The organism is Bradyrhizobium manausense (assembly GCF_018131105.1).
GTDB lineage: Bacteria > Pseudomonadota > Alphaproteobacteria > Rhizobiales > Xanthobacteraceae > Bradyrhizobium > Bradyrhizobium manausense_B.
On the sequence record NZ_JAFCJI010000003.1, the window covers coordinates 111163 to 168344 of the forward strand.

52 protein-coding genes, 1 pseudogene and 2 riboswitches (2 of these 55 only partly in view) are annotated in these 57182 nt (G+C 64.1%); of the genes and pseudogenes, 25 read left to right on the forward strand and 28 right to left on the reverse strand.

Annotated features, from left to right (window positions below; all coding sequences use genetic code 11):
* On the forward strand, positions 1–402 hold the end of the coding sequence (locus JQ631_RS27230; RefSeq protein ID WP_212331936.1) for a multidrug effflux MFS transporter. It extends 849 nt beyond the left edge of the window; 402 of the gene's 1251 nt are visible here — the last part of the coding sequence; its start codon lies off the left edge, out of view; its stop codon occupies positions 400–402.
* Between the two features lie 319 nt (positions 403–721).
* On the opposite strand, the gene JQ631_RS27235 is transcribed toward JQ631_RS27230, so the two are convergent.
* Positions 722–2332 (reverse strand): ABC transporter substrate-binding protein, encoded by a 1611-nt coding sequence (locus tag JQ631_RS27235; RefSeq protein ID WP_212331939.1) that lies wholly within the window; start codon positions 2330–2332, stop codon positions 722–724.
* Between the two features lie 268 nt (positions 2333–2600).
* On the opposite strand from JQ631_RS27235, the gene JQ631_RS27240 reads away from it, so the two are divergent.
* The 8 genes from JQ631_RS27240 to JQ631_RS27275 all read left to right on the forward strand — a co-directional run bounded on the left by JQ631_RS27240 (position 2601) and on the right by JQ631_RS27275 (position 13651).
* The gene (locus JQ631_RS27240) at positions 2601–3731 is read left to right on the forward strand and encodes a M20/M25/M40 family metallo-hydrolase (protein ID WP_212331942.1); all 1131 of its coding nucleotides are present in this window, start codon (positions 2601–2603) and stop codon (positions 3729–3731) included.
* 96 nt (positions 3732–3827) lie between these two features.
* A riboswitch (glycine riboswitch) is annotated at positions 3828–3932 on the forward strand.
* A 3-nt stretch (positions 3933–3935) separates the two neighbouring features.
* Positions 3936–4050: riboswitch (glycine riboswitch) on the forward strand.
* A 499-nt stretch (positions 4051–4549) separates the two neighbouring features.
* Positions 4550–5491, forward strand: coding sequence for an ABC transporter permease (locus JQ631_RS27245; protein ID WP_212331945.1), 942 nt, complete (start codon positions 4550–4552; stop codon positions 5489–5491).
* Between the two features lie 17 nt (positions 5492–5508).
* The gene (locus JQ631_RS27250) at positions 5509–6396 is read left to right on the forward strand and encodes an ABC transporter permease (protein WP_212331948.1); all 888 of its coding nucleotides are present in this window, start codon (positions 5509–5511) and stop codon (positions 6394–6396) included.
* 160 nt (positions 6397–6556) lie between these two features.
* Positions 6557–8206 carry an ABC transporter ATP-binding protein gene (locus tag JQ631_RS27255; RefSeq protein ID WP_212331951.1) on the forward strand — a complete coding sequence of 550 codons (1650 nt, stop codon included), beginning with the start codon at positions 6557–6559 and terminating at the stop codon, positions 8204–8206.
* A 288-nt stretch (positions 8207–8494) separates the two neighbouring features.
* Positions 8495–10000, forward strand: coding sequence for a M81 family metallopeptidase (locus JQ631_RS27260; RefSeq protein ID WP_212331954.1), 1506 nt, complete (start codon positions 8495–8497; stop codon positions 9998–10000).
* A gap of 13 nt (positions 10001–10013) precedes the next feature.
* Positions 10014–11177: a M20 aminoacylase family protein gene (locus tag JQ631_RS27265; protein ID WP_212331957.1), complete on the forward strand. Its 1164-nt coding sequence runs from the start codon at positions 10014–10016 to the stop codon at positions 11175–11177.
* Positions 11178–11179: 2 nt separating this feature from the next.
* Complete coding sequence (locus JQ631_RS27270) at positions 11180–12601, forward strand: amidase (protein WP_212331960.1); 1422 nt, start codon at positions 11180–11182, stop codon at positions 12599–12601.
* 159 nt (positions 12602–12760) lie between these two features.
* Positions 12761–13651, forward strand: a complete 891-nt coding sequence (locus JQ631_RS27275; protein ID WP_212331963.1) for a crotonase/enoyl-CoA hydratase family protein — start codon at positions 12761–12763, stop codon at positions 13649–13651.
* A 56-nt stretch (positions 13652–13707) separates the two neighbouring features.
* On the opposite strand, the gene JQ631_RS27280 is transcribed toward JQ631_RS27275, so the two are convergent.
* From JQ631_RS27280 to JQ631_RS27290, 3 genes are all read right to left on the reverse strand, one after another.
* A complete protein-coding gene (locus JQ631_RS27280; RefSeq protein ID WP_212331966.1) occupies positions 13708–14685 on the reverse strand; it encodes an NADPH:quinone oxidoreductase family protein in 978 nt (325 codons plus the stop codon).
* Positions 14685–15293, reverse strand: a complete 609-nt coding sequence (locus JQ631_RS27285; RefSeq protein WP_212331968.1) for a 2-hydroxychromene-2-carboxylate isomerase — start codon at positions 15291–15293, stop codon at positions 14685–14687. Before JQ631_RS27285 ends, JQ631_RS27280 begins: the two co-directional genes overlap by 1 nt.
* A gap of 145 nt (positions 15294–15438) precedes the next feature.
* Positions 15439–16140 (reverse strand): glutathione S-transferase N-terminal domain-containing protein, encoded by a 702-nt coding sequence (locus JQ631_RS27290; RefSeq protein ID WP_212331970.1) that lies wholly within the window; start codon positions 16138–16140, stop codon positions 15439–15441.
* A gap of 122 nt (positions 16141–16262) precedes the next feature.
* Between JQ631_RS27290 and JQ631_RS27295 the strand changes: the two genes are divergently transcribed.
* Positions 16263–17285: a methionine synthase gene (locus tag JQ631_RS27295; protein ID WP_212331972.1), complete on the forward strand. Its 1023-nt coding sequence runs from the start codon at positions 16263–16265 to the stop codon at positions 17283–17285.
* Positions 17286–17301: 16 nt separating this feature from the next.
* Here the strand turns inward: JQ631_RS27295 and JQ631_RS27300 are convergent, their stop codons facing one another.
* From JQ631_RS27300 to JQ631_RS27310, 3 genes are all read right to left on the reverse strand, one after another.
* A complete protein-coding gene (locus JQ631_RS27300; protein ID WP_212331974.1) occupies positions 17302–17919 on the reverse strand; it encodes a hypothetical protein in 618 nt (205 codons plus the stop codon).
* Positions 17920–18026: 107 nt separating this feature from the next.
* Entirely contained in the window at positions 18027–18548 is a 522-nt protein-coding gene (gene gpt / locus JQ631_RS27305; protein ID WP_212331976.1) for a xanthine phosphoribosyltransferase, read from the reverse strand.
* A gap of 36 nt (positions 18549–18584) precedes the next feature.
* Positions 18585–19322, reverse strand: coding sequence for a competence/damage-inducible protein A (locus JQ631_RS27310; RefSeq protein ID WP_212331978.1), 738 nt, complete (start codon positions 19320–19322; stop codon positions 18585–18587).
* Positions 19323–19600: 278 nt separating this feature from the next.
* Here JQ631_RS27310 and JQ631_RS27315 point away from each other — a divergent pair, with 278 nt between their 5' ends.
* The 6 genes from JQ631_RS27315 (at position 19601) to JQ631_RS27340 (ending at position 25072) form a co-directional block, all read left to right on the forward strand.
* Positions 19601–21019, forward strand: a complete 1419-nt coding sequence (locus JQ631_RS27315; RefSeq protein ID WP_212331980.1) for a circularly permuted type 2 ATP-grasp protein — start codon at positions 19601–19603, stop codon at positions 21017–21019.
* 4 nt (positions 21020–21023) lie between these two features.
* A complete protein-coding gene (locus tag JQ631_RS27320) occupies positions 21024–21968 on the forward strand; it encodes an alpha-E domain-containing protein (RefSeq protein WP_212331983.1) in 945 nt (314 codons plus the stop codon).
* A 47-nt stretch (positions 21969–22015) separates the two neighbouring features.
* Positions 22016–22858: a transglutaminase family protein gene (locus JQ631_RS27325; RefSeq protein WP_212331997.1), complete on the forward strand. Its 843-nt coding sequence runs from the start codon at positions 22016–22018 to the stop codon at positions 22856–22858.
* Between the two features lie 69 nt (positions 22859–22927).
* Positions 22928–23335: a carboxymuconolactone decarboxylase family protein gene (locus JQ631_RS27330; RefSeq protein WP_212331998.1), complete on the forward strand. Its 408-nt coding sequence runs from the start codon at positions 22928–22930 to the stop codon at positions 23333–23335.
* Between the two features lie 195 nt (positions 23336–23530).
* Complete coding sequence (locus JQ631_RS27335) at positions 23531–24289, forward strand: proteasome-type protease (protein ID WP_212332001.1); 759 nt, start codon at positions 23531–23533, stop codon at positions 24287–24289.
* A gap of 24 nt (positions 24290–24313) precedes the next feature.
* Positions 24314–25072, forward strand: a complete 759-nt coding sequence (locus JQ631_RS27340) for an SDR family oxidoreductase (protein ID WP_212332003.1) — start codon at positions 24314–24316, stop codon at positions 25070–25072.
* Between the two features lie 162 nt (positions 25073–25234).
* Here the strand turns inward: JQ631_RS27340 and JQ631_RS27345 are convergent, their stop codons facing one another.
* The 7 genes from JQ631_RS27345 to JQ631_RS27375 form a co-directional block, all read right to left on the reverse strand.
* Positions 25235–26848, reverse strand: coding sequence for an FGGY-family carbohydrate kinase (locus JQ631_RS27345; protein ID WP_212332005.1), 1614 nt, complete (start codon positions 26846–26848; stop codon positions 25235–25237).
* 50 nt (positions 26849–26898) lie between these two features.
* Complete coding sequence (locus JQ631_RS27350; RefSeq protein ID WP_212332006.1) at positions 26899–27627, reverse strand: SDR family oxidoreductase; 729 nt, start codon at positions 27625–27627, stop codon at positions 26899–26901.
* A 24-nt stretch (positions 27628–27651) separates the two neighbouring features.
* On the reverse strand, positions 27652–28908 hold the full coding sequence (locus JQ631_RS27355; RefSeq protein ID WP_212332007.1) for a sugar ABC transporter permease: 1257 nt from the start codon (positions 28906–28908) through the stop codon (positions 27652–27654).
* Positions 28905–29726, reverse strand: a complete 822-nt coding sequence (locus JQ631_RS27360; protein ID WP_212332009.1) for an ATP-binding cassette domain-containing protein — start codon at positions 29724–29726, stop codon at positions 28905–28907. The genes JQ631_RS27355 and JQ631_RS27360 overlap by 4 nt, the downstream gene beginning before the upstream one ends.
* Positions 29727–29788: 62 nt before the next feature.
* On the reverse strand, positions 29789–30862 hold the full coding sequence (locus JQ631_RS27365) for an ABC transporter substrate-binding protein (RefSeq protein WP_212332011.1): 1074 nt from the start codon (positions 30860–30862) through the stop codon (positions 29789–29791).
* A 216-nt stretch (positions 30863–31078) separates the two neighbouring features.
* Entirely contained in the window at positions 31079–31963 is an 885-nt protein-coding gene (locus tag JQ631_RS27370) for an AraC family transcriptional regulator (RefSeq protein WP_212332013.1), read from the reverse strand.
* Between the two features lie 207 nt (positions 31964–32170).
* Entirely contained in the window at positions 32171–33406 is a 1236-nt protein-coding gene (locus JQ631_RS27375; protein WP_212332014.1) for an MFS transporter, read from the reverse strand.
* Positions 33407–33565: 159 nt separating this feature from the next.
* Between JQ631_RS27375 and JQ631_RS27380 the strand changes: the two genes are divergently transcribed.
* A complete protein-coding gene (locus JQ631_RS27380; protein ID WP_212332017.1) occupies positions 33566–34816 on the forward strand; it encodes a NupC/NupG family nucleoside CNT transporter in 1251 nt (416 codons plus the stop codon).
* Between the two features lie 23 nt (positions 34817–34839).
* Here JQ631_RS27380 and JQ631_RS27385 read toward each other — a convergent pair whose 3' ends face one another.
* The 3 genes from JQ631_RS27385 to JQ631_RS27395 all read right to left on the reverse strand — a co-directional run bounded on the left by JQ631_RS27385 (position 34840) and on the right by JQ631_RS27395 (position 37305).
* Positions 34840–35964, reverse strand: a complete 1125-nt coding sequence (locus JQ631_RS27385; protein ID WP_249161123.1) for a rhomboid family intramembrane serine protease — start codon at positions 35962–35964, stop codon at positions 34840–34842.
* Positions 35965–36329: 365 nt separating this feature from the next.
* On the reverse strand, positions 36330–36869 hold the full coding sequence (locus JQ631_RS27390) for a cupin domain-containing protein (RefSeq protein ID WP_212332023.1): 540 nt from the start codon (positions 36867–36869) through the stop codon (positions 36330–36332).
* 148 nt (positions 36870–37017) lie between these two features.
* The gene (locus JQ631_RS27395; RefSeq protein WP_212332025.1) at positions 37018–37305 is read right to left on the reverse strand and encodes an usg protein; all 288 of its coding nucleotides are present in this window, start codon (positions 37303–37305) and stop codon (positions 37018–37020) included.
* Positions 37306–37685: 380 nt separating this feature from the next.
* Here JQ631_RS27395 and JQ631_RS27400 point away from each other — a divergent pair, with 380 nt between their 5' ends.
* Entirely contained in the window at positions 37686–38000 is a 315-nt protein-coding gene (locus JQ631_RS27400) for a co-chaperone GroES (protein WP_011088371.1), read from the forward strand.
* 45 nt (positions 38001–38045) lie between these two features.
* Positions 38046–39686 (forward strand): chaperonin GroEL, encoded by a 1641-nt coding sequence (groL, locus tag JQ631_RS27405; RefSeq protein ID WP_212332027.1) that lies wholly within the window; start codon positions 38046–38048, stop codon positions 39684–39686.
* Positions 39687–39812: 126 nt separating this feature from the next.
* Here groL and lepB read toward each other — a convergent pair whose 3' ends face one another.
* Positions 39813–40559, reverse strand: coding sequence for a signal peptidase I (gene lepB / locus JQ631_RS27410; protein ID WP_212332416.1), 747 nt, complete (start codon positions 40557–40559; stop codon positions 39813–39815).
* 121 nt (positions 40560–40680) lie between these two features.
* Positions 40681–41514, reverse strand: a complete 834-nt coding sequence (locus JQ631_RS27415; RefSeq protein WP_212332030.1) for a LysR family transcriptional regulator — start codon at positions 41512–41514, stop codon at positions 40681–40683.
* 128 nt (positions 41515–41642) lie between these two features.
* Here JQ631_RS27415 and JQ631_RS27420 point away from each other — a divergent pair, with 128 nt between their 5' ends.
* Together JQ631_RS27420 and JQ631_RS27425 are read left to right on the forward strand one after the other, a co-directional pair.
* Entirely contained in the window at positions 41643–42236 is a 594-nt protein-coding gene (locus JQ631_RS27420; RefSeq protein WP_212332033.1) for a cysteine hydrolase family protein, read from the forward strand.
* A gap of 12 nt (positions 42237–42248) precedes the next feature.
* A complete protein-coding gene (locus JQ631_RS27425) occupies positions 42249–42887 on the forward strand; it encodes a glutathione binding-like protein (protein ID WP_212332035.1) in 639 nt (212 codons plus the stop codon).
* 45 nt (positions 42888–42932) lie between these two features.
* On the opposite strand, the gene JQ631_RS27430 is transcribed toward JQ631_RS27425, so the two are convergent.
* From JQ631_RS27430 to JQ631_RS27460, 7 genes and pseudogenes are all read right to left on the reverse strand, one after another.
* Positions 42933–44369 carry an NAD-dependent succinate-semialdehyde dehydrogenase gene (locus JQ631_RS27430; RefSeq protein WP_212332038.1) on the reverse strand — a complete coding sequence of 479 codons (1437 nt, stop codon included), beginning with the start codon at positions 44367–44369 and terminating at the stop codon, positions 42933–42935.
* A gap of 12 nt (positions 44370–44381) precedes the next feature.
* Entirely contained in the window at positions 44382–45029 is a 648-nt protein-coding gene (locus tag JQ631_RS27435; RefSeq protein ID WP_212332041.1) for an ATP-binding cassette domain-containing protein, read from the reverse strand.
* Positions 45030–45731, reverse strand: coding sequence for an ABC transporter ATP-binding protein (locus JQ631_RS27440; RefSeq protein WP_212332044.1), 702 nt, complete (start codon positions 45729–45731; stop codon positions 45030–45032).
* Positions 45728–46471: an ABC transporter ATP-binding protein gene (locus JQ631_RS27445; RefSeq protein ID WP_212332047.1), complete on the reverse strand. Its 744-nt coding sequence runs from the start codon at positions 46469–46471 to the stop codon at positions 45728–45730. The genes JQ631_RS27440 and JQ631_RS27445 overlap by 4 nt, the downstream gene beginning before the upstream one ends.
* Entirely contained in the window at positions 46468–47511 is a 1044-nt protein-coding gene (locus JQ631_RS27450; RefSeq protein WP_212332050.1) for a branched-chain amino acid ABC transporter permease, read from the reverse strand. The genes JQ631_RS27445 and JQ631_RS27450 overlap by 4 nt, the downstream gene beginning before the upstream one ends.
* A gap of 3 nt (positions 47512–47514) precedes the next feature.
* Positions 47515–48435 carry a branched-chain amino acid ABC transporter permease gene (locus tag JQ631_RS27455; RefSeq protein ID WP_212332053.1) on the reverse strand — a complete coding sequence of 307 codons (921 nt, stop codon included), beginning with the start codon at positions 48433–48435 and terminating at the stop codon, positions 47515–47517.
* 108 nt (positions 48436–48543) lie between these two features.
* A pseudogene (locus JQ631_RS27460) lies at positions 48544–49653 on the reverse strand (ABC transporter substrate-binding protein); the annotation flags it as partial.
* 319 nt (positions 49654–49972) lie between these two features.
* Between JQ631_RS27460 and JQ631_RS27465 the strand changes: the two are divergent.
* Both JQ631_RS27465 and JQ631_RS27470 read left to right on the forward strand, forming a co-directional pair.
* On the forward strand, positions 49973–50806 hold the full coding sequence (locus JQ631_RS27465; protein ID WP_212332056.1) for a MurR/RpiR family transcriptional regulator: 834 nt from the start codon (positions 49973–49975) through the stop codon (positions 50804–50806).
* Positions 50807–50828: 22 nt separating this feature from the next.
* A complete protein-coding gene (locus JQ631_RS27470; protein ID WP_212332059.1) occupies positions 50829–51653 on the forward strand; it encodes an SDR family NAD(P)-dependent oxidoreductase in 825 nt (274 codons plus the stop codon).
* A 74-nt stretch (positions 51654–51727) separates the two neighbouring features.
* Here the strand turns inward: JQ631_RS27470 and JQ631_RS27475 are convergent, their stop codons facing one another.
* On the reverse strand, positions 51728–52804 hold the full coding sequence (locus JQ631_RS27475) for a DUF2778 domain-containing protein (RefSeq protein ID WP_212332062.1): 1077 nt from the start codon (positions 52802–52804) through the stop codon (positions 51728–51730).
* Between the two features lie 641 nt (positions 52805–53445).
* On the opposite strand from JQ631_RS27475, the gene JQ631_RS27480 reads away from it, so the two are divergent.
* On the forward strand, positions 53446–53973 hold the full coding sequence (locus tag JQ631_RS27480) for a FecR domain-containing protein (protein WP_212332065.1): 528 nt from the start codon (positions 53446–53448) through the stop codon (positions 53971–53973).
* A 90-nt stretch (positions 53974–54063) separates the two neighbouring features.
* Positions 54064–55950 (forward strand): CHASE2 domain-containing protein, encoded by a 1887-nt coding sequence (locus JQ631_RS27485; RefSeq protein ID WP_212332068.1) that lies wholly within the window; start codon positions 54064–54066, stop codon positions 55948–55950.
* Positions 55951–56027: 77 nt separating this feature from the next.
* On the opposite strand, the gene JQ631_RS27490 is transcribed toward JQ631_RS27485, so the two are convergent.
* Positions 56028–57182, reverse strand: partial view of a glycosyltransferase family 39 protein gene (locus tag JQ631_RS27490; RefSeq protein ID WP_212332071.1) — the 3' portion only. Its footprint extends 351 nt past the window's final position; 1155 of the gene's 1506 nt are visible here — the last part of the coding sequence; the start codon falls outside the window, past its right edge; its stop codon occupies positions 56028–56030.

Genomic DNA, 57182 nt, shown 5'->3' on the forward strand with positions numbered 1-57182 from the left:
GTCGGACGCCTCGGCATGCGCGTGATCTCGCATGGCGCATTGACGCTGTACGCGGTGGTCGCAGGCGTGATGCTGCTGGCCGAGATCCTCGGTGTGCTGCCGCTGCCCCTGTTCATGGTGCTGTCGGCGCTGATGATGTTCTCGTTCGGCATGATGGTCGCGAACTTCACCGCGCTCGCGATGGAGCCGCAGGGGCACATCGCCGGCACCGCCTCCTCGCTCTACGGCTCGATCACGACGCTGATCGGCATCGTGGTCGGCACCGCGATCGGGCAGAGCTTCGACGGCACGCTGCTGCCGTTCTCGGTCGGCTTCTTCCTGTCGACGCTTGCGGCGCTCGCGATCGTGCTCGTGGTCGAGAAGGGTCGGCTGTTCAAGCCGCATCATCGCCCGATCGTGTGAGGAACTTCGAGGTCGTCTCGATGTTGTCCTGCAGCAATTCGAGAGGCCTCAATGGAACCACAGCACCGCGACGAAGCTCACAAGTCCGACCGTCAGCAGAGCGAACGGTCGGCATCGACCGCCGAGCACGCCGTCGTTAATCCGCCTTTTGCGAGCGAAGGACTCGAGCAGGTCCGCGACAGCCACTGCTGACGCGCCGCCCCCGGCCTTCGCCGAAACAGGAATGACAAAAGGCAACGGCGCCGCTGATGACAGCGGCGCCGTTGTCATTTCAGGGGCGAAAGGTGCCGCATGGACCCTTCGCCTGTTCCGACATGTCTTACTCCGACTTGTCGATGTTCCAGAAGATCGGGGTCGCCGGACCGTCGAGCACGCCGGTGAGCGACTTCCGCCACGCGCTCGGCGACAGGTACTGACCGAGCGGAATGTAGATCACCTGGTCATAGGCTTCCTTCTGGATCTCGGTCGCGATCTTCTTCTGATCGTCGAGCGAGGCGGCATGGACGAAGTCGTCCTTGAGCTTCTCGATCTTGGCGTCTTCCGCCCAGCCGAACCAGCCACCCTTCTTGCCCTGGCCGCCGATCGAGAGATTCGAGATCGGATTGGACACGTCGGCGCTGACCCAGTTGGTGAAGAACATGTTCCAGCCGCCCTCTTTCGGGGGCTTCTGGCTGGCTCTGCGGCTCACCACCGTCTGCCAGTCGGTCGCCTGCGCATCGACCTTGAAGCCGGCCTCACGAAGCAGCTGCACCGCAACGGTCGGCTGCGCCTTCAGCGTCACGACGTCACCGGGCACCATGACGACGACCGGCGTGCCGTCATAACCTGACTCGGCGAGCAGCTTCTTGGCTTCCGCCATGCCGTTGCCCTTGACCAGCGATTCGGAACCGACGTCGGTCGCGAACGGCGTGTCGCAGATGAAAAAGGCGCCGCAGATCTTGTAGTATTTGGGATTGCCGACCAGCGCGTCGAGCACGTCCTTCTGGTTCATCGCCAGGAGCGCGGCGCGGCGGATCTTCGGATTGTCGAAGGGCGGGAAGAGGAAGTTCATGCGGCCGAGCGTCTGGAAGCCGAACTTGTTCAGCGTATCGACCTTGAGGTCGGAGTTACCCTCGAGGATCGGCAGCAGATCCCACGGCGGCACTTCCATGAAGTCGATGTCGCCCGATTGCAGCGCGTTCACCGCCGTCTGCGAGTCCGGCATGGTGATCCACTCGACGCGGTCGACCTTCACAACCTTGCCGCCGGCAGTCCAGCTCGCCGGCTCCTTGCGCGGCACGTAGTCGGTGTTCTTGACGTACACCGCCTTCACGCCGGGCTGGAATTCGGCCTGCACGAACTTGAACGGACCGGATCCGATCTGCTCGGGAATCTGCTTGTCCGGCGGCGTCTCGGCGAGACGCTTCGGCATCATGAAGGCCACGCGCGAGGACGGCTTGCCGATCGAGTCCAGCACGAGGCCGTAGGGCTCCTTCAGCTTCAGCGTGATCGTCTTGGCATCGGTCGGCTCGATGCTCGACACGAACCGCATCATCTGCTGGCCCATGCCGTCGACGGCGGCCCAGCGCTTCAGCGAGGCGACGCAGTCCTCGGCGGTGACGGGCGCGCCGTCATGCCACTTCAGACCGTCGCGCAGCGTGAAGGTGTAGGTGAGCTTGTCGTCGGAGATCTTCCAGTCCGCCATCTGCGGCTGGATCTTGAAGTTCGAATCCGTCGCGATCAGCGTGTCGTAGACCATGTAGCCATGGTCACGCGTGATGTAGGCGGTGGTGAAGATCGGATCGATGATGCGCAGATCCGAATGCATCACCGCTGTGATGGTCTTTCCGGCTGCGAACACCGGCGAGGCCATCGCCGTCGCAAGCGCGACGACCGACAGCGCGAGGATGGAGGCGAACGCGCGACGCCCCCGGCGCATCAAGCTCAACATAGAAAGTTTCTCCTGACGTGAAACTGTTCAAAGGCAGACGATTGGTTGAGCATCAGGCTCGTTCCTTGGGCGAACTAACCTCATGCAATGCCTTTATCTTTCGAGACTTGCAGACAGTCTTGAGCGCGTCAATCCGGTTTCGGTGCAGCCCATGGCATCGCACGCACGGGCTCCACAAAGATCGGTTTGGCACTACAGTTCTCTCCGCTCGTCCTGCCGGCGCTGATGCAATGCGCGTTCCATCTTTCGAAGCTTGAGAGACATTGAGATGAATCCAGCCAATCTTCCCTTTGATTCCGAGGCCATGCTCGAAGGCCTGCGCACCTGGGTGGAATGCGAAAGCCCGACCTGGGACGCCGATGCGGTCAACCGCATGCTCGATATCGCAGCGCGGGATATGGCCATCATGGGTGCGACCATCGAGCGCATCGCCGGCCGCCAGGGCTTTGGCGGCGTCATCCGCGCGCGCTTTCCACACCCGAAGCAAGGCGAGCCTGGCATCCTGATCGCCGGGCACATGGATACCGTGCACCCGGTCGGCACCATCGAGAAGCTGAAATGGCGACGCGAGGGCAATAAGTGTTACGGCCCCGGCATCTACGACATGAAGGGCGGCAACTATCTCTCGCTGGAAGCGATCCGGCAACTTGCGCGCGCGTCCTTCACCACGCCCCTGCCGATCACCATCCTGTTCACGCCCGACGAGGAAGTCGGCACGCCCTCGACGCGCGATATCATCGAGGCCGAAGCGGCGCGCAACAAATATGTGCTGGTGCCCGAGCCCGGCCGCGCCGACAACGGCGTCACCACCGGACGTTACGCCATCGCGCGCTTCAATTTGGAGGCGACGGGACGGCCGAGCCATGCCGGCGCGACTTTGTCCGCGGGTCGCTCGGCGATCCGCGAAATTGCGCGGCAAATTCTTGCGATCGACGCGATGACGACGGAGGACTGCACGTTCTCGGTCGGCGTTGTGCATGGTGGCCAATGGGTCAACTGCGTTGCCACGACGGCCACCGGCGAAGCGCTGTCGATGGCGAAGCGCCAAGCCGATCTCGACCGCGGCGTCGAGCGGATGCTCGCACTGTCGGGCACGGCGAATGACGTGACCTTCAAGGTGACGCGCGGGGTCACCCGTCCGGTGTGGGAGCCGGATGCCGGCACGATGGCGCTGTATGAAAAGGCGCGCGACATCGCAAAATCTCTCGGCGCGGAATTACCGCATGCGAGCTCGGGTGGCGGCTCCGACGGCAATTTCACCGGCGCAATGGGCATCCCGACACTCGACGGCCTCGGCGTGCGCGGCGGCAATGGCCACACGCTCGAGGAGTTCATCGAGATCGACAGCCTGGTCGCGCGAGGTCGCCTGATGGCGGGTTTGCTTGCGACGCTGGAGTAAATCGAAACAGCTTCGCACTGCACAATGCGCTGGCAGCTGAGGTTGAATTTTTGGCCTTGTCTGTAAATCAGGCGCATCGTACTGCTCGATGGTCCACGCGACGATGCGGGAGAGATCGCAACGAAAGCACTCAGCTTTCGTTGCGGCGCCGACGGAGCAACCGCCCCGGAAACTCTCAGGCAAAAGGACTGTATCGTCAGGACGATCTGGAGAGAGGCGGCACGATTGCAGAGATCGTTGTCGTCCACCGAAGGGGATAGTCCGAGGCAGACCTTCCGAGGTCCGCGTCGGGTCAAGCTCTCAGGTAACCGTGACAGATGGGGCGCCGCCAACGGCTTTCGGGCCGGCGGTCAGCCGTCTCTAACTTGCGGGAGCCCGACCTCATCATGACTCATGTCGCCATCATCGACGCCACCGACGCTGCGCGAGGATCATTGCGGCGGCATCTACGCGTCGGATGCGACCGTTGATATCCACAAGTTCGCACGCGGGCCGGCAGAGGCCTGCAAGTGTTGCGGCGCGACGTTCGTCCATAGCGCGTCAAGATCGCTCGGGTGAAGGGCTAATCGATCACGGTGCAGCCTCCACGCTTCGGCGCGAACTTGCGGTTGAGCACGAGCCAAGCCGTGCAACCTGAGTGGTTCCAAATCACTGCGAAGCGGCCCCTTGCGACCGCCCTGCCCTTGGCACACAATTTGCCCCGGGAGGACGGCTCTCCGGCCGGCTCTTCCAGCCTAAGTGACAGGCGCGCATGATAGACACGACCGAATCCACGGGCGCCTCTCGGCCCGATACATTCCGCAGCCGGAGATAGGTGCATGCTAGGTTATCTCATTCGCCGCGTTCTCGCCGCTGTGCCCGTGATGGGCGTCGTTGCGCTGTTCGTATTCCTGCTGCTGCGGCTGACGCCCGGCGATCCCGCTGCGATCCTCGCCGGCGACAATGCGACGGTGGAACGGCTGGAACGCATCCGCACCTCGCTCGGCCTCAACGAGCCCCTCATCGTGCAGTTCGTCACCTGGGTGAACAAGCTGCTGCACGGCGATCTCGGCACGTCGCTGATCTCGAACCTGCCGGTCATGAAGATGATCGGCCAGCGCATCGAGCCGTCGATCTCGATCGCGCTGTCGACCATCATTCTCTCCGTCATCGTCGCCGTGCCGCTCGGCGTCATTGCCGCCTGGAAGCACGGCACCTGGATCGACCGTTTCGTGATGGGTCTCTCGGTGCTCGGATTCTCGGTGCCGGTGTTCGTGGTCGGGTACGTCCTGATCGAGGTGTTTGCGATCGACCTGCGCTGGCTGCCGGTGCAGGGCTTCAAGAGCATCTCGGCCGGCTTCGGACCGTTCTTCGAGCGCATCATTCTGCCGACCTGCGCGCTCTCCTTCATCTACGTCGCGTTGATCGCGCGCATGACGCGCGCGGCCATGCTCGACGTGCTCGGCGAAGACTACGTGCGAACGGCGCGCGCCAAGGGCATCAACGAGGTCGCGGTGATGATGCGGCATGCGCTGCGCAATGCCGCCGTGCCCGTGATCACCGTGATCGGAACCGGCTTTGCGCTGCTGATCTCCGGCGTCGTCGTCACCGAAAGCGTGTTCAACATCCCGGGCATCGGCCGCCTCACCGTGGATGCGGTGCTGGCGCGCGACTACCCGGTGATCCAGGCGATGATCCTGCTGACCTCGCTGATCTACGTCGTCGTCAATCTCCTGATCGACGTCGCCTACACGCTGCTCGACCCCCGTATCCGGTACTGAGGCAAGGAAGAATACCAATGACGGTCGATAGCCTTCCCCAGTCCTCCATTCCGATCACGTCGCCGCTGCGGCCACGCTTCGGATTCCTCACCGCGACGCCGATCATCGCCGCGGCCACGATTCTGCTCGCGCTGATCGTGGTGATCTCGATCCTTGCGCCGCTGATCGCGCCGCATGATCCGGTCCAGCTTGCACCGTCGCAGCGCCTCAAGCCGGCGTCGGCGCAATTCCTGCTCGGCACCGACGCCTATGGCCGTGACCTGTTGTCGCGCGTCATCTATGGCGGCCGCATCTCGCTGCTGATCGGAATCGGCTCGGCGATCTTCTCGGTCGTCATCGGCCTCGCGATCGGCCTCGCCTCCGGCTTCTTCAAGCTGATCGATTCCGTGCTGATGCGCGTCATGGACGGCCTGATGGCGATGCCCAGCATTTTGCTCGCCATCGCAGTGGTGTCGCTGTCCGGCGCCAGCATCTGGACCGTGCTGATCGCGATCACCATTCCTGAAGTCCCGCGCGTGGCGCGCCTGGTGCGCTCGGTCGTGTTGTCGGCGCGTGAGGAGCCTTATGTGGAAGCGGCGATCTCGGTCGGCTCGTCCCTGCCCAAGATCATGTGGCGGCATCTGATGCCGAACACGATCGCGCCGCTGATCGTCCAGGGCACCTATGTCTGCGCGTCCGCGATCCTCACCGAAGCCATCCTGTCGTTCCTCGGCGCCGGCATCTCGCCGGAGACGCCGACCTGGGGCAACATCATGGCCGAAGGCCGGCAGTACTTTCAGCTCAAGCCGACACTGATCTTCTGGCCGGGCCTGCTGCTCTCGATCGCCATTCTCAGCATCAACCTGATCGGCGACGCCGCCCGCGACGCACTCGATCCCCGCATGAAGCAGCGGGAGGGGAAGTGATTTGTCGCGCCGACCTAGCCCCTTGTTCCGTCATTGCGGGCGAAGCGAAGCAATCCAGTCTGCATCCGCGGAAAGATTTCTGGATTGCTTCGTCGCTACAGCGCAAAATTGCTTTGCAATTTTGTCGCGAGCTTCCTCGCAATGACGACGGAGTGACCCGATGAGCAACATCGTTCTCGACATCAACAACCTCGTCGTGTCCATCGGCAGGAAGCCGGGTGGAGCAAAGATCATCGACGGCATCTCGATCCAGGTACGCGAAGGCGAGACGATGTGCCTCGTCGGCGAAAGCGGCTCGGGGAAGTCGGTGACCTCGCTCACCACGATGGGGCTGCTGCCGAAGGGCACGCTGGTTCCGACCGGCGGCAGCGTCAAACTCGTGGGCGAGGAGATCCTCACCGCGACCGATCGCCGCCTGCGCCAGCTGCGCGCGACCCGGATGGCGATGATCTTCCAGGAGCCGATGACTGCACTCAATCCGGTGGTGCCGGTCGGACGCCAGATCGACGAGGTCCTCCGCGCCCACACCAAGCTCGACGGCAAGGCACGGAAGAAGCGCATCCTCGACATGATGGAGCAGGTCCACCTGCCGCAGGTCGAACGCATCTTCGCCTCCTACCCGCACCGCCTCTCTGGCGGCCAGCGCCAGCGCATCATGATCGCGATGGCGCTGGTGCTCGAACCTAAGCTGCTAATTGCCGATGAGCCGACCACCGCGCTCGACGTCACCACACAAAAGCAGATCCTGTCGCTCATCCGCGAGCTCCAGCGCGATCACGGCACCGCCGTGCTGTTCATCACCCATGACATGGGTGTGGTCGCCGAGATCGCCGACCGGGTCGCGGTGATGCGGCAGGGCCGCCTGGTCGAAACCGGCCCGCTCGAAACCGTGCTGCGCAACCCGACGATGGAATACACCCGCAATCTGCTCGCCTCGGTGCCGAGCCTGGTACCGCGCGCGCCGCGTGAGGAGAGCCAGGAGCCGGTGGTGCTGGAGACCAACGACCTCGGCAAGGTCTACAAGGAGCGAGCGTTCTTCGGCAAAGGCCGCGAGGTCGTCGCCGCCGACAAGGTGACGCTGACGCTGCGCAAGGGCCGCACGCTCGGCATCGTCGGCGAAAGCGGCTCCGGCAAGTCGACGGTCGCGCGCTGCATCGTGCGCCTGATCGACCCGACCTCCGGTGGCGTGCGCCTGTCCGGCCGCGAAATCTCCGACATCTCGCGTCGCCTGCTGCAGCCGCACCGGCAGAAGATCCAGATCGTGTTCCAGGATCCCTACCGCTCGCTGAACCCGCGCATCACCGTCGGCGAAAGCATCGCGGAAGGCCCGATCAATTACGGCGTCTCGCACGCCGCCGCGATGAAGCGCGCGCGCGAGCTGCTCGAACTTGTCGGCCTGCCGGCCGACGCGGTCTCGCGCTATCCGCACCAGTTCTCCGGCGGCCAGCGCCAGCGCATCGCCATCGCGCGCGCGCTCGCGCTCGATCCGGACGTGCTGGTCGCGGACGAAGCAGTCTCCGCGCTCGACGTCTCGGTGCAGGCGCAGGTGCTGGAACTGCTCGACGAGATCCAGAAGCGGCTCGGCATCGCCATCCTGTTCATCACGCACGATCTGCGCGTCGCCGCGCAAATCTGCGACGAGGTCGTGGTGATGCAGCACGGCCGCGTCGTCGAACAGGGCCCGGCCGCCGAGGTGCTGACGCACCCGCAGCAGGCGTACACGAAGGCGCTTCTGGACGCAGCGCCTGGGCGCAACTGGGATTTTGCGAACTTCCGGCCGGTGTCGGAGGGCTTGGGGGCGACGCTGTAGCAAAACTCTCCGCTGTCGTCCCGGCGAACGCCGGGATCCATACCGCGGAATTTATCGATTGCGTGCGGCGCTAATCCCGAACGACCAGCCCTCGCCAAACTCCTCCCTGGGGTTACGGGTCCCGGCGTTCGCCGGGACGACACCGAGAGTGTTGAAGCGGCGCTCACAAAGCCATCGCAGCATTCCCAAAACGATCTGACCCTATGCGCGGCGCGAGTGCATCCCGCCTTGCCCTCGCCGCGGGGCCAAGGCTAACGTCCTACCCTCTTGTTCACCGGACCGGAATTGATGACACGTATCGCCGTCGGCGGCTTCCTGCACGAGACCAACACCTTCGCTCCGACGAAGGCGACATTCGCGGACTTCCAGCACGGCGGCGGCTGGCCGGCGATGACTGTAGGGCCTGATGTGCTGAAGGTGATGCGGCGCATCAATGTCGGGCTGGCCGGTTTCGTCGACAGCGCCGAAGCCAACGGCTGGGAACTGGTTCCGACCATTGCCTGCGGTGCAAGCCCGTCGGCGCACGTCACCAGGGACGCTTTCGAGCGCATCGTGAAAGTGATGGTGGACGGCATCGCAGCCGCCGGCCCGATCGATGCCGTCTATCTCGACCTGCATGGCGCCATGGTGACCGAGCATCTCGACGACGGCGAAGGCGAGATCCTGGCGCGCGTACGCCGCGTCATCGGCAAGGATACTCCGCTGGTCGCAAGCCTCGACCTGCACGCCAACGTCACGCCCGCTATGATGGAACATGCGGACGCGCTGATCGCCTACCGCACCTATCCGCACGTCGACATGGCCGAGACCGGCCGGGCCTCGGCCAAGCATCTCGCCCTTCTCCTGAAGACGAAGCAACGCTTCGCAAAGTCGTTCCGGCAGATACCGTTCCTGATCGCGATCAGCTGGCAATGCACCAACGACTTTCCGACCAAGGGCATCTACGAGAAGCTCGCGGCACTGGAGAGCGACGCGGTTCCGACACTGTCCTTTGCGCCCGGCTTCCCCGCTGCCGATTTCCGCGATTGCGGGCCGAGCGTGTTCGCCTATGGCAAGACGCAGGCCGACGCCGACCGCGCCGCCGATGCCATCGTCAAGCTGATCGAGAGCCACGAGGACGATTTCGACGGCAAGATCTGGACGCCCGATGACGGCGTGCGCCACGCCATGGAACTCTCGAAGCGCGCGAGCAAGCCGATCATCATCGCCGACACCCAGGACAATCCCGGTGCCGGCGGCGATTCCGACACCACAGGCATGCTGCGCGCACTTGTCCGTAACAAGGCGAGTGCTGCGACTGGCGCGATCTACGATCCGGAATCCGCCAAGGCCGCGCATGCGGCCGGCATCGGCGCCACCATCACGCTCTCGCTCGGCGGCAAATCGGGCATTCCCGGCGACGAGCCCTATACCGAGACCTTCGTCGTCGAAAGACTCTCGGACGGCCGCTTCATCGCACCCGGCCCCTATTATGGCGGCCGCGAGATGGAGATGGGTCCGTCCGCGTGTCTTCGTATCGGCGATGTCCGCATCGTCGTCTCCTCACACAAGGCGCAGCTCGCGGACCAGGCGATGTATCGCTATGTCGGCATCGAGCCGACGAAAGAAAAAATTCTGGTCAACAAGAGCTCGGTGCATTTCCGCGCCGATTTCGAGCCGATCGCGGAAAAGCTGATGATCTGCGCCGCGCCCGGCGCGATGCCGGCCGACACCGCGTCACTGCCCTGGACGCGGCTGCGTCCAGGCATCCGCATCAAGCCGAACGGCCCCGTTTTCAACCCTCCATCACGCTAACCGGACAGGACACATGCCCACCATTGACCGCATCGACGGCTACGCCGACGAACTCACCGCTATCCGCCGCGACCTCCACGCTCATCCCGAGATCGGCTTCGAGGAAGTCCGCACCTCCGGCATCGTCGCCGACAAGCTGAAGGGCTGGGGCATCGAGGTGCATCGCGGCCTCGGCGGCACCGGCGTGATCGGCGTCATCAAGGGCAAGGGCTCGGGCGGCAAGCGCATCGGCTTGCGCGCCGACATGGACGCGCTGCCGATGGAAGAGAACACCAATCTGAAATGGAGCTCGAAAATCCCCGGCCGCTTCCACGGCTGCGGTCACGACGGCCACACCACGATGCTGCTCGGCACCGCGCGTTACCTCGCCGAGACCAGGAACTTCGACGGCACTGTGCACCTGATCTTCCAGCCGGCCGAGGAAGGCCTTGGCGGCGCCCGCGCCATGATCAAGGACGGCCTGTTCGAGAAATTCCCCTGCGACGAGCTCTACGGCCTGCACAACGCGCCCGACCTCAACCACGGCGAGATCGCGATCCTGCCCGGCCCGGCGATGGCCAGCGCCGACTTCTTCGACCTCCGCATCACCGGCTATGGCGCGCATGGCGCGATGCCCGAGCGCTCCAAGGACGCGGTCGTGATCGCGACCACGCTCGCGCAGGCGATCCAGACCATCGTCAGCCGCAACGTCGAGCCGCTTCAGGCTGCGGTGGTGTCGATCACCCAGATCCACGCGGGCTCCGCCTACAACGTCATTCCCGGCGACGCACATCTTTGCGGCACCATCCGCACCTTCTCGAAAGAAGTCCGCACCCTCGTCAGCGAACGCATGCGCGCCATCTGCGCCGGCATCGCCAGCGCCTATCAGTGCGTGATCGATGTCGACATCCGCGACACTTTCAATGTGCTGGTCAACCAGGTCGAGCAGTCCAAGGTGGTCGAGGACGTCGCGCGCACCATCGTCAATCCCGCCAACGTGATCACGCGTACCCAGCCGAAGATGGGCAGCGAGGATTTCGCCGACATGCTGGAGACCATTCCCGGCGCCTATTTCTGGGTCGGCCATGACGGCTCGGTGCCCGTGCACAACCCGGGCTTCGTGCTCGACGACAAGATCCTGCCGATCGGCGCCAGCATGTTCGCCCGGATCATCGAAACCCGCATGCCGGTGGGCTAGCAATGCAGAAGAAGAGTGTCGAAGAGGCGGTCACCTCGCTGCACGATCTCTCCGCGGTCGATCTGATCGCGGGCTATCGCGCCAAGCAGTTCTCGCCGAGCGAGGTGCTGGAGGATCTGCTCACGCATGTCGCTGCGTGGGAGCCGCATCTGAAGGCGCTCTATGCGTTCGACCCCGACAGCGCGCGCGAGGCCGCCACCGCCTCGACCGCGCGCTGGAACGGGGGCGAGCCTTGCGGCCCGCTCGATGGCGTGCCTGTCACGGTGAAGGACAACATCGCGACCAAGGGCGTACCGGTGCCGCTGGGCGCTGCCAGCGTCAAGCTGGTGCCCGCGGAGAAGGACGCCCCGCCGGCCGCGCGGCTGCGTGAGGCGGGCGCGATCATCTTCGCCAAGACCACCATGCCCGATTACGGCATGCTGTCCTCGGGGCTCTCCTCCTTCCATGCGCTCGCGCGCAATCCCTGGGACCTCTCCAGGAATCCCGGCGGCTCCAGCGCGGGCGCCGGCGCCGCTGCGGCGGCCGGCTACGGTCCCTTGCATCTCGGCACCGACATTGGCGGCTCGGTGCGCCTGCCCGCGGGCTGGTGCGGCCTCGTCGGCTTGAAGCCGAGCTTCGGCCGCGTGCCGATCGATCCCACCTATGTCGGCCGCGTCGCCGGCCCGATGACCCGCACCGTCGATGATTGCGCCCTGATGATGAGCGTGATCGCCAAGCCTGACCGGCGAGACGGCATGAGCCTGCCGGCAGAGCCGCTGAACTGGAAGGGGCTGGAAAAATCCCCGCGCAAGTTGCGCATCGGCCTGATGCTCGATGCCGGCGTCGGCCTGCCGGCGGAAAAGCCGGTGCGCGAGGTCGCGGTGAAGGCTGCGAAGGCGTTCGAATCCGCAGGCGCCGTCGTCACCGAAGTCGACGGCATCCTCACGCGCGAGATGCTCGACGGCCTCGACAATTTCTGGCGCGCGCGGATGTGGGACGATCTGTCGAAGCTGACGCCGGCCGAACAGGCCAAGGTGCTGCCCTACATCTTCAAATGGGGCGTATCAGGCGCGAAACTGTCAGGTGTCGACGTGATCCGCGGCTTCAACCAGACCATGGCAATCCGCGCCGCCGCGTCGAAGCTGTTCTGCGAGCTCGACTACGTGATCTCTCCGACCGCGCCGAACGTGAACTATCAGGCGGAGTGGGCCTCACCCACCAACGATCCGATGAGGCCGTTCGAACACATCTGCTATACCGTGCCGTGGAATATGTCGGAGAACCCCGCCGTCTCCATCAACGGCGGCTTCGATACAACGGGCTTTCCGATCGGGGTCCAGATCGTCGGCCGCCGCTTCGACGATATCGGCGTGCTCGGGCTCGCCAAGGCGTTTGAAGGCCTGCGCGGCGCACAGAAGCCCTGGCCGAAGCCGCCGGCGAAGTAACTGCGCCGCAGTCATTCCGGGTTGCGCCCACTTGGCGCAAGCCCGGAATCCATTCATCGGCACAATCCGTGTTGAGACATGGATTGCTGGCTCGCGCTTCGCGCGCCCGGGAATGACGTGCTAGACAGATCGACAAAGAAAGCGGGAAGGAAACCACCGATGGCGTATGAGACGATCAAATACGAGGTCGCCGAGCAGATCCTCACCATCACGCTGAACCGGCCCGAGAAGCTCAACGCCTTCAACGCGCAGATGCAGGCCGAGCTGATCGCCGCGTTCGACGCCGCCGACAAGGACGACAATGTCCGCGCCATCATCGTCACCGGCGCCGGCCGCGGCTTTTGCGCAGGCGCGGACCTCTCCTCGGGCGCTGATACCTTCGATCGCGACGCGCGGCGCGGGCCGGTGAAGCGCTTCGCCGACGGCAAGGTCGATTACAGCGATCCGCAGGTGCGCGATGGCGGCGGTCAGGTCACCTTGCGCATCTTCAAGTGTCTGAAGCCCGTCATCGCTGCCGTGAACGGTCCCGCGGTCGGCATTGGCGTCACCATGCAGCTCGCCATGGATATCCGTATCGCATCGGACGTCGCGCGCTTCGGCTTCGTGTTCTCCCAGCGCGGCATCGTGCCGGAGGCGGCCTCGAGCTGGTTCCTGCCGCGCATCGTCGGCATCTCGCAGGCGCTGGAATGGTGCTATTCGGGCCGCGTCTTCCCGGCGCAAGAGGCCCTCGCCGGCCGCCTCGTCAGCAAGGTCGTTGCCCCCGATGATCTGCTGCCGACCGCCCGTGCGCTTGCCAAGGAGTTTGCGGCGAAGACTGCGCCGGTGTCGGTCGCACTGATCCGCCAGATGATGTGGCGCATGATGGGCGCCGACGATCCCATGGAGGCCCACAAAGTCGACAGCCGCGGCATCTACGCCCGCGGCCGCTCGGACGATGTGAAGGAAGGCGTGGTGTCGTTCCTGGAGAAGCGCCCGGCGCAGTTCAAGAACAAGGTGTCCAGCGACATGCCGGACTATTTTCCGTGGTGGAACGAGCGGGACTACAAGTGACGCTCTCGTAGGGTGGGTTACGCTTCGCTAACCCACCCTACGGTTCAACACCACCGTCACTCCATCAGCAGCGCCACACGGCCGATCGCCTTGCGATCGAGCAACAGCCGCATCGCCTTGGCATAATCCTGCAGCGGCAGATGGTGCGAGATGTTCGGCCGCAGCTTGCCCTCCTCCGCCCATTGCAGCAGTGCCTTCAGGCGCACCTCGCCGAGCTCCGGGTTTTTCCGCACCGCCTCGCCTGCGCGCACCCCGAGCACGCTGGCGCCCTTGATCAGCAAGAGATTGGTCTTGGCCGAGCCGATGCCGCCGGTAAACCCGATCACCAGCAGCCGCGCGCCCCAGGCGATACAGCGCATCGAGTTCTCGAACACCTCGCCTCCAACAGGGTCGAACACCACGTCCGCACCACGGCCGTCAGTGATGCGCTTGACGGCGTCGCGGAACGGTTCCCGGTCGTAGCGAATGAGGTGATCGGCGCCGCGCGATTTCGCAATCGCAAGCTTCTCGTCGCTGGAGGCGGTCGCAATCACGGTCGCGCCGAGCATCTTGCCGATCTCCACCGCCGCAAGGCCAACACCGCCGCCGGCGCCATGCACCAGCAACACCTCGCCCGGCTCGACCCGACCGCGATCGATCAGCGCGTGATAGGCCGTGCCATGACCGGCGAGATAGGTCGCCCCCTCGGCGTAATCGAAGGTTGATGGCAACGGCGTGAGCTGCGACGGCATGACGACGGCTTCATCGGTGAAGGCGCCGTGGCGCATCTTGACGATGACCTTGTCGCCGACAGAGACGCTCCTCGCCTCCGCGCCGACCTCAGCGACGTCACCGGCGGCTTCCATGCCCGGCGTGAACGGCAACTCCGGCTTGAGCTGATATTCGCCGGCAGCCATCAGCACATCCGGAAAATTCAGGCCGGCAGCGCGGATCGCGACGCGCACCTCGCCCGGCTTGAGGGCACGCGACGGAAACTCTTCCAGCAGCAGGCTTTCGGGCGCGCCGAGCGCGCGACAGACGACAGCCCGCACCATCAGGCGGCACTCGCCTTGTTGCGCAACAGCGCCTCGCGGATCAGCGGCAGCCGGTCATTGCCGAAATACATGTCGGTCTTGTTGACGAAGATCGTCGGCGAACCGAACCCGCCGCGCGCGACCACCTCTTCCGTGTTGGCCTTGAGCTGATCCTTGATCGCCTGCTCCGAGATGCCGGCGAGGAATTTCTGTTCGTCGACGCCGACGTTCTTGCAGATCTCGGCCAGCACCGCATCCTGCGAGATGTCCTTGTCGCCGCCCCAATAAGCTTCGAACAATGCGGTCGCGAACGGCACCATGTCTTTCCCGAGCCAGATGCAGCCACGCATCGCCTTCACGCTGTTCACCGGAAACACCGTCGGCGGCATCTTGATCGCGAGACCCGCCGAGCGTGCCCAGTCCTGAAGATCCTTCTTCATGTAGCGCGCCTTCAGCGGCACCGGTTTCTCGCGCTGCGCGTAGACGCTCGGGTTGACGGTGTTGAAGATGCCCCCGACCAGGATCGGTCGCCAGACGATCTCGGCGCCGAGCTCCTTCGCCAGCGGCTGGATGTTGTGGAAGGCGAGATAAGTCCAGGGGCTGGAGCAGTCGAAGAAGAATTCGATCATGGTGGTTCCTTGTCACGTTTTTGTCCCGCTCTCTCCGCCGTCATTGCGTGCGAAGCGAAGCAATCCAGAAATCCTTCCGTAGAGACACTCTGGATTGCTTCGTCGCTTCGCTCGTCGCAATGACGGATGGGGCGAGAGCGGAAGCCTAGGTCTTTCCCAGCACTTCCTTAGCCCTCTGGCCGAACATGATCTTGCGTGATTCCTCGTCGAACGGCTCTTTCACGAATTTTCCGATCGCAAGGCCCGCCTGCACCTGCGGCCTGGCACGCACCTCGGCGTACCAGCGCTTCACGTTCGGATAGTCGTCGAGCGTAAAGCCCTGCGCCTTGTGGGTCATGGTCCAGGGGAAGCAGGCGATGTCGGCGATGGAATAGTCGCCGGCGACATAGGCGCCGGTCCTGGCGAGCTGCCGGTCGAGCACGCCATAGAGCCGCGCGGCCTCGTCGCGATAGCGCTCGATCGCGTACGGAATCTTCTCGGCCGCGTAGAGCGCGAAATGGCCGTGCTGGCCGAGCATCGGCCCGAGCCCGGCCATCTGCCACATCACCCACTGGATGGTGGTGGAGCGGCCGCGCAGATCGGTGGCCAAGAACCGCCCGGTCTTCTCGGCGAGATAGATCAGGATTGCCCCGGTCTCGAACACCGGGAACGGCCCACCGCCGTCGGCGGGCTCGTGATCGACGATTGCGGGAATGCGGTTGTTGGGGGAGATCGCCAGAAACTCGGGGGAGAACTGTTCGCCGGCGCGGATGTTGACGGGCTTCACCGTGTAGGGAAGCCCCAGTTCCTCCAGCATGATCGAGATTTTCCAGCCGTTCGGCGTCGGCGCGTAATGGAGATCGATCATGGGCCTTTCCTTTGGCCGTCCCTGCTCACGCCGCTGGAATAGTGGGCGACTTTTGTTGTTCTGTACCTCGACGTTAAGACATGGCAGACAGAGGCGCAATCACAACCCGCCGGGAGGGACCCATGCTGTTTCCAACCACGATCGCCGGCTCCTTGCCCAAGCCGGAATGGCTCGCCGAGCCCAACATGCTCTGGGCGCCCTGGAAGTCTGCAGGCGACGAGCTTCTCCGCGCCAAGCGCGATGCCACGATGCTCGCGGTGAAGGTCCAGGAGGACGCCGGCATCGACATCGTCACCGAGGGCGAGCAGGCCCGCCAGCATTTCGTGCACGGTTTCCTGGAGAAGATCGACGGCATCGACTTCGCCCACAAGGTCGAGATGGGCATCCGCAAGGATCGCTACAAGGCGATGGTGCCGCAAGTGGTCGCGCCGCTTCAGCTCAAGGGTCGCGTGCATGCCGACGAGGCGCGCGTGGCGCGCACCCACACTAAGAAGAAATTGAAGTTCACCCTGCCCGGCCCGATGACCATCATCGACACGATTGCGGACCGTTACTACGGTGATCGCGTCAAGATGGCATTTGCCTTCGCCGATCTCCTCAACGAGGAAGCCAAGGCATTGCAGGCCGACGGCGTCGATCTCGTGCAGTTCGACGAGCCCGCCTTCAACGTTTACATGGACGAGGTCAACGACTGGGGCATCAAGGCGCTGGAGCGCGCAGCCCAAGGCCTCACCTGCGCGACGGCCGTGCACATCTGTTACGGTTACGGCATCAAGGCCAACACCGACTGGAAGGAGACGCTCGGCGCCCAATGGCGGCAGTATGAGCAGATTTTTCCGGCGATCGACGCGAGCCCGATCCAGCAGGTCGCGATCGAGTGCCGCAATTCGAAGGTGCCGCTCGATCTGCTCGCGCTGCTCAAGAACAAGATCGTGCAGGCCGGCGTGATCGACGTCGCCAGCGACACGGTCGAGACTGCGGACGATGTCGTCAAGGTGATCGACGCGGTGTCGAAATTCGTGCCCAAGAGCAACATCATCGCCACTACGAATTGTGGCATGGCGCCGATGCGGCGCGAGATCGCCGAGGCCAAGCTGATGGCGCTCGGCGCGGGTGCCGCGCTGGCGCGCGAAAAGCTGGGGTGATGTCGAGGATTCGGCGTTAGGCCTGCGCGGACGGATGCAGCACCGGCCGATAGCCGGCGTTCAGCGTTCGGAGTGTCGACGGCGGCGTGAGCAGCATCGCGTCGCCGGCGAATTGCCTCGCGGCGGTGTATCCCGCCGGCGACCACAGCAGCGCCCTGCCCTGTATCACCAGAAAGCTCGCCTCGCCCTGCTGTAGCATCGCGCCGTCGGGCAATTGGGCGAGCGGCACAGGCAGCGCATGCAGCCGTTTCTTGCCGCGATCGAGCCGTTCCCGATGCAGGACGGCGTCCATCGCCTTCGCACTCACATCGCTCGCGCCATTGCCCGCCTTCCAGGCCGCCCGAAAGCGGTTGGCGTCGTCGCGGCGGCAGAAGAAGCAGGGCCGGTGACCTGCGGCAAAGGATGTGGCCTCGTCGAGAAAGAACAGTTCGGTCCAGCTCCGCCGGGCCATCACTGGCCGCCGCCAGCCGCGGAATTCACACAGGCAGGTGATCCAGGCCGGCGATGACCAGCGCTTCTTCAGCAGCGTCTTCGTCGCGGGATCGTGGATGATGCCGCGGTTGCCGGTGAATGTGCCGCGATGTGGGGTAGCGATGATGTCGCCGGTGGGCGTGACGCGGTTTTGCAGGGGCATGGTCGCCTCCGCCCGTCATTGCGAAGAGCGAAGCGACGAAGCAGTCCAGATCACTCCCGCTGATGCATCTCTGGACTGCTTCGCTTCGCTCGCAATGACGGCCACCGTCACGCCGCCCCGTCGCGCAATGGTGGGTGATAGGAGAGCGCGGTATCCCAGGGGAAGAAGATCCACGTATCCTGCGAAACTTCCGTGATGAAGGTATCGACCAGCGGACGTCCCTTCGGTTTGGCGTAGACGGTGGCGAAATGCGCGTCCGGCAGCATCTCGCGCACCAGCTTGCCGGTCTTCCCGGTGTCGACGAGATCGTCGACGATCAGAAGTCCCTTGCCAGTACCGCCGCCGAGCTTCATCGCCTGCTCGGAGATTCCCTTGAGGACCTGCAGCTCACCCTGCTTGTCATGATCGTAGCTGGCGATGCAGACCGTATCGATCACGCGCACGCCGAGCTCGCGCGCCACGATCGCGGCCGGCACCAGGCCGCCGCGGGTGATCGCGATCACCGCGTGGAACGGGCCGACCTCGTTGAGGCGCCAGGTCAGCGCCCGGCAATCCCGGTGGAACTGGTCCCACGACACTGGAAAGGGCCGACCTGCCCGTTCCTCTGCACTCGGTGTTTCACCAGCCATTGTCGTCTCCTGCTTCGCCTGCCGGCAGCCAGATTGCTAGCGGGTGATGTTCAATCCCGCCAGCATGTCCTTCACCGCCGCCATCGCGGAGGCGAGCTTGTCCGCATCGCGCGAGCGCACCACCAGATTGGTGTTCGGCTTCTGCTCTTCGTCCATGAAGGGATAGCTGCCGATGATGGTGTCGGGGTGAGCGGCGGCGATTGCTCGCAAGGGGCTGCCGATGTCGCCTTCCCGCGCATTGGCGCGAACCGATTCGGAGAGCATGCGAACGCCGGATTTCAGCTTGGGCGAGACGATGTCCATCATCGCCTGCATGATCGAGGGCACGCCGGCCATCACGATGACATTGCCGATCTTGAAGCCGGGGGCGAGAATGGTCGCGCTCTGGATCAACTCGGCGCCGTCGGGAATGCGGGCCATGCGCAGGCGGGCCTCGTTGAGGTCCTGCTCGCTCCAGCGCTCCCTGAAGCGCGCGACCACCTCAGGGTGATGGTCGATGCCGACGCCGAAAGCCTTGGCGACGCTGTCGGCGGTGATGTCGTCATGGGTCGGCCCGATGCCGCCGGTGGTAAACACATAGGTGTAGCGATGCCGCAGCGCATCCAACGCGGCGATGATGTCGGGCTCGTCGTCGGAAACGACCCGGACTTCCTTCAGGTCGATGCCGATATTGGTCAAATATTCGGCGATGAATCCGATGTTCTTGTCTTTGGTCCGGCCGGACAGGATTTCATCCCCGATGACCAGAATGCCCGCCGTGACGATCTCGCTCATACCTTAAGTCCCTCACCTGTCGACCAGACTTTGCCGAGGTAACGCGTTGAAGTCACGCGGTTTTGCTGCCGAAACAAGCAGTCCTCAGCCATTTTTTCAGGCAGGCCACCGGGCATCCCCGGCAAATGCCCTCGCGCCATGCTTATAGCGCTGGCCCGCCCCTTGCTACCTCCCCGGAGTCATGCACTCTTGACGCATGGCCACAGGACGTTGCGGTCTGCACCAGGACCTCTCCGGCCTGACCATTGGCGCAACGCCTGGGGGACAAGTCGGGATCTATGGCAGTCGCGTTTGATGAAATGAATATTCCGGGTGGGGACCTTCGCCCTGCCTATCAGGAGCTGGCGCGCTGGATCAAGGAGACGCCTCCCGAGGCGCTCGAATATCGCCGTCAGGAGGCCGAGCTCCTGTTCCGCCGCATCGGCATCACCTTTGCGGTTTATGGCGACTCCGAATCCACCGAGCGCCTGATTCCGTTCGACGTGATCCCACGGATCATGTCCGGCATGGAATGGGCGCTCCTCGAAAAGGGGCTGAAGCAGCGCGTGAAAGCGCTGAACATGTTCCTGCGTGACATCTATCACGAGCGTGAGATCCTCCGCGCCGAGATCGTGCCCGACGATCTGATCTTCCAGAACCCGGTCTTCCGTCCCGAGATGAACGGCCAGCAGGTGCCGCACGACGTCTACGTGCACATCGCCGGCATCGACATCATCAGGGTCGATGCCAACGACTTCATCGTGCTGGAGGACAATGCGCGCACGCCGTCCGGCGTGTCCTACATGCTGGAAAACCGCGAGATCATGATGCGGCTGTTTCCGGATCTGTTCGCGCGTCACAAGGTGGCGCCGGTCGAGCGCTATCCGGACGAGCTGCTCGCCGCGCTCCGCTCGGTCGCGCCGCACAGTGCATCGGGCGAGCCGACGGTCGCCCTGCTCACGCCGGGCGTCTACAACTCGGCCTATTACGAGCACTCTTTCCTTGCCGACAAGCTCGGCATCGAGTTGGTCGAGGGCCGTGACCTCATCGTCAAGAACAACGAAGTGTTCATGCGGACGACCGAGGGCGTGAAACGGGTCGATGTGATCTATCGCCGCGTCGACGATGATTTCCTCGATCCGCTCACCTTCCGTCCGGACTCTGCGCTCGGCGTGCCCGGGTTGATGTCGGCCTATGCCGCCGGCAACATCACGCTCGCCAACGCGGTCGGCACAGGCATCGCCGACGACAAGGCGATCTACTCCTACATGCCCGAGATCGTGAGATTCTATCTCGGCGAAGAGCCGATCCTGAAGAACGTGCAGACCTGGCGCTGCCGCGAGCCGAAGGATCTCGCTTACGTGCTCGATCACCTCGGCGAACTCGTCGTCAAGGAAGTGCACGGTTCCGGCGGCTACGGCATGCTGATCGGCCCGGCCGCAACGAAGGCGACGATCGAAGCCTTCCGCGAGAAGCTCAAGCGCGAGCCGGAAGGTTTTATCGCGCAGCCAACGCTGGCGCTCTCGACCTGCCCGACCTGCACGGCCTCGGGTCTTGCCCCGCGCCACGTCGATTTGCGGCCTTTCGTGCTCACCGGCAGCAAGCGCACGACGATCGTGCCGGGCGGGCTGACGCGCGTCGCCTTGAAGGAAGGCTCCCTGGTGGTGAATTCGAGCCAGGGCGGCGGCACCAAAGACACCTGGATCCTGGACGAGTAGAGAGATGCTGTCGCGCACCGCCGAAAACCTCTACTGGCTCGCCCGCTACGTCGAACGGGCCGAATATCTCGCACGCACCATCGATGCGACCTTGCGCGTCACCGCGCTTCCCGCCGCCTATATCGGCAAGACCAACGAATGGGATTCCGCACTGCTCACGGCTGGCGTCGCGGGCAGCTTCTATCAGGCGCACGAGGAAGCCAACGAGCACAACGTCGTCGACTACCTCTCGTTCTCGGCCGACAACCCGTCCTCGATCAGGAACTGCATCGAGGCGGCGCGGCTGAACTCACGCTCGGTGCGCACCGCGCTCACCAGCGAGATGTGGGACACCATCAACTCGGCCTGGATCGAGTTGCAGGCGGTCTGGAGCAAAGGCACCTCGACGCGCGAGGACCTCGCAAAATTCCTGCGCTTCGTGCAGGAGACTTCATTGCGCTTCGACGGTTCGGCCTACCGCACCATGCTGCGCAACGACGCTTACTGGTTCTCCCGCCTCGGCCTGCATCTGGAGCGCGCCGACAACACCGCACGCATTCTCGACGTGAAGTATCACGTGCTGCTGCCCGAGGAGGAGCATGTCGGCGGTCCGCTTGACTTCTATCAGTGGAGCTCGATCCTGCGCTCGGTGTCGGCGCTGACGGCGTATCACTGGGTCTACCGCGAGACGCTGAAACCTTGGCTGGTCGCGGATCTGCTCATCCTCAACGGGACGCTGCCGCGCTCGCTGGCGAGCTGCTACGACAACCTCGTGCGCAATCTCGACCAGATCGGCGTCGCCTATGGCCGCCAGGGACCGGCCCAGCGCCATGCCCGCGGCATCCGCAACCGGCTGGAACACAGCAACATGAACGACATTTTCCAGCACGGCGTACATGAATTCATTCAGGAATTCATCACCGATAATTCCAGGCTGGGCGAAATCATCACGAAGCAGTATTTGATCTGATACACGCAGTTGTTCCGGAGCATCCGGAGCAATGGAATCAAAACACCATGCGCCTGCGAATCCTGCACACCACGACCTATCGCTACGAGCCGGCGGCGACGAGCGTGATCCAGATCCTGCGCATGACGCCGTGCAGCCATGACGGGCAATATGTGGCGGAATGGCAGATCGACGTCTCGACCGACACCAAGCTCGACATGCACGAAGACGCCTTCGGCAATGTCACCCATGTGCTGTCCTGCGGGCCGGTCAACGACATCAGGATCACCGCCGAAGGCCTGATCGAGACTCACGACACCGGCGGCGTGCTGCGCGGCGCCGATGAGCGTTTTCCCGCCGGCATGTTCTTGCGCACCACCGACCTTACGACGGTCAATCCGGCGATGGCAGCGGTCGCGCGCCAGCTGCGCAGCGAGGCCGAGAGCGACACGCTCGGCTTCCTGCACACGCTGATGTCGCAAATCGGCGATCACATGACCTTCGACGAGGACCCGACCAACAGCGGTACCTCGGCGGCGGAAGCGTTCACGCTCAAGCGCGGCGTCTGTCAGGACTATGCGCATATCTTCATCGCCTGCGCCCGCTCTGGCGGCGTGCCGGCACGCTTCGTCTCCGGCCATTTCCTGCGCTCGGATGGCACGGTGCATCAGGACGCCGGACATGCCTGGGTGGAAGCATACGTCGCTGACCTCGGCTGGGTCGGCTTCGATCCCGCCAACAGCATCTGCACCACCGACGCCCATGTCCGCGTCGCGATCGGGCTCGATTATCTCGGTGCAGCGCCCGTGCGCGGGACCCGCTATGGCGGCGGCGCTGAGACGCTGACGGTTGCGGTCCAGGTCGATCAGGCCGGCCGCGGTGGACAGTCGCAATCACAGCGGCAGAGTTAGGGGCGCGGACGGCCAATCTTGTTGGGCATGCTATGATCGCAGGATCAGACCAGACCTGCGAGGTACCCCATGGCGACCGTAAAACTGCTTTCAGATGACGAGCTCTCGGCGGAGGCGCGCACTGTCTTTGAGGATATCCGCAAGGTGCGGAAATCCGACTTCATCAACAATTTCTGGCGCGCGCTGGCGCATGATCCGAAGACGCTGCGGCGGACCTGGGAAAGCCTCAAGGAGGTGATGGCGCCGGGCGCGCTCGATCCCAAAGTCAAGGAAATGCTCTATGTCGCGGTGTCGATCGCACATGGCTGCAGCTACTGCATTCACTCGCACACCGCAGGCGCACGCGCAAAAGGCATGACCGAGGCCGAATACGGCGAGCTGCTCGCCATCGTCGGCATGGCCGCGGAGACGAACCGGCTGGTCACCGCGCTCGGTGTCCCCGTCGACGCGGCATTTCTCGCCGATGCGGCTGACTGACGACAGAGCCAGCTGTCATTCCGGGGCGCGCGTAGCGCGAACCCGGAATTCATCAGGCAAAGTTGGTGGAGGAATGGATTCCGGGCTCGCGACTTCGTCGCGCCCCGGAATGACGACCTTACCCCGGGAATCGGGGGTTTCATGCCTCCCCGAAATTGGCTAGTAATTCCGCGCAAACGCGTTCGGGGACTGGAAATGACCTATTGTTGCGGAATCCTGGTTCGGGACGGTCTGGTGATGATCGCCGACACCCGCACCAATGCCGGCCTCGACAATGTCTCGACCTTCCGCAAGCTGCATATCTTTTCGAACCCCGGCGATCGCATCATGGCGATCGCCAGCGCCGGCAATCTCGCCATCAGCCAGTCGGTGCTTTCGACGCTGACCGAGGGGCTCGAAGACCCCAACACGGGCGAAGTCGAGACGCTGATGAACGCGCCGACCATGTTCCAGGCCGCCCAGCGCATCGGCCGGGCGATCCGGGCGGTGCACGCGACAGAGGGACCGGCGCTGAAATCCGAGGACGTGTCCTTCGACGTCTCCTTTCTGTTCGGCGGCCAGATCAAGGGCGCGCGCATGCGTCTGTTCATGATCTACACCGCCGGCAATTTCATCGAATGCACCACCGACACGCCGTACCTGCAGATCGGCGAGCACAAATACGGCAAGCCGGTGCTCGACCGCGCCATGCACTATGACGTCGAGCTCTACGAGGCATTGAAGACCGGCCTGATCTCGATGGACTCGACGATGCGCTCCAATCTCGGCGTCGGCCTTCCCATCGACGTGCTGGTGGTGCGCGCGGACGCATACGATGCCGACCTCAACCATCGCATCGAGGCGGGCGAGCCCTATTTCCACGATCTGCGCTCGCGCTGGTCGGCGGCCTTGCGCGCCGCGCATCAGAACATTCCGCGACCGCCCTACAAGAACGAAAAAGAACCCAAAACCTGACAACTGAAGAAAAGGCAGGAAACGATGAGCGAAGCAAAAAAGATCGCCGTGGTGACGGGCGCCGGCACCGGTGTCGGGCGCGCCGCGTCGCTGGCGCTGATGAACACCGGCTTCACCGTGGTGCTGGTCGGGCGCCGGCTCGACATGCTCGAGGAAACCGCGAAGCTCGGCCCCGCGGGCAAGAGCCTCTGCGTCACCGCCGACATGACCAAGCCTGATTCCATCGCCGCGCTGTTCGACAAGGTGAAGGCGACCTACGGCCGGCTTGACGTGCTGTTCAACAATGCCGGCATGGGCGCGCCCGCCGTCAACTTCGAGGACCTCAGCCTCGAGCAGTGGCAGGCGGTGGTGAACACCAACCTCACCGGCCCGTTCCTGTGCACCCAGCACGCCTTCCGCATCATGAAGGACCAGAACCCGCGCGGCGGCCGCATCATCAACAACGGCTCGATCTCGGCGCACGCGCCGCGGCCGTTTTCGGCGGCCTACACCTCGACCAAGCACGCCATCACCGGCCTGACCAAGGCGAGCAACCTCGACGGCCGCATGTATGACATCGCAGTCGGCCAGGTCGACATCGGCAATGCCGCGACCCCGATGACCGACCGCATGGTCAACGGCCCCGGCGTGCTGCAGCCGGACGGCACCACCAAGCACGAGCCGCGCATGGATGCGAAGGCGGTCGGCGATGCCGTCGCCTACATGGCCGGCCTGCCGCTCGACGCCAACGTGCTGACCATGACTGTCATGGCGAGCAAGATGCCGTTCGTCGGCCGCGGCTGAACGAAAACTGCGAAACAACCCCATGCACAGTAGGCGCCGAAAGGCGCCTGCTGTCGGGGTGGCGCGAGTTAAGTCCGCATGCTGTCTCAACAATCGTCATTGCGAGCGCAGCGAAGCAATGACAAGGAGAGAGCGGAGCCCCCCGCGCCTCGCGGAACCAGGCTAGCGAGAGTCGCTTCGGATTGATCGGCCGACCTGCTGCAAGGCCTCGAAGGCTGCGAAGCGCCTGTCGTTCCAGTCTGCCAGGGCCGCCTGGGGTGAATGTATTTCTCCCAGAGCCGACATCGCCTCCATCGCCGCGCCGACGCTCGCATGGTCGCCCGAAGCCACCGATCCGAGCATCGCGGAGCCGAGCAGCACGGGCTCCGGAGATGCCGATGCTGCAACCGTCAAGCCGGTCGTATCGGCGAGCACCTGCCGCACGAGGCGGCTCTGGGCCGCACCACCGCTGACGACGATCGTATCGATGGCGAGGCCTTTATCCTGCTGGGCGCGCACGATCTGCCGCGCGCCGTAACCAAGGCCGCACAGGCCGGCAAGATAGAGAGCAAGCAAGCTCTCCAGATCCGAGCGCATATCGAGCCCCGCAATCAGCGCACGCGCGTCGGGATCAGCGAAGGGCGCACGATTGCCGAGGAATTCGGGCACGACACTGATATCACCGACCAATTCCCTGACCATCCTTGCACCACCGCGCGCGTCAGTCTCTGAGGCGAGCCAGTCGGCGAGCGTTCGCTGGCCCTGACGGGCCGCCAGTGCCGCCTGCGCGGCATAAGGATGCATCTGCACGAGATGGTCGATGGCTGCACCGGCAACGGACTGTCCGCCCTCATTGAGCCATAGACCCGGCACCATCGCCGAAAAATAAGGTCCCCAGACGCCGGGGACGAAAACCGGGTTCGCCGTTGACGACATCGTACAGGCGGACGTTCCGAACACATAGGCCATGCGGGTGAACGCGGTCCCCGCAGCGCCGCGCGCGCCCACCGTGCCGACCCCGCCCGCATGCGCGTCGATGAGGCCTGCCGCAACTGATGTGCCCAACGTCAGGCCAAGGTCGGACGCGGCCTCCGCTGTCAGGCCGTCGGCCAGCCGCGTACCGCCGGGCACGATCTCGGTGCCGATCCGGCGAAACTGTTCGTCCGCCAGCATACCGAGACCGACTGAGCGAAAGAAGCCGGCATCCCAGCGATCTTCGTGGCCGAGATAGGTCCACTTGCACGTGACGGTGCAGGTGGAGCGGGCAAGACTCCCTGTGGCGCGCCAGGTGAGGAAATCAGTCAGGTCCATGAATTGCCAGGCGTCCGCAAAGCTGCGCGGCATGTTCTCGGCAAGCCACAGCAATTTCGGCGTCTCCATCTCGGGTGAGATCGTTCCCCCGACATAATCGAGAACTTTTGCGCCCGTGCGGTTGATCCGACGCGCCTGATCGACGGCGCGATGGTCCATCCACACGATGATGTTGCGAGCGGGATCGCCGGACGGACCCACGGCAAGCGGCGCCCCCCCACTGCCCAGCACCACCAATGAGCATGTCGCATCAAAGCCGATGCCGGCAATGCTATCAGGCGCGACGCCGGCCTTTCCGACCGCACCCCGTACGCAGCGACATACGGCGCGCCAGATGTCCTCGCTCGATTGCTCGACAATATCGCCGGCCTCGCGCCAAACCGCTATGTCGGCCTTGTCGGTGGCGAGTAGTCTGCCGGAGGCATCGAAAACCCCGGCTCTTGCACTGCCCGTACCGACGTCGATGCCAAGAAAATGACGAGTCACCGCTGAAACCCTCACCATGAAGCAACGTCCAGATCGCCGATGCGGAAGCGTTAAAGATCGTTGCTCTGGGGCAGGATCACGAGGTCGCGGATCGTGACATTTCGCGGACGGGTCAACATGAAGAGCACCGCCTGCGCCACTTCGGTCGGCTGGATCAGGCCACCCGCGGCCATCTCCGCCTCGAGCTTCTCCTTCGGCCAGTCGCTGATGAGCGCGGTCACGACAGGACCAGGCGCCACGGCGCCGACGCGCAGGCCGTATTTGGCGACCTGCCGACGCACGGTGTGGACAAAAGCCTGCACGGCATGTTTCGAGGCGGTGTAGATCGGCTCCCAGACGACAGGGACGAGACCGGCGATCGAACTGGTGACGATGATGTCACCGCTCTTGCGCTCGACCATGTGGGGCAACACCGCGTGGATGGAGCGAAACATCGCGTTGACGTTGAGATTCAGCATGCGGTCCCAGGCATCGGGGTCGCCGCCGAGCACCTCGCCACCGACATATGTGCCGGCATTGGCATGGAAGATGTCGAGCCGGCCCGCTTTCTCCAGCACCTTCGGCATCATGCCGGCCATATCGGCAGCATCGGTCAGGTCGATCCGCAGCGGGATCGCGTTGGCGCCGAGATCGGAACAGACTTTGTTCAGCGCCTCCTCCGCCCGGTCGACCAGCACAACGCGCGCGCCTGCCGCGATCATCGTCCTGGCGCATTCAAGACCAATGCCCGAGGCGGCGCCGGTGATCGCGGCGACTTTTCCTGCAAGTTCCTGGCCCACGGTCAATCCTCTCGTTTTGGTTTTTCAGGCTCGGCCATGGGAGACGCGCGAGCGTCGTGCCAGCGAGTCGACGATGACCGCAACGGCAAGAACGGCGCCCGTGATCATGTACCGAAGCGACGAAGACAGATCGAGCAGCGTCAGGCCGCTGGCGATCGACTGGATGACGATGATGCCGAGCAGGGCCGAATAGGCGCTGCCGCGACCACCAAACAAGCTGGTGCCGCCGATGACAGCGGCTGCGATGGCGTTGAGGTTCACGTCGCCCGTGCCGGCCTGCTGGCTGGACGATGCGAGCCGTGCGGCGGCAAGGATGCCGCCGGCGGCTGCGAGCGTGGAGCACAGCATGAAGGCGCTGGCATGGATCCGGCGAACGTTGATACCGGCACGGCGGGCGGCCTCGCGATTGCCTCCGACCGCGCTCATCGAGCGGCCCCATTTGGTCCGCTTCAGCGCGTAGTTCATGACAACGCACAAGCCGACGAACAGGCCGAACATCCACGGAACGCCACGCGCGAGATTGAGATAATAGACGATGAATTCGAGCACGACGACGACCAGCGCGCCCTTCAGCAGAAGACGGCCGAGCGAACTCGCCGAAAGCCCCGCCGCTCGCCGGCGCACCGCCATGCGGTAGCCGGTCGCGAACACGACCACGCCGGCAAGTGCCGCCAGCACGTAGGACACGATGGGCGGCATCACCAGCGTCTGTCCGAAATTGACCAGCGGAGATCCGTAAGGGAGATTGATCGAGCCGGACGAGCCGAGCAGATAGAGCTGCAGGCCGAGCCAGGCCAGCAGACCTGACAGCGTCGAGACGAAGCTCGGCATGCCGAGGCGGCTGAACAGGAAAGCATAGAGGCTACCGATCGCCGCGCCCAGCACGAGCGCCGTGACGATAGCCAGCGCGACAGGCCAATCCTGATTGACCCAGAGCACGCCGACCAGCGCCGAGGAGAACCCGCTCACCGAGCCGACCGAGAGGTCGATCTCGCCGACCATCAGAATGCAAACGATCCCGAGCGAGATGACGCCCACGGTCGAGCAATCGAACAGCAGATTGACGAGATTGTCGGGCGCCAGGAAAACCGGGTTGAGGGTCTGGAACGCCGTGCAGATGATCAAGAGGCCGACCACCACCGGCAGCGAGCCGAGATCGCCCGACCGCACCCGATCGACGAAGGCGCCGATCATGCCGCCAAGCGTGTCCGCATGTGCGACACGCTCGTCGCGACGGTCCAGCAACCGCGCCGTCGAAACCCGTTGTGTGTTGTCGGTCATGGCCTCACCTCGTGCGACTGCGCGCCGCGACGGTTGGCGCGCCGGGAGACCGAATTCTCGTCCGCCCCCGTGATGGCCGTGACGAGATCCTGGTTGGAGACGTCGGGTCCGAACTCGCCGTTGTTTCGGCCGAGGCGCAGCACCACGATCCGGTCGGCGACGGCGCGCACGTCTTCCATGTTGTGACTGATCACGATGACGCCGAGGCCGCGGGCGCGTACGCGCTCGATCAGGTCGAGCACCTCTGCGGTCTGCGCGACGCCGAGCGCCGCGGTCGGCTCGTCCAGCAGAATGAGCTTCGGTTCCGTCAGCAATGACCGCGCGATCGCGACCGTCTGGCGCTGTCCGCCTGATAGCGACGCAACGGGTTCGCGCACGCTCGGAATGCGGGCGGACAATTCGTTGAGCAACGTCCAGGCCCTTATCTCCATGGAGACCTCGTCGAGCCTGGCGGGATTGAGCTCCCGACCGAGGAAGATATTGGCGACGACATCGAGATTCTCGCAGAGCGCCAAATCCTGGAAGACGGTGGCGATGCCGAGGCCAAGCGCCGTAGCCGGGTCGGACAGCACGACGTCTTTGCCGTCAAAGGCGATCATCCCGGAGGTCGGCTGGTGCACGCCGGCCAGGATCTTCACCAATGTGGACTTTCCGGCGCCGTTGTCACCGACAAGCGCCACGACTTCACCGGCATGCACGTCGAGGTCCACGTCGGCAAGGGCGGACACGGCGCCGAAATTCTTGGAAACCCCGCGAAGCCTCAGAACCAGTTCGCTTGGCCCCTGCGGCGGGTGATCGACATCCGAGATCGTGGACATGTCCGCGTCCGCCTTCCCTTCGTTCATCCCGGCCGCATTGAGCGGCCAGGATGATGCTTCACTTACTTGGTGATGCCGAGTTTCTTGCATCCGTCGGCATATCTGCCCGTGCAGAGCTGATCGGCGGTCTGGATCTTCTTGTCGATGATCTCGGCCTTCAGGTTCTGCGCGGTCACAACAGCCGGAATGAACAGCTTCGAGGGCGTATTATAGAGCGTGGTTTCCGCCTTGGGCGTCCCGCCCGAGAGGAATTCCACCGCTGCCTGGGCTGCGGCGGCTGCAACGATCTCGCTGGGCTTGGAGATCGTGTTGTACTGATCGCCGGCGATGATGAGCTGCAGCGCGGCAATCGTCGCGTCGTTGCCGGTCACCGGAGGCACCGGATCGACACCGGCGGCCTTGAAAGCGGCAATGGCGCCACCGCCCGTCCCGTCATTGGCGGCGACGACTCCAAGGATTTTCTTGCCGAAGCGCGTGACCTGGCCGCTCGCCCATTGCTGCGCCTTGGGCGGGGCCCAGTCCGGCGTGTCGTATTCGGCGAGGATCGGATAGCCGCTGTTGTCGAGGCCCGCGTGGATGCCCTTCTTGATGAGCCCCGCGGCGGCGTCGGTCGGCGATCCATTGATCTCGAGCACGCCTTCACCCTCCTTCGGCGTGATCTTGGCGTCCTTCAGATGCTTGATCAGCGATTCCGAGATGGCCTTGCCAATGCCCTCGTTGTCGAAGGAGACGTAGAAGTCGGCCTTGGCGTCCGGGACCGGGCGGTCATAGGCGATCACCTTGATGCCCTGGGACTGTGCCATCTTGACCAGCGACGCGGCGGCAGCCGAGTCGACCGGATCGAGCACGATCACCTTGGCGCCTTGCGAGATCACCGAGTTGAATTGCTGCTGCTGGCGCGCGGCGTCCGCGCTGGCATTCTGATAGACGACCTTGCAGCTGCCGCAGAGCTTCTTCATCTCGGCGGCAAAGCCTGGATAGTCGTGCTGTTCGTAGCGGGTGGAGGCCTGGTCGGGCATGAGGAATGCGACGGTTGCATCCTTCACCTCCGCGGCGCGCGAGGACATGGCCGTTGCGCCGAGTAGCGCCAGGGCGAGAGCGGCAGTGCACGTGGTGTTGAGCGAGGGCGTTGTCATTCGGACTTCCCTTTCGGAAACTGGGTGTTAAAGTGCTGCTCGTTGATTTCTCGGAGACACGCCATCCTGCTTCCGCAGCCGGATGACAACGGCGGTCAGCGCCGATATCCTCCGAAGCCAAGCGGAAATTCAGGACAGACAATTTCCTTCGCAGGCGGCCATTGGCGCGCCCGCGTCATCCTTCCCGTAATCGTCCTCCTCCCTTGCTCCTCCCGGTTATGCGGCGCGTGCCGCGTTGATGTTGTCCGCCAGCAATCGTCTGAAGCGCGAGGGCGGCATGCCCTTCTCGGCCAAGAACTGGCGGTTGAAGTTGGAGAGATTGTTGAAGCCGACTTCGAAGCAGATGTCGGTGATGGACGCCTGCTCGTCGCTCATCAGGATCTGGCAGGCCAGGTTGATGCGGAGCCGCTTGACGTATTGCACAAGTGACATTCCCGTATGCCGGCGGAACGAGCGCGAAAACGCGCTTTGCGACTGGCCGGCCATTGTCGCGAGATCAGCTTCACCGAACGGCTGCGTCAGGTTCTCGCGGATGAAGGCAAGCGCCTTGTTCATGCCCGCCGACATGTAGCCGGACGGGTCGGGCAAATAGTTCGGGCTGGAGAGCGGCAGCGCACCTCGGGCGCGGCAGAGCGTCCCCAGGATCATCATGAACAGCTCGATCCGACGCACGCCCTTCGCCGCCACGATCTCCTCCATCAGCGGGGCGAGCTCCTTGCTTGTGCTGCCAGCAAAGAGGACGCCGCGTCGGGAGGATTCCAGCAGCGCGGCGAGACCCGACAGCTCGGGCATCAGCCTCATCGTATCGCCGATGAATTCTTCGCTGAACTGGATGATGCGTCCGCGCAGAGGGATCGTCGTTTCCGCCGGCAGATCGCTCACCCAATTGTGCGGCAGGTTGGGTCCGGTGAGCACGAGATTACCCGGCTCGAACTGGCCGATGAAGTCGCCGACAAAGTAGCGACCGCTCGTCGCTACGACCTGATGGATCTCGTATTCCGGGTGAAAGTGCCACCTGACGGTGTGGAACGGATAGCCGTGCGACCAAGCCTTGAACGACTCGCCGCGCCGAATCTGGACGACTTCTAAGTCCGGTTCCATATCCGTTCCCTCCTGGGCCGACCCGTTTTGTAGATACTGGGGTCGTAGCCGACGGCTGAATTTTGCTCAGCTCTATCTGTTGTTCGAAATCGTATCGGGTGGCCGCCGCTGCCGCCACCACGATTCAGATACCGAACCGATACTCTTTTGACATTCTTGGGCTGGGCGCTGCAATATCGGCCGGGTTCAAGCCTCGGCCGGCGTCGCCTACTCCAGGCTCTCCACCTGGCGCAGGCTGGGGAATAGCCTCATCCACAGCAGCGCCACCGCCACCGTGCAGACGCCGCCGAGCACGGCGGCGGGCATGGCGCCGAACAGGGCCGCTGTCAGGCCGCTCTCGAATTGGCCGAGCTGGTTCGAGGCGTTGATGAAGAGGAAATTGACTGCGCCGACGCGGCCGCGCATCTCGTCCGGTGTCGCGAGCTGAACCAGCGAGAAGCGGATCACGACGCTGATCGTGTCGGCCGCGCCGAGGATGGCCAGCGACAGCACCGACAGCCACATCCAGTGCGACACCGCGAACACGATCGTGGCAATTCCGAACACGATCACCGCCTGGAACATGCGCAGGCCGACGTGACGCGTGATCGAATGATGCGCCAGGATCGTGGTCATCAGCAGCGCACCGACCGCGGGCGCGGCGCGCAAGATTCCAAGCCCCATCGGGCCGGTCTGGAGGATATCGCGGGCATAGATCGGCAATAGCGCCGTCACGCCGCCGAACAACACGGCGAACAGATCCAGCGAGATCGTGCCGAGGATCGAGGGATTGCTGCGGATGAAACGGACGCCGGCAAAGATATTGTCCGTGCTCGTATCCTTGGCGACCGCTTGCGGCCGCGGCCGGATGAATCCGGTCAGGATCATCCCGAAAATCCAGAACAGCAGCATGATGGCATAGGCCAGATGCGGCGCGATCGCATAGGCAAAGCCGCCGAGCGCGGGCCCGGTGATGGTCGCGACTTGCGCTGCGCCGCTGGAGACGGCGGTGGCGCGCTGGAGCGAGCCCTGCGGCGCGATCAGCGGCAGCAGCGCCGCTGTGGTCGGGCTTTCGAACGCGCCGGCAATGCCGAGCACGAAGGTCGCGACGAAAATCTGTACCTCGCTGATCAGGCCGAGATACGTGATGACGGCGAGATAGAGCGCGGTCGCGGCTTCCACGAGCTGGCAAAGCTGCACCACGCGCTTGCGCTCGTAGCGATCGGCGGCGTGGCCGGCGACGAAGACGAGCAGTGCGGTGGGCGCGAACTGCACGAGGCCGACCATGCCGAGGTCGAATGCCGAGCCGGTGAGGTCGTAGATCTGCCAGCCGATCGCGACCGCCGCGATCTGGCTGGAGAAGCGCGACAGGCTGCGCGAGAGCAGAAAGAACAGGAAGGCGCGATGGCGGAGGAGCTCACCGGCGGTGACCGGTGGATTGGCGGAAACTGGCTGCTCTGGCATCGCCTCGTCGGTCACGCTCGGGAAAATAAGCCCTTGATGTCAATGTTCCCCGCGTGGCTGACGCAGACGAGCTTGTCAACAGCAGGACTACCGGCAACATCCCCGGCATTGCGTTTGCAGCGCACGTGCGGCCATAATCATTGAGGGTTTGGGGACATCATGCTTCGGCTGCAATCGACACTCGGCGTTTTCGCATTGCTGCTGATCGCCTTTGCGCTCGCGGAGAATCGCCGCGCCGTTTCCCTGCGCCAGGCGCTGATCGGCCTTGTCGCGACCTTCGCGACCGCGATCGTGCTGCTGAAGGTGCCTGTGGTGGCGCATGCCTTCGGCGCCATCAACGACGCGGTCGGCGCGATCTCGGCGGCCTCGCGCGCCGGCTCTTCTTTCGTGTTCGGCTATGTCGGCGGCGGCCCCCTGCCCTTCGACCTGAAGGTGCCGGGCGCCGACTTCATCCTGGCGTTCCAGGCGCTGCCGATCGTGCTGGTCATGAGCGTGCTGACGACGCTGCTGTTCTATTGGCGTGTGCTGCCGCCTGTTGTGCGCGGCATGGCCTGGCTGCTCGAGCGTACGCTCGGGGTCGGCGGCGCGGTCGGGCTCTCGACCGCGGCCAACATCTTCCTCGGCATGGTCGAGGCACCGCTGTTCGTCAGGCCGTATCTGGCGCAGATGAGCCGCAGCGAATTGTTTCTGGTGATGACAGGCGGCATGGCCGGCATCGCCGGCACCGTGCTGGTCCTCTATGCAACGCTGCTGGCGCCGCTGATCCCCGACTCGGCCGCGCATTTCGTGATCGCCTCGGTGCTCGGCGCGCCGGCCGCGATCCTCGTCAGCCTGATCATGATCCCCGAGACCTCGGACAAGCGCACCGGCGGCGCGCTCGAGGATCCGGAAACGGCGGTGTCCGGCACGATGGATGCGATCGTGAAAGGCACGAGCGCGGGGATCGAGCTCTTGATCAACATCGTCGCGATGCTGCTGGTGCTGGTGGCGCTGGTCTATCTCGTCAACGCCGTGCTCGGCCTGCTGCCTGATATCGGCGGCGCCGCGATCTCGCTGCAACGGCTGCTCGGCCTCGTGATGGCGCCGGTGTGCTGGCTGATGGGACTGCCGTGGGACCAGGCGGTGACGGCCGGCAGCCTGATGGGCACCAAGACCGTGCTCAACGAGTTGATCGCCTATGTCGACTTCTCGAAGCTTCCGCCCGATACGCTCGATCCGCGCTCGCGCCTGATCATGCTCTATGCCATGTGCGGTTTCGCCAATTTCGCCAGCCTCGGCATCATGATCGGCGGGCTCGGCGTGATGGCGCCGGAGCGACGCGACGAGATCAACGCGCTGGGATTGAAGTCGATCGTGTCGGGGACGCTGACGACCTGTCTGATGGGAGCGATCGTGGGGGTGTTGACGTAGCGACCGGCTGCGAACCAGCGCTCTCAGCCGCACAATTTCTGCTTCCGCAAGATGCGAGGCACCTCAGCCAGCCTGGCACGACACGGTTCGGCAGCCATGGCGATCGCCTCGCTTTTTCGTCCCTGGGCCTGCAGCAACACGGCCATCAAGCCCTGCGCCCCGACCCGCACCGGCCCGCCGGCCACATCGGAAGCGGCGAGCGACATGGCGGTTCGCGCTTCCGTCTCGGCGGCATTGAGGCTCGCTTTTTCGAGGAAGAAGACCGCACGGAACAGATGTGCCCGCGGGTCTTTCGGATAGCGCGTGACGAGATCGAGAGACCGTCTGGCCATCTCCTCGGAATTCGCCGGCGCTTCCGAGGCGCGGATATAATGCACGGCATCGGCCATGTAGGACGAATAATGAGCGGCGGCGAAACCGGCGCAGACCAGGGATCCGGCGAATCCCGCAAGCAACGTCACGCCGGCACTTCGCGGCAGGCTGTCGTAGGACCAGAACGCGAGCCAAGGTGTCATGGCAAGCGCGGCACCGGCCACCGCACCACCGGCATGGGCATAATAGTTGACGTTGCCCGAGGCCCCAAAGGCAAGCGGTAGCAACGCGGGAACACCGAAGAACAGCGACGTCTTCAGTCTCGATATTGTTTGATCGGCATCCGCTTCGGGATCGAAGCTCGCGACGAACAGCGCGGCGATGAGCCCGGTAATGGCGCCGGAGGCGCCGACGCTCACCGTGCCGGGGCCGTTGCCCAGGAGCGAGCCAATCTCCCCGGCCACCGCACTGGCGACGAAGATCAGCGAAAACCAGCCACGACCGATCAGGCTCTCCAGCCTGACGCCGACGATGAACAGCGCGACGCAGTTGCCTATGAGGTGCCATTGGCTGCCGTGCAGAAGCGGCGCAAGGCCGATCCGCCACCACTCTCCCCGTCCGACAACGAGATCATGGCCTGACGCGCCATAGGCGATCAGCGAGCGGACATCGAGCGAGCCGTCGGGCCCAACGTCGATGGCCAGACTGCGCTGCAGCGCGTAGATCAGCAGCAAACCGAAGATCAGGCCAATGGTGAGGAAAGGAATGTCGGAGAGAAGCTTGTTGTCGCGGAAAAGCGAGCCCTCGCTGGACGAGGATCCATCGTCGTCGCGCATGACCACGGGAGCGGTCGGCGCGGCAACGGATTGAAGGGAGGCTCTTGGGGCTGGTGCTACGACGCCGCGTCGACCAAAAGTCGTCATGAAAGCATTCCCGCATGTTCACATCCTTGAGTTGACATGAGGGATATTTTCGATCGGGTTAGCGGCCGCCGTTCGGGCGGCTGAAACCGTCCGATTGGTAATGGCGCGGTTTCCCGGATCGGGCGCTTTTTAGGGATTGTGTGTCGGTAGATCTCCGCGTTGTTGCGAGCGCAGCGAAGCAATCCAGTCTGCATCCGTGGAGGCAATCTGGATTGCTTCGTCGCGAGGGCTCCTCGCAATGACGAGACGAGAGAGGTGTGCGCTCCTCCCGACAGCGTCTACGCCTTCAACTCCACCGTCTTGAACTCCGCCGGCAGGATCACTTCGAGCAGCTCAACGTCGTCCGAATAGTCCAGGATCATGTGCTTGATCTTCGGCGGCTGGGTCCAGGCACTGCCTTCCTGCATCAAGGTCTCGCCCTGCCCGTCCATGTAGGTCTTCACCCAGCCCTTGAGGACGTAGACCATCTGGAAGTCGACGGCGTGAAAATGCAGCTTCGACACCTCGGCCGGATCGCAAGGACCCTGCAGGCGGATCACGTGGGCTTGCGCGAGGCCGTGGCTGGCGGCGGCAATGCCGAGGTCGCGGTACTTTGCGTAAGTGCGCAGGCCGTCGGCTTTGAAGTCTTCCTCGCGGTGGTGGCTGATAGCGATGCGCTGCTTGGGACGCGCGGGTTTCTTTGCCGCAGTCTTGAGCGAGGTCGCGCGGGCTTTCGATTTCACGGCCTTGCGTGCCGAGGAGCGCGCGGCGGGCCTGGCGCCGCTCCGCTTCTTCACCGCGGTCTGGACAGCGCTGCGCGACTTTGTTTTTTTGGCCATGGGCCGGCCTCCCTGTTGTTATGAGCGGAGGCTAGCACGGAACGAAGGTTCGTAGGATGGGTAGAGCTCTTGCGAAACCCATCATCCCCCAGGGCATGCGAAGGCGATGGGCTTCGCTTCGCGCTCTACCCATCCTACGCGCTAGCCTTCAATTCAACCGGAACACGCCGTCGACGGCGCGGAGCTCGGCCGGCTTGATCAGCTTGGAATGCGCGACCGTCACCGAATGCAGCGGACCGTCGAGCTTCTGCTGCCAGAAAGCGAGGAAGTCGCTCAGCGCCGGAAACTTCGGAAACATGTCGTAGTCCTGCCAGACATAGGTCTGCAGCAGCGAGCGATGATCCGGCATCCGGTAGAGAATTTGGGCCGTCGTCAGCCCGTAGCCCAGCAGCTGTTTCCGGAAATCCTCGGAAACGCCCCCAACCCGCAATCCCATGCCAACCTCCTTTGCAGGAGCGCATTCAGGGGGTGGCTTGATCCGGTACGCCTCTTGACGAGCCACCCGGTGGAGATGCGCTCACATGAGAGAAATGTGACGCAAACTGACAATCCATCTCAAGCCCAAAAGTTTAACAAGTTGTTGAAATTCAATGCTTTAGCAGCAGAGGCGGCTCCGTGCTAATACGGCCCGGCCATTCGGTTAACGATGGTAAAGAGATTTGGCACTTCAGCCTTCAGAGTGCCGAATTTTCTGCTAGAAGCCCTTGCCCCCGCAAAATTCCTGTCCTATTTCAGCCTCGCCTGTGCTAGCACTCGCGGGCACAGATTGCTAACGACCAAAAATCCTCAACTCGTGCAAAAGCTTAGGAGAGCTGCATGAAATTCCGTCCGCTTCACGACCGCGTCGTGGTCAAGCGTATCGACGCAGAAGAGAAGACCGCCGGCGGCATCATCATCCCCGACACTGCCAAGGAAAAGCCCTCCCAGGGTGAAGTCGTCGCCGTTGGCCCGGGTGGCCGCGACGAGGCCGGCAAGCTGATCCCGATCGACCTGAAGGTCGGCGACCGCGTGCTGTTCGGCAAGTGGTCCGGCACCGAAGTGAAGATCGACAGCGTCGATCTGCTGATCATGAAGGAAAGCGACATCATGGGCGTCCTCGACGTCCCCGCTTCCAAGAAGAAGGCGGCCTAACAGCCCCTCTCTCCCTCCAGTCATACATCTCAAGGAAAATTCCAGATGGCAGCCAAAGAAGTCAAATTCTCGGTTGAAGCGCGCGACAAGATGCTGCGCGGCGTCGACATTCTCGCCAACGCGGTGAAGGTCACGCTCGGTCCGAAGGGCCGCAACGTCGTGCTCGACAAGTCGTTCGGCGCTCCCCGCATCACCAAGGACGGCGTCACCGTCGCCAAGGAGATCGAGCTCGACGACAAGTTCGAGAACATGGGCGCGCAGATGGTGCGCGAAGTCGCCTCCAAGTCCGCTGACGCGGCCGGCGACGGCACCACCACCGCCACCGTGCTCGCCCAGGCGATCGTGCGTGAAGGCGCCAAGTCGGTTGCCGCCGGCATGAACCCGATGGACCTCAAGCGCGGTATCGACCTCGCGGTCGAAGCCGTCGTCGCGGACCTCGTCAAGAACTCCAAGAAGGTCACCTCGAACGACGAGATCGCCCAGGTCGGCACCATCTCGGCGAACGGCGACCAGGAGATCGGCAAGTTCCTCTCCGACGCCATGAAGAAGGTCGGCAACGAGGGTGTCATCACCGTCGAGGAAGCCAAGTCGCTCGAGACCGAACTCGACGTCGTCGAGGGCATGCAGTTCGACCGCGGCTACATCTCGCCCTACTTCGTCACCAACGCCGACAAGATGCGCGTTGAGATGGACGACGCCTACATCCTCATCAACGAGAAGAAGCTCTCCTCGCTGAACGAGCTGCTCCCGCTGCTCGAGGCCGTGGTGCAGACCGGCAAGCCGCTGGTCATCGTCGCCGAGGACGTCGAGGGTGAAGCCCTCGCGACCCTGGTCGTGAACCGCCTCCGCGGCGGCCTCAAGGTCGCGGCCGTCAAGGCTCCGGGCTTCGGCGATCGCCGCAAGGCCATGCTGCAGGACATCGCGATCCTGACCGGCGGCCAGGCGATCTCGGAAGATCTCGGCATCAAGCTCGAGAACGTCACGCTCAACATGCTCGGTCGCGCCAAGAAGGTGATGATCGACAAGGAGAACACCACGATCGTCAACGGTGCCGGCAAGAAGGCCGACATCGAGGCGCGCGTGGCCCAGATCAAGGCGCAGATCGAGGAAACCACCTCGGACTACGACCGTGAGAAGCTCCAGGAGCGTCTCGCCAAGCTCGCTGGCGGCGTCGCGGTGATCCGCGTCGGCGGCGCGACCGAGGTCGAGGTGAAGGAGCGCAAGGATCGCGTTGATGACGCGATGCATGCGACCCGCGCGGCTGTCGAGGAAGGCATCGTCCCGGGCGGCGGCGTCGCCCTGCTCCGTGCTTCCGAGCAGCTCAAGGGCCTGCGCACCAAGAACGACGACCAGAAGACCGGCGTCGAGATCGTTCGCAAGGCCCTGTCGGCTCCCGCTCGCCAGATCGCGATCAACGCCGGTGAAGACGGTTCGGTGATCGTCGGCAAGATCCTGGAGAACAAGACCTACGCTTACGGCTTCGACTCCCAGAGCGGCGAGTACGTCAACCTCGTCACCAAGGGCATCATCGACCCGACCAAGGTGGTCCGCACCGCGATCCAGAACGCAGCTTCGGTTGCGGCTCTCTTGATCACCACGGAAGCCATGGTCGCCGAGCTGCCCAAGAAGGGCGGCGCAGGTCCCGCGATGCCCCCGGGCGGCGGCATGGGCGGCATGGACTTCTAAGGTTCAGCCACCTCAAGGACTACGAAACCCCGGCAGCGATGCCGGGGTTTTTGTTTGCGGGGCGGGCCCAGCTCTCTCCCCTCGTCATTCCGGGGCGCGCAAAGCGCGAGCCCGGAATGACGGTGGCTATCTCACCTTCCCCAGCCGCTCCGGACGCAGCTCGCCTCGGGAATCCAGCGACCAGAAGATCCGCGTCACCTTGCCGATGAGATTGTCCATCGGGATGAAGCCCATAGACGATTTGAAGCGGCTGTCGGCGGAGTTGTCTCTGTTGTCGCCGAGCCCGAAGAAATGGCCAGGAGGCACGGTGAAGACCTCGGTGTTGTCGGCGAAGCCGTTGTCGACGCAGTCGTAGGTGATATAGCTCGCGCCGTTCGGCATGGTCTCGCGCCAGCGCTTGACCCGTGTACCGGCCTCGCCGCCGCAGGCAGAGCCGGCAGCTGCGTCCTTCAGCGCGACGCGCGCGACGGGCTTGTCGTTCAGGACAAGCTGACCCTGCCGCATCTGGATGCGATCACCGGGCAACCCGACCACGCGCTTGACATAGTCGACCGTGGTGTCCCTTGGCGTCGTGAACACGACGACGTCGCCATAGGCGGGATCAGCAGCGCGAAAGCGGCCGGAGATGAATGACGGCGCGAAGGGAAACGAATAGCGGCCGTAGCCATAGGCATATTTGGCGGCGAAGATGTAGTCACCGACGATCAACGTCGGCATCATCGAGCCGGAGGGGATGTTGAACGGCTGATACAGGAAGACGCGGAACAGGAGGGGTGGCGACCACAGCACGGGCACAAGCAGGATCAGGATAACGATCGCTTTCCATTCGCCGGACTTGGCCCGCGGCCGGATCGTGTCCTCAACAATGGTCATCGCCTGTCCGATATAGACCGTGGTCGCAGCAAGATCGCGCAACCTTCGCGCGTAGGCAATCCTCCAAATTCGTCGCGCAGCACCTCAATCACGTTCATGAGGCCATGAGCCCGGAATCATGTCACGCGCGCGACATCTCCTGAAAACACCCCCGCACCCAGTCGATCGTCACCCGCGTTGCGGCGTCGCGCTTGAGGTGGTTTTGCACGAGCAGCCAGGCATCGCGCCGCTTCGGCAGCAGCGTGGCGCGCAGGCGGCGATCGCCGAGCAGATCCGCGCAGCTGTGCTCCGGCAACACGCCTGAAGCCTGATGGGCGCGGATCAAATTGCGGATGACGCGGACGTTGTCTGTGATGCAGCGCGCACGCGCTTTTCTGGCGCGCAGGAATTGCATCTCGGGAATGGTCCCGAGCTCATCCGGATAGGCGCACAGCATCGGCTCGCCCTCGGTTGCGACGGGCTCGAAATAATAGAGCTTGATGTCGCCGAGCTTGGAGATCGCAAAATCGCCCTTGTCCGGCTTGCGCAGACGGATGGCGAGATCGGCCTCCCAGCGCGAGAACTTGACGTTTTCGCTCGATGTCAGAAATTGCAGTGTCAGCCCGGGATTGATGCGCAGGAAGTCGCTCGCGCGCGGCGACAGCACTTCCTCGGCAACCGTGTTGGTGGTGGCGATGCGCAGGCGTCCCACCGGACCGGCCAGGCTTTCGCCGACGCGGCCGATCTCGGCGGCATGTGCCGCCATCGCCTCGACATGCGCCAGCACCGCCTCGCATTGTCGCGTTGGCTTGCGGACACCATCGGCGGCCTCGAACAGGCGCAGACCGAGCGCGCGCTCGATGCGCGACAGCCTGCGCCCGACCGTGGTCTCGTCGATGCGCAGCCGCACGCTGGCGCCCGCATAGGTGCCCTCGTCCCTGACGGCGGCGATGATGCGGAGATCATCCCAGTTCATGGGGTGAGGCTACATCGGCCGTGAGCAGCCTGCAATATCGCAGCCACCCGCTGCAATATCCCTGCATATCGGCAGGCGGTCGCGGCGCTATGCTGGCCCGGCCTTTCTTCCCCGGAGATTGCCAAACCATGACGACCGCAAAGACCCTGCTCCAGCTCGCCGGCGCTGACCTCAACCCGCCGCGCCTCGGCGAGGCCGCACTGGTGCTGATCGACATCCAGAACGAATATCTCGCGGGCCCCCTCGCCTTGCCCGACGCCAAGCCCGCGATTGTCCGGGCTGCTGCCCTGCTGGCAAGGGCGCGCGAGGCAAACGCGGCGATCATCCATATTGCCCATCGCGGCAAGGCGGGCAGCCTGTTCGATCGCGGCGCCGACCGTGGCGCCATCGTCGCCGAGCTCACGCCCCGCGCCGGTGAACTCGTGATCGAGAAGGAACTGCCCAATGCGTTTGCCGGCACCGATCTCAAAGTTCGTCTCGACGCGACCGACCGGAAGAACATCGTGCTGGCCGGCTTCATGACGCATATGTGCGTCAGCTCCACGGCGCGCGCCGCGCTGAACCTCGGCTTCCGCACGACTGTCGATGCCGACGCCTGCGCCACCCGCGACCTGCCCGACGGCCGCGGTGGTACGATGGACGCACGGACCATCCACGAGGTTGCACTGGCCGAGCTGTCCGACCGCTTCGCGATCATCGCGCGCGGCGACGCGCTGAGATAGCGGAGCAAAGCGATGCTGCAGCTCTATTTCTCGCCGATGGCCTGCTCGCTTGCGAGTCGCATCGCGCTGATGGAAGCCGGTCTGGAGGCGCGCTATCATCTGGTGCACCTCTGGACCAAGCAGGTCGTGGACGACGACAGCGATTTTCGCGGTATCTCGCCGAAGGGCGCAGTGCCGGTCCTGGTGCTGGAGAACGGCGAGCGGCTGACCGAGAGCGCGGCGGTACTGCAATACATCGCCGACATGAAACCTGAGCGTGGCCTTGCGCCGCGCCCCGGCGATCCGGATCGCTATCGCCTGCAGGAATGGCTGAGCTTCATCGGCGCCGAGATCCACAAGGCGTTCCTGTTTCCGACCTTTTGGTACAAGGACGACGCCTCGCTCGCCAAGCCGCGTGCACGAATTGCGCAGACGTTGTCCGTACCGTCAGCCCACCTCGCAGACCGCGAATTCCTCGTCGGCAACTGCTTCACCGTCGCCGACGCGCACCTCGCCTGGGCCCTGCTGCTGCTTCGTCCCGCGGGTGTCGACATCGGGCAATGGCCGCAGCTCACGGCCTATCTTGAACGGATGCAGGCGCGGCCCACGGTGCGGGAGGCGATTGCGACCGAAATGGCGCTGCGCAAGACCATGCCGGCAAATGTGGCGTGACGTTAGGCCGCGCGATCATCGCACGGCCTGGCGTGCGACGCCCGCTCACACGCCCGTCTGACTGATGAATTTTGTGTTGAAGTAGCCCTCCATCGCCTCGGTGCCGCCTTCCGAGCCGTAGCCGGAATCCTTGATGCCGCCGAACGGCACTTCGGGCAGCGCGAGACCAAAGCTGTTGATCGACATCATGCCGGCCTCGACCGCCGCGCCGATCGCAGCCGCCGTCTTGGCCGAGCTGGTGAAGGCGTAGGAGGCAAGGCCAAAGGGCAGCCGGTTGGCTTCCTCGACGACGTCGTCGAACGACGAGAAGCGCGAGATCAGAGCGAGCGGGCCAAACGGCTCCTCGTTCATGGCGCGCGCATCCTTCGGCACGTCGCTCACCACGGTCGGCTCGAAGAAGTGCCCCTTGTTACCGACACGGTGGCCGCCTGTCTCGAGCTTCGCACCCTTGCCGACGGCATCCTGCACCATGCCCTCGATCGCGGTGACACGCCGCGGGTTGGCGAGCGAGCCCATTTTGGACTCGGGATCGAGGCCATTGCCGACCTTGAACGTCTTGGCGCTGTCGACGAATTTATCGACGAATTCGCGGAACACGTCGTCCTGCACCAGCATCCGGGTCGGCGAGATGCAAACCTGGCCGGCGTTGCGATATTTTGCGGCAGCGAGGATCTTCGCGGCCGAAGCCACGTCGGCATCCCCAAAGATGATCGCCGGCGCATGGCCGCCGAGTTCCATAGTGGCGCGCTTCATGTGCAGGCCCGCGAGTGCATTCAGCTGCTTGCCGACATGGGTCGAGCCCGTGAACGAAATCTTGCGGATCACCGGATGCGGGATCAGATATTCGGATATCTCTGACGGCACACCGTAAACCAGGTTGATGACGCCATCGGGCACGCCCGCATCCGCAAAGGCCCGGATCAACTGCGCGGGCGAGGCCGGCGTCTCCTCCGGCGCCTTGACGATGATCGAGCAGCCGGCGCCGAGCGCGGCGGACAATTTGCGCACGACCTGATTGATCGGGAAATTCCAGGGCGTGAACGCGGCGACCGGGCCGACCGGCTCCTTCATCGCGATCTGGTAGATGCCGGGACCGCGCGCAGGGATCAGCCGGCCATAGGCGCGCTTGGCTTCCTCCGCGAACCACTCGATCACGTCTGCCGCCGCCATCGCCTCCATCTTCGCTTCGCCAAGCGTCTTGCCCTGCTCCATCGTCAGCAGGGGCGCAATCTCGTCATTGCGCTCACGCATGATCGCGGCGGCCTTGCGCATGATCCGGCAGCGCTCGAACGGCGCGACGTTGCGCCAAATCTTGAAGCCGGCGCTCGCTGCAGCCAGCGCTTCGTCGAGATCCGACCTGCCCGCGTGGGCGACGGTGCCAATCACCTCCTCGGTCGCGGGATTACGGACGTCGATGACTTCGCCCGAATGGGCCGGTCGCCACTTGCCGCCGATGAAGAGCTGGGTATTCGAATAAGTCAACGGAGTCTCCCTTTACGTCGAGCTGCGACAGATGGCGTCTGCAGCCCTGGTCATTTCAGGTCCGAGATAGGCGCGGAAGCGGGGCTCGGCAGTGAGGCTGCCGAAGTCCGCCATCCGCGTCACGCCACCGCCCGCCACGAATAAGAATTGCCCTGCGATCTCGGCGAGGATGTCGAGGTGCCAACTCGCTGTCGGATGCATGCAGAGGATAACCAGCCTGCCCTCGTCGCGCAGCTTGCGGAAGAAATCGAGCATGAAGCCGATATAGCCGTCCTGCAGATTGAACTGTGGTTCGTCGAACAGATGCACCAAAGGTGTTCTGGTCGGCGACGGCGCCAGCAAGGCTGACGGAACGCGCTTGCGGAAGCGGCGGACCTGATAGGACTGGTGATAGTGGATCGCGAGCCGGTCGCGCTCGCGATATTTGACCTCATGAATGTCCATGCCGGCGACAAGCACCCGCCCCGAGGTCGGCGCGTTGGAGCCGGTCATCATCTCGAACAGCGTTGTCTTGCCGGCGCCGTTCGGCCCGACGACGCCGACGATGCCGGGCTCGTCCAGCGACAGATTTGCCTGGAGCGTAAAGGTCGGACGGCGGACGATGCGGCCCCGCGTATAGACCTTGCAGATATCGTCGAGAACGAGCAGCGGTGCGCCCACTTAGTGTACTCCCAGCAAACGCTGACGAAGGTCGCGATCGGCGCGCAATGTAGCGGCGTCCCCTGCCCACACGATCCGGCCGCGATCGATCACCGCGGCATGGTCAGCGACCGACAGCGCGATCTCGGCATTCTGCTCCACGACCAGCGAGGCGATACCCTCGTCCTTCATGCGCAGGATCGTAGCGAGCACGTCGCCGACGATCTTTGGCGCAAGCCCCTGGCTCGGCTCGTCGAACAGCACCAGTCCCGGCGAGCCGACCAACGCGCGCGCGATCGCAACCATCTGCATCTCCCCGCCCGACAGGTTTTCGCAGTCGCGCTCCATCAGATATTCGAGCGGCGAGAAGATTGCAGCGGCCTCCTTGACGGACCAGTTGCGAAATCGCGTCCGCTTCTGCGCGATCGACAGATTGCGTGCGACCGACAAGGTCGGGCACAGCCGCCTATCGTCGGGCACCCAGCCGATGCCGGCGCGCGCGATCTCGTGGGTCGGGTTGCGCGTCACGTCATGCCCGTCAAAACGAACGGCACCGCGGCGCGGACGCGTCAGCCCGAGGATCGATCGCAGCATCGTGGTCTTGCCGGCGCCATTGGGCCCGAGCAGCGCAAACACCTTGGCGTGCTCGATGGCGAGCGAGGCGCCGAACAGCGCCTGGGTTTCGCCGTAGAAGGTGTCCACCCCGTCCACTTCGAGAATCATGCGAATTTCCCGAGATTCGAGCGGCGCACCCATTCGTTCTGCTGGAGCTCATGCGGCGTGCCGCGGGCCACCACCTGACCCCAATGGATGACCGAGATGCGGTCCGCCAGTGAAAACAGGAATTCCATATCGTGCTCGATGGCGACGATGGTCAGCTTGCCCTTCAAGCGCGCGACCAGCGTGGCGAGGCGCTGCACGCCGTCGGAGCCGAGGCCGGACGTCGGCTCGTCCAGGCACAACACGCGCGGCGCCTGCGCCAGCGCGACCGCGATCTCCAGCGCGCGGCGGTCGCCATAGGAGAGATCCTTGGCGCGGACATCGCCCTTGTCGGCAAGCCCGACCGCGGCAAGCGCTTCGGAGGCGTGCTCGGCGAACCTGCCGTCCCCGGCTGCGGCACGGGCGATATCGAGGCCGCGGGCGCGAAACTCGGGCAAACCCATCATGACATTGTCGCGCGCGGAGAACTCGTCGAACAGCGTCATGATCTGGAACGAGCGGGCAATGCCCTTGGCCGCGATGCGATGGGCGCTCAAGCCCGTGATATCCTCGCCGCCGAGCCGTATTTTGCCGCGGCTTGGTTTCACCCTGCCGGTGAGGACATTGAAGAAAGTGGTCTTGCCGGCGCCATTCGGACCCATCACGCCGTGAAACTCGCCATCGGCCACCGCGAGATCGACGCTCTCCAGCACGACGCGATCGCCGAAGCGGACATGGACGCCTGCGGCCTCCAACATGCTCATTGCCCGCCTCCGACCAACAGACGCATCGCGGACGTACCGCGCCGCCGCAGCGCGTGGAGCGAATGCTGCTGCACAACGGCCGAGAGCGCGCCAGCGATGCCTTCCGGGCGAAACAGCACGATCGCAATGAAGAGCAGGCCGAAATACAGCATCCAGGCATTGGTCAGCGCGCCGATCACGTCGCGCGCGGTGAGGAAGAGAAACACACCGATCACCGGGCCCCAGAAGCTGACCAGGCCGCCGCCGACCAGCGTCATCATCACGACATAGCCGGATTGATGCAGGCTCATCACGTCGGGGAATGCAGCGAGTTGCGCCATCGCGAACAGTCCGCCGGCAAAGCCGGACACGGCGGCCGACAATGCGAACACCGATGCCTTGTAGAGCCACACGTTGTATCCGAGATGGGCGGCGCGAACCTCGCTCTGCCTGATCGCAGCAACCACGCGGCCATAGGGCGAGTGCACCAGCCGCCACAAGACGGCGGTTCCGACCGCGAAGACCGCGAGCACGAAATAGTAGAACGCGAAATTGTCGGTGAGATCGAACGACACCAGCCCGAAATCGGCCGGCAGCCGCTTGATCTTGAGAAGCCCGTCTTCGCCACCGGTGATCCGATGCGACTTGATCGCCAGCGTCCAGAAGATCTGGCCGAAGGCGATCGTCATGAAAGCATAGTAGATGCCGCGCCGGTGGGAGATGAACAGCGCCACCAGCGCGCCGGCCAGCGCCGCGACCACGGCCGCTGCGAACAGGCAGATCCAGAGATTGGCGACGATGTCGAACTGGCAGAGCCCGAACGCATAGGCGCCGATGCCGAAATAGGCGCCGTGTCCGAATGACGGGAGTCCGGCCGTACCCAGCACCAGATTGAACGCGAGCGCATAGAGCGACCAGATCAGGATCTCGATCCCCAGATAAGGATAGAGCCCGATCCGCGTGATCCAGAGCGGCACCGTTGCAAGCACGAGCCAGAGCACCAGCATCGTCGGCGTAACGAGGCGCGCGGCGTCGGATGACAATTTTGATCCCACAATCATTCCCTAGGCCTCGAGCACGCTTTTCTTACCCCACAGGCCACGCGCACGGAACGTCACGACGGCAACCAGCAGGATGTACATCGACAACAGCGACCATTCGGACGCGTAGGCGCCGGCAAGACCGACACACAGTCCGACCAGAAGACCCGCCACGACCGCGCCCCAAAAGCTGCCGACGCCGCCTAACACGATCACGAGGAACGCAGGGATAACGGCATCGACACCCATATGCGGGCGAATGCCCCAGATCGGCGCGACGATGATGCCGGCGATCGCGGCCAGTATCGTGCCGAACACGAAGACCAGCAGCCGCAATCGCGACAAGTTGATGCCGAGTGCGCGGACGATCTCGCTGTCATGGGCACCGGCCTTGACCGTCGCGCCGAACGAGGTTTTTTCGATCAGCAACCAGACCAGGCCAATGATCCCGGCCGCGATACCCGCCGCATAGAAGCGATATGTCGACCAGATCAGATCGCCGAACAGAAAACCGCCATTGATGGCGGACGGTACCTGCAGCACGTAGTCGCGGGTGCCCCAGACCAGGCGGATCAGTTCCTCGATCACCATCGCGGCGCCGAAGGTCAGAAGAAGTCCGTACAGCGGATCCTTGCCGTAGGTACGCCGCATGCAGAGCTCGATCAGCATGCCGACCAGGCTCACGATCATTGGCGCGATGATTAGCGTCGCGGCATAACGCCAGCCAAGCGGCAGCGCGAGCCAGACCTTGGCGAGATCAGCCGGCAATGGCGGGCGCGGTCCGGTCAGTTGCATGGCGACATAGGCCCCGAGTGCGAACAGGGAGCCATGCGCAAGATTGATCTGCTCCATCAGCCCGACAATGAGCATGAATCCGAGTGCGATGAGCGCGAACAGCAGGCCGAGCGTCAGGCCGTTCAGGAGATGCGGAAGAAGGTCGAACAAGATCCTGGTCTCACAGCTGGTATTGGCTCACGCCCGGGACGGCGATGGCCGAGGGGGCGCAGCGCACGAGATTGCGCGCCGCGCGTTCTGCGGTGTGACGTACCGTCTCTAGGAGTCGACGGTCGGCACCTGCTCGTAGGGCGTGAGCTTGCACTTGCCGGGTGCGGCGTCATCAGCGGCTGATTTCGGCTCCGTCCAGCTGATGATCTCGAACAGATCAGTATTGTCGGCCGGCTTGGCGTTGCGCCGCGCCAGATAGATCGTCTGCTGCATCTGGTGCGTCATCGGGTCCATATAGGCATCGAAATGCTGCATGCGATCGGTCGCCGAGACCTTCAGGTTCTCGAGCTCCTTGATGATCTTGACGTTGTTGGTCGACCCTGCCCGCTCGATCGCTCGGAGCAGTTCGCGCGTCGACATGTAGCCATTGTAGGAGACGTTGCCCGGCACCGGGATCGGGCCATCCTTGTTCGCGGCCTGCCACTTCTTCACGAACTCGGCGACCCCAGGCAATTGCAGCTTGTGATACCAGGTCGTGCCGAACACGCCGAACAGGCTGTCGGGCGAGCCCCAGACGTCGGGCCAGTCCTGCTGGTTGTTGATCCAGGCGGGCCTTCCGTCGAGCTTGAGCTGCGCCACCTGCTCGCGCAGCGCCTTGATGTCGTCGCCACCGATCGCAGTCGCCACCACATCGGGTTTGGCCTGCTGGATCTTGAGGAGATAGGCGGTGAAGTCGCGCGTATTCTGCGGCACCAGCAGATTATCGACGATCTTGCCACCGGCAGCCTCGACCTGCGCCTTGGTCGCGGCAGAGGTCGTGTGGCCCCAGACGTAATCGTTGGTCAGCAGCATCCAGTTCTTGCCGATGGAATCGACCGAGTTCTTGACCGACGCCTTGGAGAAATTGGTGCCGTTGCCGTCCCACACGAATTTCACGCGTGAGCAATTTTCCCCGGCTTCGCTCGGCGCGGAGGAATTGGTGTTCATGTAGATCACGCCGTATTTGCTGGCGACCTGCGTGATCGCATTGGCGACGCCGGAATGCAGCGCGCCGATCAGGATGGTGCAGTCCTCGCGGGTGATGAAGCGTTCTGCGACGCGGCTGCCGGTGGCCGGCGTCGTCTCGGTATCCGCGGTGATGAAAATGACCTGGCGCCCGAGCACTCCGCCTTTGGCGTTGACTTCGTCGATGGCCATCCTGATGCCGCGGAAATCATCCTGGCCGCTGTTGCCTTATTGACCGCTGGCATCGCAGGTCAAGCCGAGCTTGATCGGCTTTGCTCCCTGCGCCCACGCATGATTCTCTTTCCACGGCCCAAAGAAACTGGCGGTGCCGCCGATGACGCTAGCCATCAAGCTGCCCTTCAGAACGCTTCGCCGTGAGATCTGACGCCCTCTCATCGTTTCCTCCCGTTTTCGAAGTCTTTTGCTTTTTTGTGCAGTTAGAATATTCGTTCCATTTATTATGTAAAGTGGAATATTTGATCCAAACGGTGAAATGCCGTTAAAGAGGCGACCGATCCGGAGACCCGACTCGATGAACAAGGCACAGGGCGCGATGAGCTACGACGAGTTGCGCGGCACCATTGCGCAGCGGCACCGCGCGCTATCCGGCCGGCTGCAGCAGATCGCGGAGTTCGTGCTCGATCACCCGACCGATGTCGCGCTTGGCACGGTGGCGGAAGTGGCGCAGCGCTCAGGCGTGCCGCCGTCAGCGATCGTCCGCTTCGCCCATGCGCTTGGCTTCGGCGGCTTCACCGAGATGCAGCAAGTGTTCCGCTCCCGCCTCGTCGCCGGCGTTCCGCCGAGCTACAAGGCGCGGCTCGCCCGCATGAAGAACGAGGAGAAATCGGTGCTCGGCCGCCAGCCGACTGCGGTGCTGTCGCGCTTCGTCTCGGAGGCGCAATCATCTCTCGTCGCGCTGAGCCAGTCCGTTCATGCGCGTGAGCTCAATGCCGCGACCGCGATCCTTGCGAAGGCGCGCGACATCTATCTGCTCGGCCTCGGCGGCTCGTTTCCGGTTGCGACCCACCTCGCCTACGTGCTGCGCAAGCTCGGACGGCGCGTGGTCCTGCTCGACGGCACGGGCGGCAGCATCCACGAGCAGTCGCACGCCGCAACCATGGAGGATGCGCTGGTGGCGATCAGCTTCCGCAATTACTATCCGGATACGGCGCGGCTGTTCCCCGAACTCGTCGCACGCGGCGTGCCCACGATCTCCATCACCGACAGCCTGTTGAGCCCGATCGCTGAAGGCGCGAGCGTCGTGTTCGAGATCCAGGACATGCCGGAGCCGGCGTTGCGCACGCTGGTCGCACCGATGTGCCTGGTGCAGGCGATGGCAATCGGGCTCGATCTCGCCGCGGACTGATATTTCAAAACAGGAGAAGATCATGACATCGCATGACACCACCAAGATTCTGGCCGGCAAGGTTGCGCTGGTTACAGGCGCGGGGCGCGGGCTCGGCCGGGCGTTTGCGGAGAAGCTTGCCGCGCTCGGCGCTGACGTCGCCATCCACGGCATGCGCGAGAACGGGCCGGCGGAGTATGGCGAAGGCACCACGCTGACCGCAGTGGCCGCAGAGATCGGCCGGCAATTCGGTGTCCGCAGCCAGCGCGTGCTCGGCGATCTCACCAGGGGCGAGGACATCGCGCGTGTGATTGCCGAAACGGAAGCGGCGCTCGGCGGAATCGACATTCTCGTGCACAATGCCGGCGGCGATATTGCAGCCGCCGGCGGCAAGCCCGATCCGAACGACGCGGTAAACATCAAGGAAGCCGACGTGCGCGCGGTGCTGGAGCGCAATCTGCTCTCGACCATCCTGACCTGCCAGGCCGTCGCCAAGGGCATGATGGCGCGGCGCAGCGGCCGCATCGTCACGCTCGGCTCGGTCGCCGCCTTCAAGGGGCGCACCCAGGGTTCGATCTATGCGGTGTCGAAGGCCGGCGTCACACACTACACGCGCTGCCTGGCCGACCAGCTCCGTGAATACGATATCGCCGTCAATTGCATCGCGCCTGGCGATACCCGCACCGGCCGCTTCCTCGGCACGCGTGTGGTGGATCAGGCCCGGATGGTCGAAAGCGGCACGCTCGACCGCATCGCGACCGTCGACGAGGTCGCGCGCGTCGTGGAGTTCTTCGCAGGTCCCATGGGCGCCTTCGTCTCCGGCCAGGTGCTGCGGATCGACGGCGGCGGACAGTGCTGGCCGGGCTGAAGGGCAATCGCAAAACGGAAAAAGAAAAGGGCCGCTCGAAGCGGCCCTTTTGTATTGTCCGGAATTGGCTGCGTTCAGTCGACCCGCGCCAGTACCGCGAGCTTGCGGATGCCCTTGTTGCGATAAGCGTCGAGGAACGCGTAATAGTCCTTGAACGACACGCAGCCGTTGGAATCGCCGTTCGGCCCGAGCATGAAGGTGTGCGCGAGCAGGCCGTCGCGGCCGTAGATCGCGTTCTCTCCGCCGATCGGCGTCAGGCGCAGCGCGGGCACGCCGTGAAACAGCGCTTCGCGCGGCTTCAGATTGTAGATGTGCGGCGGGGTCACACCGCGCATCCGAACGCGCTGCGAGCGCGGATCGTCGAGATTGGAGCCGAGGCCGGAATGCGCCTCGAGCTTGGTGCCATCGGGCAGATAGACCGTCTTGGCGGTGATGTCGTAGACCGCGGTGTCGCGCTCATAGGGCGGCGCGCCGCCGAACATCGGGTTCTGCTCCTTCGGCGCGATCGCAGAAGTCACGCTGGCATCGGCCGAAGCATAGGCGAGCAAGCCGCCAGACGGCTCACGCTTGCCCCAGAGTTTTTCCACCATCGACTGGCGCGGACCGGTGATCGACATCACCGCGGCCTTGGCGCGATCGGCAAAGGACTTGGGCTTGGCTTCATGCGCCGGCACGATCTGGGCCGGATCGGCAGATGCGAGTTGCACCGGAGCTTCCGCGCGCTTGGTCTTCGCAGCGTCCGCGATCTTCTCGACGGCCTTGACCGGGCTCTTCAGCACTTCCGCGACCTTGGCAACGACGGTCGGCTTCGGCGCTTCCTTGACTTCGGCGACCCTGGTCGCAGGCTCGGCGGCTGCCGCATTCGACTCGACGCCCTGCGTCGCTGCCGCGGCAAAGCGCTCGTTGAACATCTCGCGTGAAATCGGTGCAGCCACCTGAAGCCGGTCGGGCAGCAGCGCAAAGGTTTCCCGGATGGCCGCACCCGCCTCGCGCAGCGCGACCTTGGGCGCGCGCTTGACCACGGGCTCGTCGTAGCCGGAGCCGCCGACGGTCGGATAGACGCTGGCGGCGAAGATGTTGTTGTAGACGGTCCAGCCGGCAAGCAGGACGCAGCCGGCCACGGCCGCGCCGAGCACGTTTTGGGTGGTCATTTTCCGGGAAGACTTCCGAGAATTTCTTGGCTTCCGTGCCGCGTAACTCTGCGCAGCGATACTCGTACTCATTCGCCTTGCGTCCAGGACGGTGTCACTCAGTCCCCCTTCGAAGTGCCGCTGGTCACGTTCCGGAACCAGCATCTCGCAGAGGGTCGGAGCGTCATTAAGGCGACTTTTAGTTAAATGCGGATTAAGTTCGGGCGGTTGTAGGGCAGGTCGTTAACGCTGTGCCATTTTGAGAAAAAAGCCCGCAGAACTACGGACTTAGACGACACTGTTAACCATAATTCTCGGCCGGTTCGGCACGCTCGGCGGACGTCTCCGGCCGCCCTTCTAAACGCACCAACCAAGTCGTTTTCGTGGTCATCAATACCCCGGACAATAACGGTGAAACGTCGCGCGAGGCTGATACGTCCGGGCTCCGCGTTCGCGTCCCAGCGAGCAGCGCTTGCGCGCACTCCGCTGCCAATGGGGAGAGATCCAGGTCGCCCTGACTGAAAGTTGATCGCGCCTGTCTGGAAATGACCGCGGTGCGAAAATAGCTACGCCCTCGGCACTTTTCAGCAGCCTCTACGCGTGATACGGTACCGTATCAACATCGCCTTGAACTGTGCCGAGCACGCAAAACGGAGGCTGGCATGAGTAGGTTTTCGCGCGTCGGGTATTGTGCCCTGACGTGGTCATTTGTGTTGATCGGGTCTGCGACAGCGCAGCCAGCCGCGAGCGCGGGCTGCACCGCATCGCCATCCGCCGCCGGTACGCAAACCTGGCGCTGCGACAACGGCATCACGATCGTTGCAGAAAACGGCGCCAGATTTGAACTGAAAGACGCCAACCGCGACGGACATATAGACTCCGTGGAGTTGAGCAGCAAAGCGCTGCTGGTCGAGGTGCCCAAGAAGCCCGGCGGCAATCCCTTCAAGGTGCTGACACCACAGGCGATCGCCGCGGTGCGCGGCACCAAATGGGCAGTCGATGTCGGCGAGGCGAAGACGTCCGTGTTCGTCGCCAACGGCCGCGTCGGGGTGACCCGCAGGGCGGCACGCGGGCGCGGCGTGGTGCTCGGACCCGGCGAAGGTGTCGATGTGGAAGGGAACGGTCCGCTGACCGTCAAGACATGGGGCCAGCCCCGCGTCGACGCGCTAATGGCAAGGCTTGGCCAGTAAGACTTGCCGATACGACTTGGCGAGTAAATTAGGTCGTCACGATCTGCCGAGGCAGGCCCCGACACCAAAAAGAAGATTGCGTACGACGGAATGAAAAGACGCGTTCAAATTCTGGTGGCACTTGCCCTCACCGCGCTGTGGGGCGCGGGCATCTATGCGGGCCACGCCAGCGGGCATCTGCGCTTTCTCGATCGCCTCGAGGCCACGCTGACGGATTGGCGAACGGAGGTCCGCGGTGTGCAGCGTCCTCCCGATCTCGTCACCATCGTTGCGATCGACGATACCGTGGTGAAGCGCGGCGGTACCTATCCGCTGCCGCGGGCCGATCTTGCGCGCGTCATCGACACCATCGTGCAGTTCAAGCCGAAGGTCGTTGCGATCGACCTGCTGCTGGTCGACCGCAGCGCCGCGATCGGCGACGCCACGCTGGCGCACACGCTCGCCACCGGTCCCATGGTGCTCGCGGCCGCGGCGATCTTCCCGAGCGCGAGCGAGACCGTGACGCCCAACAGTGTCGGGCCGCTCGCCGCCCTGCCCCAGGCCGAGCGCTTCCTGCTGCCATTGCCTGCTTTCGCCGATCACGCCGACGTCGGAATCGTCAACGTCGCGACCGGGCAATCCGGCTCGCCGCTCTCGGTGCCGATGCTGTTCCGGACAGACGACAAGATTGAATTGTCGTTTTGCCTCCGGGTCGCAAGCCGCGCACTCGACAAGCCGCTGACGATCGCACCCGATCATCTCATGCTCGGGGATCGCGCGGTGCCGACCGACACCGATTTTTCGCTGCCCATCACCTATTACGGCCCGCGCCGCACCATCCGCACCGTGAGCGCGCAGAGCATTTTCGACGGCACGCTCGACCGCAAGGCGATCGAGAACCGGATCGTGGTGATCGGCGCTGCCGTGGCCGGCGGCGGCGACTTCTACCCGACACCGTTCGATTCCCTGATGCCGGGCGTCGAGGTGGTCTCGACCGCGATCACACATCTCCTCGCCGGTGACAGCATCGTGCGCGACCGCAAGGTTCATATCGCCGACGGGCTGGTCGCGATCCTGCTGCCCATGCTGCTGGTCGGCCTGCTTGCCTGGCGGCGGAGCGCACTTGGCTTCGTTGCGGCCGCCACCGCGATGGTCGCCTGGGCCGGAGTCAACCTGTTGGCATTCACGCACGGCGTCTGGCTCGATGCCGCGACCACGCTCGCGGCTGCGGTGCCGCCGGTTGCGGTCTTCATCGGCGTGCAGATTTGGGCGGGAAGCCGCCGCACGCAATATCTTGCCGCCAAGAGCCGGTCGCTGGCGCAATTGCAGGCGCCGGCGGTGCAGGATTGGCTGGCGCGCGATCCGAACTTTTTGGCCAAGCCGGTCCGGCAAGATGCGGCGATCGTCTTCATCGATCTCTCGGATTTCACGGGACTGAGCCAGCAGCTCGATCCGGACGAACTCCAGGACATTCTAAGGGCATTCCACGCGCTGATCGACAGGACCGCGATCGATTGCGGCGGCATGATCACGAGCTTCCTCGGCGACGGCGCCATGATCCTGTTCGGCCTGCCGAGCGCGATGCCTGACGACGCGGCACGTGCGCTAAAATGTGCGATCGACCTGCATCGCGGTGTCGAGCGCTGGATCGCGTCACTGCGGCCTGCGATCGGCGGCCGGCTCGGCTTCAAGATCGGCGCGCATTTCGGTCCGATCGTCGCCTCCCGCCTCGGTGAGAGTCATCAGCACATCACGGCCAACGGCGATACCGTCAATCTCGCGAGCCGATTGATGGAGGTCGCAGCGCAGAACAATGCACGGCTCGCACTGACGGACACGCTGCTCGACGCCGCAGACTTCCACGGCGCGCCCGATGGCGTGCTGACAGGCCCTCTCCTCACCCCGGTTCGCGGCCGCTCCGGCGTCGTGACCGTCTGGTTCTGGCGCGATCAGGACAGGCCGGGCCAGGACGCAATCAAGGCCGAGATGATCGACTGAGGACGCTCAAGCGCCTTGCACCTCAGCACGCCACCGAGCAGATCGCGCGACATCAGCTCGCCAAGCCGCGGCCCGGTTCAGGGCTGGAGTTCAGGCGGCGGCGAGCGGTCCAGCACATCGCCCTTGGCGCCCTCAAGCAGATCGATGTCGTAGGTCTCAACCACGAGCGGCCCGCGCTTGCGCTGCAATTCGCCGACGCGCGTCACCTGCGCGAAGAGATTGTTCAGGAATGGATGCCCGTTTCCACGCAGCTCGTCGACATAGAGCAGCTTGCCGGCGAGCAGTTTCGGATCGGGCTCGGGCATGTTGACCCAGCGGATGCGCTGGTTCTGCTGCACCACGCAGGTGCCGCGCGGCAGATAGAAGGCGAGCCAGCCCGTGGTGCCGTAGTCGGGCGTGAGCACACAGGTCGCACCGTTGCGCACGCGTGCCGCTTCGATGCCGGCGGCGAGCTCGCGCCAGCCGACGCCGACGCTGCGCACGGTCGCATCGCGGCGATAGCCTGATAGCCAGCCCGTGTTGGCCTGCAGGATCAGCGCGGCAAACATCGCGATGCCGGTCGGCGCGGCCCAGCGCAGACAAAAATCCACCAGTCGACGCGCACGCGGCTTCCACTGCACGAGGTTGGCCGCGGCCGCGGCGGCGACGACGAAGGGTGGATAAACCGGCGCGAACCAGTTGGCCTCGACGCGGGCGTGTAGCGAATGCCAGATGAAATAGGCGACGATCGTCCAGAACATCGTCTCGATCAGCACGCGCGAGGCCATCGTGCCCGCCCTGCGCCAGGTCAGCGCGTGCAGGCCCATCGCACCGAGAATGAAGACCAGCGGCGTTGCGAACGCGATCTGGGTCGGGACCAGCTCGGCGATGAAGGCCGGGCGAAAGTCCTCGATCCTGGCGCGGCCGAGCTGCTTTGCGAACGAGACCCAGTGATGATCGGCATTCCAGAGGATCACCGGCGAGAACAGCGCCAGCGCGACGAGACCGCCGAGATAGGGCCAGGGCGAGAGGAACCAGCGCCGCAGCTTCGGCACTGCCGCGAGCCAGATCAGGATCGCGGCGCCAAAGAACATCGCGGTGTACTTTGACAGCAGCGCCGCGCCGACGGCGGCGCCGACCGCAAGCCACCAGGCGCCGCGGCCGGTCTCCAGCACCTTTGCGAGGAAGAACAGCACGAAGCTGGAGGCGACCAGCAGCGGCGCATCCGGCGTCACGATCAGCGTGCCGACCGA

Coding starts and splice junctions, on each gene's coding strand:
- JQ631_RS27235 (WP_212331939.1), bottom strand. CDS start 2,332: ATGTTGAGCTTGATGCGCCGGGGGCGTCGCGCGTTCGCCTCCATCCTC.
- JQ631_RS27240 (WP_212331942.1), top strand. CDS start 2,601: ATGAATCCAGCCAATCTTCCCTTTGATTCCGAGGCCATGCTCGAAGGC.
- JQ631_RS27245 (WP_212331945.1), top strand. CDS start 4,550: ATGCTAGGTTATCTCATTCGCCGCGTTCTCGCCGCTGTGCCCGTGATG.
- JQ631_RS27250 (WP_212331948.1), top strand. CDS start 5,509: ATGACGGTCGATAGCCTTCCCCAGTCCTCCATTCCGATCACGTCGCCG.
- JQ631_RS27255 (WP_212331951.1), top strand. CDS start 6,557: ATGAGCAACATCGTTCTCGACATCAACAACCTCGTCGTGTCCATCGGC.
- JQ631_RS27260 (WP_212331954.1), top strand. CDS start 8,495: ATGACACGTATCGCCGTCGGCGGCTTCCTGCACGAGACCAACACCTTC.
- JQ631_RS27265 (WP_212331957.1), top strand. CDS start 10,014: ATGCCCACCATTGACCGCATCGACGGCTACGCCGACGAACTCACCGCT.
- JQ631_RS27270 (WP_212331960.1), top strand. CDS start 11,180: ATGCAGAAGAAGAGTGTCGAAGAGGCGGTCACCTCGCTGCACGATCTC.
- JQ631_RS27275 (WP_212331963.1), top strand. CDS start 12,761: ATGGCGTATGAGACGATCAAATACGAGGTCGCCGAGCAGATCCTCACC.
- JQ631_RS27280 (WP_212331966.1), bottom strand. CDS start 14,685: ATGGTGCGGGCTGTCGTCTGTCGCGCGCTCGGCGCGCCCGAAAGCCTG.
- JQ631_RS27285 (WP_212331968.1), bottom strand. CDS start 15,293: ATGATCGAATTCTTCTTCGACTGCTCCAGCCCCTGGACTTATCTCGCC.
- JQ631_RS27290 (WP_212331970.1), bottom strand. CDS start 16,140: ATGATCGATCTCCATTACGCGCCGACGCCGAACGGCTGGAAAATCTCG.
- JQ631_RS27295 (WP_212331972.1), top strand. CDS start 16,263: ATGCTGTTTCCAACCACGATCGCCGGCTCCTTGCCCAAGCCGGAATGG.
- JQ631_RS27300 (WP_212331974.1), bottom strand. CDS start 17,919: ATGCCCCTGCAAAACCGCGTCACGCCCACCGGCGACATCATCGCTACC.
- gpt (WP_212331976.1), bottom strand. CDS start 18,548: ATGGCTGGTGAAACACCGAGTGCAGAGGAACGGGCAGGTCGGCCCTTT.
- JQ631_RS27310 (WP_212331978.1), bottom strand. CDS start 19,322: ATGAGCGAGATCGTCACGGCGGGCATTCTGGTCATCGGGGATGAAATC.
- JQ631_RS27315 (WP_212331980.1), top strand. CDS start 19,601: ATGGCAGTCGCGTTTGATGAAATGAATATTCCGGGTGGGGACCTTCGC.
- JQ631_RS27320 (WP_212331983.1), top strand. CDS start 21,024: ATGCTGTCGCGCACCGCCGAAAACCTCTACTGGCTCGCCCGCTACGTC.
- JQ631_RS27325 (WP_212331997.1), top strand. CDS start 22,016: ATGCGCCTGCGAATCCTGCACACCACGACCTATCGCTACGAGCCGGCG.
- JQ631_RS27330 (WP_212331998.1), top strand. CDS start 22,928: ATGGCGACCGTAAAACTGCTTTCAGATGACGAGCTCTCGGCGGAGGCG.
- JQ631_RS27335 (WP_212332001.1), top strand. CDS start 23,531: ATGACCTATTGTTGCGGAATCCTGGTTCGGGACGGTCTGGTGATGATC.
- JQ631_RS27340 (WP_212332003.1), top strand. CDS start 24,314: ATGAGCGAAGCAAAAAAGATCGCCGTGGTGACGGGCGCCGGCACCGGT.
- JQ631_RS27355 (WP_212332007.1), bottom strand. CDS start 28,908: ATGACCGACAACACACAACGGGTTTCGACGGCGCGGTTGCTGGACCGT.
- JQ631_RS27360 (WP_212332009.1), bottom strand. CDS start 29,726: ATGTCCACGATCTCGGATGTCGATCACCCGCCGCAGGGGCCAAGCGAA.
- JQ631_RS27365 (WP_212332011.1), bottom strand. CDS start 30,862: ATGACAACGCCCTCGCTCAACACCACGTGCACTGCCGCTCTCGCCCTG.
- JQ631_RS27370 (WP_212332013.1), bottom strand. CDS start 31,963: ATGGAACCGGACTTAGAAGTCGTCCAGATTCGGCGCGGCGAGTCGTTC.
- JQ631_RS27375 (WP_212332014.1), bottom strand. CDS start 33,406: ATGCCAGAGCAGCCAGTTTCCGCCAATCCACCGGTCACCGCCGGTGAG.
- JQ631_RS27380 (WP_212332017.1), top strand. CDS start 33,566: ATGCTTCGGCTGCAATCGACACTCGGCGTTTTCGCATTGCTGCTGATC.
- JQ631_RS27385 (WP_249161123.1), bottom strand. CDS start 35,964: ATGCGCGACGACGATGGATCCTCGTCCAGCGAGGGCTCGCTTTTCCGC.
- JQ631_RS27390 (WP_212332023.1), bottom strand. CDS start 36,869: ATGGCCAAAAAAACAAAGTCGCGCAGCGCTGTCCAGACCGCGGTGAAG.
- JQ631_RS27395 (WP_212332025.1), bottom strand. CDS start 37,305: ATGGGATTGCGGGTTGGGGGCGTTTCCGAGGATTTCCGGAAACAGCTG.
- JQ631_RS27400 (WP_011088371.1), top strand. CDS start 37,686: ATGAAATTCCGTCCGCTTCACGACCGCGTCGTGGTCAAGCGTATCGAC.
- groL (WP_212332027.1), top strand. CDS start 38,046: ATGGCAGCCAAAGAAGTCAAATTCTCGGTTGAAGCGCGCGACAAGATG.
- lepB (WP_212332416.1), bottom strand. CDS start 40,559: ATGACCATTGTTGAGGACACGATCCGGCCGCGGGCCAAGTCCGGCGAA.
- JQ631_RS27415 (WP_212332030.1), bottom strand. CDS start 41,514: ATGAACTGGGATGATCTCCGCATCATCGCCGCCGTCAGGGACGAGGGC.
- JQ631_RS27420 (WP_212332033.1), top strand. CDS start 41,643: ATGACGACCGCAAAGACCCTGCTCCAGCTCGCCGGCGCTGACCTCAAC.
- JQ631_RS27425 (WP_212332035.1), top strand. CDS start 42,249: ATGCTGCAGCTCTATTTCTCGCCGATGGCCTGCTCGCTTGCGAGTCGC.
- JQ631_RS27440 (WP_212332044.1), bottom strand. CDS start 45,731: ATGATTCTCGAAGTGGACGGGGTGGACACCTTCTACGGCGAAACCCAG.
- JQ631_RS27445 (WP_212332047.1), bottom strand. CDS start 46,471: ATGAGCATGTTGGAGGCCGCAGGCGTCCATGTCCGCTTCGGCGATCGC.
- JQ631_RS27450 (WP_212332050.1), bottom strand. CDS start 47,511: ATGATTGTGGGATCAAAATTGTCATCCGACGCCGCGCGCCTCGTTACG.
- JQ631_RS27465 (WP_212332056.1), top strand. CDS start 49,973: ATGAACAAGGCACAGGGCGCGATGAGCTACGACGAGTTGCGCGGCACC.
- JQ631_RS27470 (WP_212332059.1), top strand. CDS start 50,829: ATGACATCGCATGACACCACCAAGATTCTGGCCGGCAAGGTTGCGCTG.
- JQ631_RS27475 (WP_212332062.1), bottom strand. CDS start 52,804: ATGACCACCCAAAACGTGCTCGGCGCGGCCGTGGCCGGCTGCGTCCTG.
- JQ631_RS27480 (WP_212332065.1), top strand. CDS start 53,446: ATGAGTAGGTTTTCGCGCGTCGGGTATTGTGCCCTGACGTGGTCATTT.
- JQ631_RS27485 (WP_212332068.1), top strand. CDS start 54,064: ATGAAAAGACGCGTTCAAATTCTGGTGGCACTTGCCCTCACCGCGCTG.